Raw genomic sequence first — 57,671 nt, 5'->3', positions numbered from 1 at the left:
GCAGAGCGCCGCCGCGCCGGTGCCGCCACCGCGCCGCTTCAGCTCCAGGGCGAGGGTGAGGACGAGACGCGCGCCGGACATGCCGATCGGGTGGCCGAGCGCGATCGCGCCACCGTTGACGTTCACCTTGTCCGGGCTGATCCCGAGGTCCCGGGTGGACTGGATGCCGACCTGGGCGAACGCCTCGTTGATCTCGATGAGGTCCAGGTCCGCGACGCTCAGGCCGCCCTTCTTCAGGGCGTGGTTGATCGCGTTGGACGGCTGCGAGTGCAGGGAGTTGTCCGGGCCCGCCACGTTGCCGTGCGCGCCGATCTCGGCCAGCCAGGTCAGCCCCAGCTCCTTCGCCTTGGCCTTGCTCATGACGAGCACCGCGGCGGCGCCGTCGGAGATCGGCGACGAGCTGCCCGCGGTGATGGTGCCGTCCTTCGCGAAGGCGGGGCGCAGCTTGGCCAGCGACTCGACGGTGGTGTCCGGGCGGATGCCCTCGTCCTCGCTGATCACCAGCGGGTCACCCTTGCGCTGCGGGATGACCACCGGGGTGATCTCGTCGGCGAAGTGGCCGTTCTTCTGCGCGGCGGCGGCCCGCTGGTGGCTGGCGGCGGCGAAGGCGTCCTGCTCCGTGCGGGAGATGCCGTGCTTGACGCCGAGCCGCTCGGTCGACTCGCCCATCGAGCAGCAGTCCCAGGCGTCGCTGAGCCCGTCGTGCGCCATGTGGTCCTTGACCACCACGTCGCCGTACTTGTAGCCGGTGCGCTGGCCCATCAGCAGGTGCGGGGCGTTGGTCATCGACTCCATGCCGCCGGCCACCACGATGTCGAACTCGCCAGCCCGGATCAGCTGGTCGGCCAGGGCGATCGCGTCCAGGCCGGAGAGGCAGACCTTGTTGATGGTCAGCGCCGGCACCGACATCGGTACGCCGGCCTCGACCGCCGCCTGCCGGGCCGGGATCTGACCGGCGCCGGCCTGCAACACCTGCCCCATGATCACGTACTGGACCTGGTCCGGGCTGACGCCGGCCCGCTCCAGCGCCGCCTTGATGGCGATCCCGCCGAGCTTGGTGGCGGGAAGGTCCTTGAGGTTGCCCAGCAGCCGGCCCATCGGGGTCCGCGCGCCGCTGACGATCACCGAAGCCATGCCTGCCTCCGAGGGGGGTGCCGAGCTGTACGCCTTAACGATTGTTCGGCCAGACTAGCGCCATGGCAGAGAACTCCCCCGTCGAGCCCGGTGCGGACTACGTCACAGACATCGGGCTTCGCAAGATTGACCACGTCGGGATAGCCGTGGCCGACCTGGACGCCGCGATCGACTTCTACCAGCGGACGTTCGGGATGCGCTGCGTACACGTGGAGACCAACGCCGAGCAGGGCGTCCGGGAAGCGATGCTGGCCGTCGGGCCGACCACCGAGGGCGGCTGCGTGCAGTTGCTCGCCCCGCTCACCCCGGAGTCGACGATCGCGAAGTTCCTGGACCGCAACGGGCCGGGCGTGCAGCAGGTCGCGTACACCGTGGTGGACATCGACGCGGCCTGCGCGGCACTGCGCGAGCGCGGCATGCGGCTTCTCTACGACGCCCCGAGGCGCGGCACTGCGGACAGCCGGATCAACTTCGTCCACCCGAAGGACGCCGGCGGCGTCCTCGTCGAACTGGTCGAGCCCGCCGCAGCCCACTAGCCCTGCGCCCCGCCCCGCCCCCTGCCACCCCGCGCCGCACTGCTGCGCACCACGTGCGACACGGCGACACCGCACGCCATGATCGCGCTGCAACAGGGATCTAGTGGTCTCCCACCGCCGTGACACCACTACATCAAGGATCGAGCACGATCTTGACGAGTCGGCGGGCCGGGGGGCGGGCGCGGGCCGGGGCGGGCGCGGGTCGGGGCGGGGCGGGCTGGGGATCGCGGGGGCTGCGCGCGCACGTCAGTGCGCGGTTGGCGGGGTGGCCGGACACCTTCACGCATCGGTGGATGCAGTTTTTCACAGAGGACTTCCCGGCCTAGCTACCGTTCAGTAACGTCCGGCCCCACAGGAGCGCGACCGGTGCCGGATGTGTCGAATGCCGACATGGCGGTCGTGCCCACCGGCGCCGACGATGGCAGCACCCGGGCCCGTGCGGGTGCGGACGAACCGGAGGTCACCGTGCAGGACATCCTCGAAGCGATCATGGCGGCGGAGGAATCGAACGATCCGGACCGCGAACTCGCCGGCGTCGCCGGACTGCCCGTACCGGAGAGCTACCGGGGCGTGGTCGTCCGCGCCGAGGAAGCCCGGATGTTCGACGGCATGGCCACCCGGGACAAGGACCCGCGCAAGGCACTGCACGTGCAGGAGGTGCCGACACCGCAGCTGGCGCCGGGTGAGGCGCTGATCGCGGTGATGGCCAGCGCGATCAACTACAACACGGTGTGGACAAGCATCTTCGAGCCGGTGTCCACCTTCAGGTTCCTGGAGCGCTACGGCCGGGTCTCCGAGCTGACCCGCCGGCACGACCTGCCGTACCACGTGGTCGGCTCGGACGCGGCCGGCGTGGTGCTGCGCACCGGCCCCGGGGTGACCCGCTGGGCGCCCGGCGACGAGGTGGTCGCGCACTGCCTCTCCGTCGAGCTGGAGGACGCGGCCGGCCACGACGACACCATGCTCGACCCGCAGCAGCGGATCTGGGGCTTCGAGACCAACTTCGGCGGGCTCGCCGAGCTGGCCATCGTCAAGGCCAACCAGCTGATGCCCAAGCCACGGCACCTGAGCTGGGAGGAGGCGGCCAGCCCCGGGCTGGTCAACTCCACCGCGTACCGGCAGCTCGTCTCGCACCACGGCGCCAACATGAAACAGGGCGACGTGGTGCTGATCTGGGGCGCCTCCGGCGGCCTCGGCGGGTACGCCACGCAGATGGCGCTCAACGGCGGCGCGATCCCGGTCTGCGTGGTGTCCTCACCGGAGAAGGCCGAGCTGTGCCGCCGGATGGGCGCGGATCTCGTCATCGACCGGGCCGCTGAGGGCTTCCGCTTCTGGAAGGACGAGGAGACCCAGGACCCGGACGAGTGGCGGCGCTTCGGCGAGCGGATCCGCGAGCTGACCGGCGGCGAGGACCCGGACATCGTGTTCGAGCACCCGGGACGGGAGACGTTCGGCGCCAGCGTCTACGTGGCCCGACGCGGTGGGACCATCGTCACCTGCGCCTCCACGAGCGGCTTCCAGCACCAGTACGACAACCGCTACCTGTGGATGCACCTCAAGCGGATCGTCGGCAGCCACTTCGCCAACTACCACGAGGCGTGGCAGGCCAACCGCCTGGTGGCGCTCGGCAAGGTGCACCCGACGGTGTCCCGCACCTACCCGTTGGAGCAGACCGGCCAGGCCGCGTACGAGGTGCACCGCAACGCCCACCAGGGCAAGGTCGGCGTGCGCTGCCTCGCGCCCGCCGACGGGCTGGGCGTACGCGACGGGGAGCTGCGGGCCCGGCACGAGGACGCGATCAACCGGTTCCGCGGTCACTGACCGGCCGGACGGGGGAACGCGGGATGACCATTGCGATGATCGCTCATTGTTCTTCCGCCCTCATTAGCGGATAACCCACCCGGATCGAACAAAGGGCCTCGGGGTAACCCCGGGGCCCTTTTCCGCGTCACGCTGCGTGGCGTCCGACAGGCCGGGACCTGCCAAGATCGCCGATTGGTCCGACCTCGTCGACACCAGGAGTTGACCATGTAAAGAGGGCACGAAAGCTTCCCACCGCTCTTGCGAAGCACCCTGGGGCGTCTGCCAGTATGTCCCAATGCCCCAGCAGCAGTCCTCCCCTCTCGCGTTCTTCGATAACGCGAACTCGCAGCCAGATTTCACCGTTGGCCTGCGCGGATACAACACTCATCAGGTCGACGACTTCCTCGGCCGGATGACCGCCGCGCTGACCCAGTCCGAGCAGGCCCGTGCCGAGGCCGAGCAGCGGATGAACGACGCCCAGCGTCGGCTCCGCCAGGCCGAGCAGCGCATGAGTGCGCTGGAGCAGAAGCTCACCGACACGAACAAGCAGCTCGAAGAGAACAGCCGGCCCACCCTCTCCGGGCTCGGCACCCGCGTCGAGCAGATCCTGCGGCTCGCCGAGGAGCAGGCCAACGACCACCGCAACGAGGCCAAGCGCGAGTCGGAGGGCATCCTCTCCGCCGCCCGCCTCGAGGCCCGCGAGATCACCGACAAGGCCCGCGCCGAGGCCGCTGCCATGAAGGCGAGCGCCGAGCGCGAGGCGGGCAACCTGCGCACGGCCGCCGAGCGTGAGGCCGCCGAGGTCCGGGTGCAGGCCCGCCGCGAGGCTGACACGCTGCGCGCCGACGCCGACCGTGAGACCAAGCAGCTGCGTACCGTCACCGCGCACGAGGTGGCCGAGCTGAAGTCGACTGTCGAGCGGGAGGTCGCGACCCTGCGGGCCACCGCCGAGCGGGAGATCACCCAGCAGCGGGCGAAGGCCGCCCGCGAAGCTGAGGAGAAGCGCGCCGAGGCGACCAAGCTGCTCACCGACGCGCGGGACAAGCGCGACAAGGACCTGCAGGCCCTGGAGCTTCAGCTGGCCGAGCGGCGGGAGAAGGCCGAACGCGAGGAGTCCGAGCGCCACGCCGCCCAGGTCGCGCAGACCCAGAAGATGGTCAGCGAGGCCGAGCAGCGGGCCCGGGCCGCGCAGGAGCGGGCCAAGGAGATCGAGCAGCGCGCCGAGGCGCGGCGGATCGAGTCGGAGCGCAACGCCGCCGAGACGATCGACAAGGCCAAGGCCCACTCGGAGAAGACCCTCAACGAGGCGAAGGCCGAGTCGCAGCGTCTGCTCACCGAGGCTCGCACCGAGGCGGAGCTGACCACGCAGGCCGCCCGCCGCGAGGTCGAGGACCTCACCCGGCAGAAGGACGCTGTCACCTCTCAGCTGGGTCAGATGCTCTCCGGGCTCGCCGGCATCGTTCCGGGAATGCCGGCGCAGGCCGCTCCGGCTGCCAAGCCGGACGCCAAGAAGAACGACGACGGTCAGGAGCGGGTGCCCGCGGAGACCGCCGGCTGACGCGAGGCGTCAGGTCGGGGCATCGACGGCGCGAGGTGACACCGGGTAACCGGTGCCACCTCGCGCCGTATGCGTTTCCCTACCCGTGGTATCCGTCAGCCGCGACGGAGTGAAGTAGCTCCCACAAGGCCCGTCCGTATCGCCCCAGCAGGGCCCGTTGCGTGTGAGGATGGGGGCATGTCGCACGGCGAGGAACTGTTCGCCCTTGGCGGGGACGTGACGACGGAGCCCAGCTTCGAGTCCGCTCTGCGGGGGTACGAGAAGAAACAGGTCGACCGTTATGTCGCGCGTGCTGAGCACGAGATAGCGACCCTCGCCTCCGAACGGGAACAGGCGTACACACAGATCCACAAGCTCGCCGGCCAGGTCGAGGTTCTGCAGCGTGACCTGACCCAGGTGCGCAAGCAGATGAACGTGGTCGACCGGGCGTCGTTCCGCCATCTCGGCCCGCGGGTCGAGTCGATCCTCACTCTCGCCGAGGAGCAGGCCGAGCAGATCCTCGCCGACGCCAATGGGGAGCTCGATGCCCGCCGCGCCGCCGCCGAGCACATCATCGAGGAGGCCCGCGAGCAGGCCGCGCGGGCGCTGAAGGACTTCGAGATCGCTCTCGCCGCCCGACGCGCGGAGGAGGAGCGGCACAGCGCCGCCCGGCGGGCCGAGGCGGAGGAAACCCTGCGGTCGGCCAAGGACGAGTCGGCGCAGTTGCGCAAGGCGGCGCAGGACGCGCTGGCGAAGGCCCAGCAGGAGGCCACCCAGCTGCGGGATTCCGCCAAGGAGATCCACACCCGGGCCCAGCAGGAAGCCACCAAGCTGCGCGAGACGGCCCGCGAGACGCTGGCCAACGCCCGGCAGGAGGCCAGCGATCTGCGCGATGCGGCCAAGGAGGTGCATGCCAAGGCCCTCCAGGAGGCCAAACGGCTCACCGACACCGCGACCGAGGCCGGGCGGGCCACCCACGCCAAGGCGCAGCAGGAGGCCAAGCAGATCATCGACGACGCGTCGATGGCCGGGCGGGCCACCCGCGCCAAGGCGCAGCAGGAGGCCGAGCGGCTGACGACGCAGGCCACCGAGTCGGCGAAGCGCAGCCGCGCCGAGACCGAGGCGTACGTGCAGCGGATGCGCACCGAGACCGAGGCGTACGTGCAGCAGACCCGGGCGCAGACCCAGCAGGAACTGGGCGCGTGGCGGGCCGGGGTGGAACAGGAGGTCAACTCCCGTCGGGAGGCGGCCGACCGGGAGCTGGCGCAGCGACGGTCCGCGGCCGACCAGGAGTTCGCCAAGCGCCGCGACGAGTTGGACAAGCAGCACGCGGCACGCCAGCAGGAGCTGGAAGCCGCGTTCACCAGCCGTCAGCAGGAGCTGGAGCGCGACCTCACCACCCGCCGCGACGAGTTGGAGACGGAGTACTCCACCCGCAAGAACGAGCTGGAGACCGCGTACACCGCCCGCAAGAACGAGATCGAACAGGGTGCGGCCGGCATCCGTCAGGCGGCCGAGCAGGACGCGGCGGCGCTGCGCCAGCGGTCCGAGGCGGAGGCCACCGAGCTGCTGAGCCGGGCCGAGACCGAGGCCGGCGACAAGCGCCGCAAGGCCGACGAGCATGTCGCGGCGTCCCGGCGGCAGTTCGAGGAGTACGCGGCCACCACGCAGCAGCACCTGGCCACCACCCAGCAGCACCTGGCGGCGACGCAGCAGGAGGCGGCGGCGGGCCGGCAGCAGTTGGCCCAGGTGATGCTGGAGATCGCCCAGGCCCAGCAGCAGCTCGCGGATCTGCGGCAGGAGACCTGGAAGGCCCGGCAGGAGTCCGACGAGCTCCAGCGTCAGATGTCCGAGCTGCGGTTGCAGAGTGTCGCCGGCCCGATCGACGGCCCGACCGCACCGGACGCGGCGTCCGACGCGAGCGCGGACCTGTCCGGTGGTGGGGACGACGGCGTGAGCGTTTCCGCCGGCACCGGCGCCCGGTCGGGTCCGGGCGAGTCGGGTACGGGCACCGGGCTGAAGGCAGAGCCCGCCGACACCCGGCAGCCGGTGAACGCGAGTACGGACGAGTCGGGGCAGCCCACGACGCGGCCGGTGGCCGAGCCGGTGACCACCCTGGACGGTGGGACGGCGAGCGCCGGGGTGGACGGGGAGCCGACAGTGGCCGCCGTTCCGGGCGAGGGTGGCCGGGGCGCCAAGCCCACCAAGATCACTAGCACCGGCGAGAACGGCAAGCGACCCAGTAAGCCGACCACCGACGAGCGCAGCGCCAAGCCCAGCAAGGTCACCCTCGACAAGGACTGACCGCCCCATCCAGGCTTCGAGATCTTGGACACTTTCCGTCAGGTGTTGACGGAAAGTGTCCAAGATTCACTTTGCCGTTGGGTGACGCAGCGGTGGGGTGGGGGTCCAGCCGGCCGCTACGAGAGCGCGGCGGACGGTGTCGGCGACCTCGTCCGGGCGGGCACGGACCAGCCAGGCCGGGAAGCGCAGGATCCGGTCGCCGCTGGTCCAGACGTCGTTCTGCCGACGCATGTCCGCCGCCCACTGCCTGGCGTCCATGTGGTGCGCCCCGTCGACCTCCACCTGCACCCGCCACTTCCGCCAGTACGCGTCCAGCCAGCGGTTGCGGCCGGCCGCGTCAACCCGGTGTTCCTGGAGATCGGGTGCGGGCAGCCGGTGCCGGCGGCACAGCCGCAGAAAATCGATCTCGGAGAGCGCCTGTGCGCCGCCCGCGATGTCGCCGACCGTCTGCCCGATCAGGTGCCGGCGCGGCGCCCGGGGCAGCACGTCGAGCACCGCCCGCAACTCCTCGGGCATCACCCGGCGTTGCTGGCAACCGGCGGCCAGCACCGCCTGCGCCTCGTCCATGCCGGCCGCCCAGCCTGCCGCGTCCACCAGGGCCCGCGCCGTCGTGGTACGCGGCGGGCGGGCGAGTTGACGGTGTGATTCGGGCAGCACCGTCGTGCGATGCACCAGCACCGCTGGCATGTCGATCGGCAGGCGACGCAGTGTGGTCCGCGCCGCACGGCGAGCGGCCGGCACCAGCACGTGCAGTGGTTCGCGGCGCAGCCCCCGTACCCCGGCCTCGGCGGCTGCGGTCACCCCGGCCAGCATCGCGCCCGGTCCGGCGGCCAGCACCGCAACCCACAGTTGCTGGTCACGGGTCAGGCGGCCGTTGCCGGTCAGCAGGATCCCCCGGCAGATCGACCGCCATCGGCCGGTGCGAATCCGGCCCCGCACCGCCCCCTCGCTGAGCAGCCCGGCGACCTGCGCGGTGGTCAGCACGCCCGCCTGCTCGAAGGCGAGCCAGTCGAGGGCGTCGGCGTCGTCGGCGGGCAGCATCCGAACAGCCTTCACCGCCGGGACGCCGCCTCACCACCAGATCTTGGACAGTTTCCGTCAGGACGTGACGGAAACTGTCCAAGATCTACGAGCCTGGTCGACGTCCGGGGTGTCGTCGGCCTTTCCGGACCGTTCAATCCGGCCGGGGGCGCTGACGATGGTTGGGTGGGGCACATGGGGCACACCGGATTGACGGTCGCGTGGTCGATGGCGACCATGAGGTGGCTACGCTGCTGGCGCGTGGGGAGATGATCAGAAACGGTGCGGTTGTCCCGCCGCCAGTCGATCGAACTGATAAAGGAAGTCGTGACCTCATGGACCTGACCGGCCCGGTGCTGGTGTTCGCGCCTGCCGCGTGGCGGGCGTTCGTGGTCGTCGCCCGTCGTCCGACGGCCTGAGCCGGGAGGTCCCTGGTGCCACAGCACGACCCGGCTGGCGACGACCCGGACGTGACCGCCGGTCCCCCGCCAGCGCAAACACCGCAGCCGGCGCAAACACCCGAGCCGGCGGAAACACCGCACCCAGCGGAAACTCCGCAGGCAGCGCAAGCACAGCGGGCGGCAAGTCCGCAGCCGGTGCAGACGCCACCGCCGGTGCCGGTTCCCGCCCCGGGGATCGACCCGGACGAGCCGCCCGCGGTCCCGTCCGGAAAGTTCGGCACGCCGGGGCGGCCACTGCGCCGCAGCAGTTTCCTGATCGGTTTCACCGGCGCGCTGGGCGTGCTGCTGGCGTACACCCTCTATCTGGGGATTCGCAATGCCGGCGGCATCCTGGTGCTGGTGGTGATCGCGCTCTTCCTCGCTGTCGGTCTCAACCCGGCGGTGGTCCGGCTGGGCCGCTGGGGTGTGCCGCACGGCCTGGCGGTGGCCGCGGTGGCGTTGACAGTGGTGTTGCTGCTCTGCGGCGGCGTGGTGGCGCTGGTCCCGCCGATCGTCACCCAGTCGGGGCAGTTCATCGATCAGATCCCGAGCCTGCTCGACGAGCTGCGCCGCAACCCGACGGTCAATGACCTGGTGGAGCGGTACGACGTGGTGGAGCGGGTGCAGAACGCCGCCAACGCCCAGACGGTCGGGCGGGCGCTCGGCGGGGTGCTGGGCGGCGCACAACTGATCTTCGGCACGGTGTTCCGGACGCTGACCGTGCTGGTGCTGACGATCTACTTCCTGGCCTATTTCGACCGGTTGCGCTCGCTGGGCTACTCGTTGGTGCCCCGGTCGCGCCGGGAACGGGTGCAGCTGATCGGTGACGAAATTTTGGCAAAGGTCGGCTCCTACATGGTCGGCGCGCTGAGCATCGCGGTGCTGGCCGGCGCGACCACCTTCGTCTTCGCGCTGATCGTCGACCTGCCGTACCCGTTCGCGCTGGCCGTGGTCGTCGCGGTGACCGACCTGATCCCGCAGATCGGCGCCACCCTCGGCGCGGTGATCGTGAGCCTGGTCGGCTTCGCCGCCGACCTGCCCACCGGCATCGCCTGCGCGGTCTTCTTCCTCATCTACCAGCAGGTGGAGAACTACCTCATCTACCCGAAGGTGATGCGGCGCTCGGTGGAGGTCAACGAGGTGGCCGCCCTGCTGGCCGCGCTGCTCGGGGTGTCACTGCTGGGCGTGGTGGGCGCGCTGATCGCCATCCCCACGGTGGCCGCCCTGCAACTGATCCTGCGCGAGGTGGTGCTGCCCCGCCAGCAACGCCGCTGAGGTCGCACCCCGCGCCAGCCCGCCGCGCCCCGCGCTGCCCGCACCGCCCCGTCCCGCGCCGCCCAGGTCCCACGCCGCCCAGGTCCCGCGCCGGCCCGCGCCGCCCCGCCGAGATCGTGCTCGATCCCGGAAGTAGTGGCCTCGCCATCTTCTGATGCCACTACAACCAGGATCGAGCACGATCTCGGTGCGGCCACGCGAGGATGCGCGGGACCGGGACCGGGACCGGGACCGGGACCGGGACCGGGACCGGGACCGGGACCGGGACCGGGACCGGGAGACGTCCGGGTCAGTCGGCCTGACCGGCGGCCGGGCCGGGGACGGGCGTGTCGGCGAAGGCAGCCACCGTACGGTCGGCGTACGCGCTGACGTCGCCGGCCTCCATCGGGCCGTCCCAGGTGGTCGGCAGCGGCACCTCGACGGCCGGGTTGACCCGCCGGACGATCTCATCGAGGACCGTCTCCGCGTCGCCCACCCAGAGGTGCTTGGCACCCGGGACCCCGACCACCTCGGCCTGCGGCACGGCGGCGAACCGCTCCCCCGCCTCGGTGGGGCGCAGGTAGTCGTCGAACTCCGGCACCAGCGCCACCAGCGGCCGACCCGAACTGGCCCAGGTGGCCAGGTCCTCCGGGGCGGAGAAGCGCAGCGGCGGGGAGAGCAGGATCGCCCCGGCGATCGCCGGGTCGCAGCCGTACTTCAGCGCCAGGTCGGTGCCGAACGACCAGCCGACGAGCCAGATGTTGGGCAGTTCGGCGAACTCCGCGTACTCGATGGCGGCGGCCACGTCGTACCGCTCGCCCACCGCGCCGTCGAAGGCTCCCTCGCTGGTGCCGCGCACGCTGCTGGTGCCCCGGGTGTTGAACCGCAGCACCGCCAGGTCGGCCAGCGCGGGCAGCCGCCAGGCCGCCTTGCGGAACACGTGGCTGTCCATCATTCCGCCGTGGGTGGGCAGCGGGTGCAGGCAGACCAGGGTGGCCACCGGCGGCCGGTCGGCCGGCAGGGCCAGCTCACCGACCAGCCGCAGACCGTCGGCGGTGTGCAGCTCGATGTCCTCCCGGCGGCCGGGCAGGATCGACGACGCGCGGATCGCTGTGCTCACCGCCCAAGTCTGTCGCGAAGTCGCCGCCGCCGCCCGCCCAGGCGAGAAGAGGGTGACCCAGGTCGCTCGGGCCGCACGCGCGAGGCCTCCCGGTGGGCCAGCTCAGTAGCGCGGGGTGCCCCGGCCGCGCTGCACCGCCGGGCCGCGCTGCACCGCCGGGCCGCGCTGCACCGCCGGGCCGCGCTGCACCGCCGGGCCGCGCCGGCCCCGGGCCCGCCAGCTCAGTAGCGCGGGGTGCCCCGGCCGCGCTGCACCGCCGGGCCGCGCCGGTCCCGGGCCCGCCAGCAGCCGCTGTGCCAGTGCCGCCGGTCGGTCAGGTCACCCAGGCCGTCCGCCGGCCAGGCCACCAGGTGCGCCACCCCGGGTCGGATCTCCTGGTCACAACCGGGGCAACGGTACGTCTTGACCGACGCGCCGGCGCCGATGCCGCGTACCTGCCAGGCGCCGTCGGTCCATTGCTGCACCGAGGCGACGCCCTGCCGGACCCGGTCGGCGTCCAGGTTGGCGTTCTCGTCCCGGCGAGGGCGATTGCGACGGGGGCTCACAGTCACCAAGCGTACGTCCGGCGGGTGCGGCCGCCCGGGGCGGTCACCAGGTCGTGGGTCGGTCCAGGTGCTCGGCGACCTGCACCCCGCCCAGCACCGTCGCCGCGTCCTCCTCGGTGAAACCCTCGTTCGGCCGGCCCCAACCGGCGGTGACTTGGGCCTTCGGGACGTCGAGCAACTCCATCGTCTCGCCCTGCGGGTCGACGTAGGCCGGCCGCCCGGCCGCCGTCGCGTTGGGTTCCGGGCGGTCACCGACGATGCTGTGCGGGGATCGGAGCCGCACCTCCATCGAGCGGAACCCGCTCCCGTTGACGACCAGCGAGACGTCCAGCGCGGCCGGGAGGTTGGCCACGGTGACCTCGCATCCGGCACTCCACGCCCCGGCCGGCATCGCGGCGAGCCGCATCGGGGCGCTGCACCGGTGCGCCACATCCAGCCGCAGCGCGCTCCTGGCCGCCTGCAGCGCCGCGTCGGTGGGCGCCACCGTGCGCAGGCGGGCGAAGAGGCCGGGCACCGGCTGCCACCGCAGCACCCAGATCGGGTCACTGTCGGCCACGTCCAGGGAGAACCGATTCAACTGACCGTCGTAGGGCGGGTCCGCCGGTTGCGGGACGTACCTGTCGCCCTCCAGGTGGACCTCCTCGGCGACGGCGGCGCTGCGGGCGAGGGAGAAACTGACCGGCGCCGCACCGCCGAGATCCAGTTGGGCGCTCTCCAGGCCGGCCGCCGACCGCCAGCTCAGGTAGCGGGCGTGAGCCGGGTCGACGCCGAAGTGCAGCAGACCGGGGTCCTTTCCGACCAGATCAGGCCGGGTGAGTGCCCCCGGCACCCCGGGGGCCGCCGCCGGCGTGGCCGCCTGGTCTGCCGGTTTCGCCCCCGTCCACGGCACCCGCACGGGCAGCCCACCGCCGCCCGCCACGCCGAGGCCGAGCACGGTCACCACGCCGAGCGCCGTCCCGCCCACCGCGGCCCGTCGCCGCATCCGCCGGGCCCGGCCCCGGGCAACCGCCCCGCTGGTCAACCGGCTGATGTCCACCTGACCCTCGGCGTGCTTCCGCAGGGTGGAGATGATCCGCTCGTCGAGGTCTGTCACGGTCGGCTCCCGTTGCTGGCCGGGGCACCGCAGCGCTCCCGGAGGTTGGCGAGCGCCCGCATCGCGTGGGTACGGACGGTGACCGGCGAGCAGTTCAGGATCTGCGCGATCGTCGCGTCGTCGAGGTCCTCGTAGTAGCGCAGCACCAGGACCGCCCGCTGACGGTCGGGCAGGCCCAGGATCAGCCGCCACATCTCGTCCCGGTCGGCCGCTTCGCCGCCCAGGTCGCCCCGGTGCGCCCGCTCGGCGAAGGTGTCGACGACCAGTTCCCGGCTGGACCGTCGCCTCCACCAGGAGATGTTGGCGTTGACCAGCATCCGGCGCACGTACACGTCCGGACGGTCGGCACGGGCGATCCGGCGCCACTGCACGTACGCCTGGGACAGCACGTCCTGGGCAAGGTCCTCGGCCCGGTGCTCGTCACCGGTCAGCAGCCGGGCGAGCCGGACCAGCGCCGGACCCCGGCTGCTGACGTACTCCTCGAAGGTCACACCCTGCAGACGCGCCCAGCGCCCACGGGCGTTGACCCGGTCAGCGGTGTGAGTGGTCGCGGAAGCCGCGGCGGGTCTTGCGGCCCAGATAGCCGGCGGTGACCAGGTGCTCCAGCAGCGGCGCGGGCGCGAAGCCCGGCTCGCGCAGTTCCAGGTACAGCTCGCGCTGGATGGCCAGCGAGACGTCCAGCCCCACCACGTCCAGCAGCTCGAACGGGCCCATCGGGTAGCCGCAGCCCAGCTTCATGGCGTGGTCGATGTCGTCGGCCGTGGAGTAGCTGGCCTCCAGCATCTTCACCGCGTCGTTCAGGTACGGGAAGAGCAGCGCGTTGACGATGAACCCGGACCGGTCGCCGCAGACCACGCCGGTCTTGCCGAGGGCGGCGCAGACGGCGCGGGCGGTGGCGGTGGCCTCCGGGGAGGTGCGGATGGTGCGGACGACCTCGACCAGCGGCATGACCGGCGCCGGATTGAAGAAGTGCAGCCCCACCACGTCGGCCGGCCGCTGGGTGGCCATCGCCACGTCGATCACCGGCAGCGACGAGGTGGTGGTGGCCAGCACGACGCCCGGCTTGCAGATCTCGTCGAGGCTGGCGAAGAGGGCCTTCTTGACGCTCAACTCCTCGACGACCGCCTCGACCACCAGGTCGACGTCGGCGAGGTGGTCGAGCGTGGCGGACCAGCTGATCCGGCCCAGCGCGGCGTCCCGGTCGGCCTCGGCGAGCTTGCCGCGCACCACGCCCTTGTTCAGCGAGGTCTTCACCGCCTCACAGACCTTCGCGGACTTCTCCGCGCCGCGGGTGACCGAGACGACCTCGTAGCCGGCCTTCGCGAACACATCGATGATCCCGGTGGCCATCGTCCCGGAACCCACCACGCCCACCTTCGCGATGGCGCGAGCCCCGTCGGCGAGCGCCGACTCCGTGGCCAGCGGCGTCGCCTCATCCGGTACGACCACCGGGGAGCCGGGCCGCTCGTAGGTGTAGAAGCCCCGGCCGGACTTCCGGCCGAGCAGTCCCGCCGTCACCATCTGCTTGAGCAGCGGCACCGGGGCGTGCCGGCGGTCCCGCCCGCCGCGCCGGTACATGGTGTCGAGGATCTCGTACGCGGTGTCCAGACCGATGAGGTCCATCAGCGCCAGCGGGCCCATCGGCAGGCCGCAGCCGAGCTTCATCGCGGCGTCGATGTCCTCCCGGGTCGCGTAGTGCGACTCGAACATGCCGACGGCGTGGTTGAGGTAGCCGAAGAGCAGCGCGTTGGCGATGAAGCCGGCCCGGTCGTTGATGGTGACGTCGACCTTGCCGAGCCGGGCGCAGAGCGCCTCCACGTCGGCGACCACCTCGGGCGCGGTGACGACGGTGCGGACCACCTCGACCAGCTTCATCACCGGGGCCGGGTTGAAGAAGTGGATGCCGATGACCTGGTTGGGTCGGCTGGTGGCCACCGAGATCTCGGTGACGCTCAGCGACGAGGTGTTGGTGGCGAGGATCGTGTCGGGGCGGCAGACCCGGTCCAGCTCCGCGAAGATCCGCTGCTTGAGGTCCAGGTGCTCGGGCACCGCCTCGATGACCAGGTCGACGGAGTGCAGCGCGTCCAGCCCGACCGCGAAGTGCACCCGCTCGTGCAGGGCGTCGCGGTCCGCCTCGGCGAGCTTGCCCTTGGCGACCGCCCGGTCGGTGGAGCCCTTCAGGGTGGCCCGGCCGCGTTCCAGGGCGGGTGCGGAGATCTCCACGGCCACCACGTCGATGCCGTTGCGGGCGAAGACCTCGACGATGCCGGCACCCATGGTGCCCAGCCCGACCACGCCTACGGTGCTGAACTCGCGCGCCACGACCCGCCTCCCCAGAGACTCCGCACGACCACTGAACGGCCGCTAAGGTTATGCGCGCGAGTCTGCCACGTGACGGTGAGTTGTCGAGACGCCGTGGCATATTTCACCCACGGCACGGCGCTGCTTTCCGGCCGACCGTCGGGCCGTCGGTCAGGCGGTCGACCCGCTGGTCAGGGCCAACAACTCGGCGACGAACTCCGCCGGGCGCTCCAGGTGCGGGCTGTGTCCGCAGGCGGGCAGCACCACCTCGTGGTACGCCCCGCCGGCCGCCGCGTACCGGTCGAGCACCGCCCGGGTCTGGCCGACCATCGGCTGCGGCGGGCAGGCGTCCGCGCCGGGCCAGCCGGGCACCAGGTCCAGCGACCCGAGGTACGCCAGGTCGAACAGCGAGGTGTCCGAGACGATGACGTCGGCGTCGCCGCGTACCCAGGTGACCGGCGGTTTCTCGGCGACGGCCACCAGGTCGTCGGCGAGCCGGAACCAGGTCGGCGCGAGCGCGTTGAGCACGCCGCGCTCCCCCGGCGCGGTGCCCGGCCAGTTCTCCGACGACACTGCCGTGCCCGGGTAGTTGTCGTCCCCGGTCGCTGTGGAGAGCACGGTGTCCAGCAGCAGTTCCTCGTCCGCGCCGAGCGAGGCGGGATCGGCCACATAGGTGCTTCGCAGGACGGCGCGCGGGCTGGCCGGCGCGTCGGCGCTCCGGTCACGGGCGGCGAGTCGGGCCACGAAATCCCGGTTCGCGGTGCCCGCGCCGGTGCCGGCGAAGTCGGGGGTGGTCGGCGTGCCGGTCAGGTCGCGGGTGCCGCCGAAGCCGTACGGGGAGACCGGCGCGGCGAGCAGCAACGCCCCCACCCGGTGCGGGTGGTCGACCAGCAGGCTCATCGCCACCCCGCCGCCGAGGGAGTGCCCGACCACCACCGGGCGCGCGTCGGCGGCGAAGAGCGTGGGGTCGGCCAGCAGGGCGGCGACGTCGTCGGCGAAGTCCCGCAGGCCCCGGGTGGCGTCCACCGGAGCGGTCGCGGAGTCGCCGTACCCCCGCAGGTCGGGGGCGACCACCCGTAGCGTCGATGGCAGCCGGCGGACCAGCGGCTCCCAGAACAGCGCGGACGAGCAGTTGCCGTGGATCAGCAGCACCGGCGCGCCGTCCGGCGGACCGGCCACCCGTACCGCCTGGGTGATGCCGTTCGCCGTCACGATCCGCTGCTCGGTTTCCATCCGCGGCATGCTGCCACGGGTGTTCGCGCCGGTCCAGGTGTCGGACCGCCATCCAGCGCGGCAGCCCGGTGTGGCTGACCGCCAGGCGGTCAGCGGCGGGTACCCGGCGGTGTGGCCAGGGGCAGCGGCACTGTCGGCCGGACGTCGCGCCGGGACGGGCCGAAGCTGAGCCCCACCGGGTCGGTGAGCGCCACCCCGGGGTCGAACAGGCGCAGTTCGGTACGGCCCAGCCGGATCACGTCACCGTCGGAGAGTCGTTCCACCTCGGTGATCCGCCGGTCGTTGAGCCAGGTGCCGTTTGTCGAGCCGAGGTCCCGCAGGGACGGCCCTTCCGGCGCCAGCCACACCTCGGCGTGGCGACGGCTCAGGTGCGGGTCGTTGATGACCACCTGGCCGCTCGGCGCTCGGCCGATCACCTGTATCTCGGCTCGCATACGAAAACTCGCGCCGCGCATCGGCCCACCCGCGACCGTCAACAGCGGCATCAGTTCCGGATGTTCCTCCATGGACAGTCAGCCCTCCACCCCACACCGTCACTCCGCGCGTCAGCTTGCCATCAGACGGTAGTCGTCAATACCGACCGGCCGGTCAGCCTCTCGTCACCTCCCGGCCACCTGCCGTTCGACGATTCGGGCGGGCCGCGTTCGCCACCACCACGCTGACCTGCACTGATCAACGATCGGCCGGGTTGGTGCGACGCCGGCCCCCCGGCCCCGAATCGGCGACCCTACCGGTGAGTAATCCTCGGGTCTAGACTTCCGCCATGACGGCAGTGCATATCCCGGGCGTTCCGGTCATCGAAGCGGGTCAGTTGGTCTCCACCAGCCCGGCGACCGGCGTCGAGGCCGGTCGCTTCCCGGTCGCCACCGACGCCGACGTACGGCAGGCCGTCGCCCGCACCCGCGCCGCCGGCGAGTGGTGGGCCAGCCTGGGCTTCACCGGCCGCCGTCAGCGGATGCTGCGCTGGCGCGCCCTGCTCGCCACGCGCATCGAGCAGTTGGCCGAGTTGGTGCACGTCGAGGGCGGAAAGCCCGTCGCCGACGCCATCGTCGAGATCGTCACCGCGATCGAGCACATCGACTGGGCCGCCCGTAACGCCGGGCGCGTGCTCGGCCCACGCCGGGTGCGGTCCCGGCTCATCCTCGCCGAGTTCTCCGGGCACCTCGAGTACCAGCCGTACGGGGTGGTCGGCGTCATCGGGCCGTGGAACTATCCGGTCTTCACGCCCATCGGCTCCGCCGCGTACGCCCTCGCCGCCGGTAACGGCGTGGTGCTCAAGCCGAGCGAGTACACCCCGGCCGTCGGCCAGTGGCTGGTGGACAGCTTCGCCGAGGTGGTGCCCGAGCAGCCGGTGTTCACCGCCGTGCACGGACAGGGCGACGTGGGCGCAGCGCTGTGCCGCTCCGGCGTCGACAAGCTGGCCTTCACCGGCTCCACCGCCACCGCCCGCAAGGTGATGGCCGCCTGCGCCGAGTCGCTGACCCCGGTGCTCATCGAGGGCGGCGGCAAGGACGCCATGATCGTCGACAGCGACGCCGACCTGGACGCCGCCGCCGAGGCGTGCGTCTGGGGCGGCATGACCAACGCGGGGCAGACCTGCATCGCCATCGAGCGGGTGTACGCCGTCGACGCCGTCTTCGACACCTTCGTCGACAAGGTGGTGGCCCGCGCCGGTCGGCTGACGGTCGGGCCGCAGGGCACCGACATCGGCCCGATCACCATGCCCCAGCAGATCGACGTGATCCGTCGGCACATCGACGCCGCGATCACGTCCGGTGGGCGCGCCGTGCTCGGCGGCCCGAGCGCCGTGCAGCCGCCGTACGTCCACCCCACAGTGCTGGTGGACGTCCCGGAGGACTCGGCCGCGGTCCGCGAGGAGACCTTCGGCCCCACGCTGACCATCAGCCGGGTCCGCGACGCCGACGAGGCCGTCACCCGCGCCAACGCCCTGTCGTACGGCCTCGGTGGTTCGGTCTTCGGCCGGCGGCGCGCGGTGTCCATCGCCCGGCGGCTGCGCTCCGGGATGGCGTCGATCAACTCCACGCTGACCTTCGCCGGCATGTCCACCCTGCCGTTCGGCGGTGTCGGTGACTCCGGTTTCGGCCGGATCCACGGGGAGGACGGCCTGCGTGAGTTCGGTCGGACCAAGGCGATCACCCGACGCCGCGCCCGGTCGCTGCTGCCGTCGATGACCTTCGACCGCACCCCCACCGACGTGGCCCGGCTCGTCAAGGCCATCAAGGTCATGTACGGGAGGTAAGTGTCGGATAACCGATCATCAAGAAGGATCGGCGTATCCACATGTTTATACGCCGTGGTCGCGGCGGTACATTGCGTTAAATGGGCCCCAATCGATTGCGCTACCGCCTTGTCGACAGTGACCAGTCGTGGAGCGCCCGACGGCGTCGGCACCGCTCGGACTGGCTGGCGCGCACCTTCCCGGACATCGGCGACATGCACGTCGTCGATCTCGGTGGCCGGCTCGGCACCTGGCACCGGGCCACCGTCCGGCCGGCCCGCGTGACAGTAGTCAACCTGGAGTCGCCGCCCACCGTCGTCCCGGACTGGGCCCACGTCGAGCAGGCCGACGCCTGCGACCTGCCCCCGCACCTCGTCAAGGGCAGCTACGACCTGGTCTTCTCGAACTCCGTGCTGGAGCACGTGGGCGGGCACGAACGCCGGATCCGCTTCGCCGCCGCCGCCCGCTCCCTTGCCGACCGGCACTGGGTGCAGACGCCCTACCGCTACTTCCCCATCGAGCCACACTGGATCGCGCCTGGCATGCAGTTCCTGCCGGTCCGGCTGCGCACCGCGTTCGCCCGCCGCTGGCCGTTGGGGCACAAGCCCACCCGCAGCCACGACGCCGCCATCCACCAGGTGCTCTGGACCGAGTTGCTGGACCGCTCGCAGATGCGGCACTACTTCCCCGACTCCACCATGCTGGTGGAGCGGGTGTTCGGCCTGCCGAAGTCGCTGATCGCGGTGCGCAACGGGTAGGGCCTGTTTCGTAGGGGCGGTCGAGCCGAGGCGGAGTCCGGGCGGCGATCCGGCAAGGCGGGGTTTCGTCCGGATACCGGTGTTGTATCCGGACGAAACCGCAACGCCGCCGGTCGTCGTCCGGGCCCGCCGCAGGCCGGCCAGTTCCTACGAAACAGGCCCTAAGGCGCCGGGGGTCAGAAGAGGGTCAGCTCGTCCTTCACGATGCCGCGCAGCTTGTCGTAGTCCACCACCACACAGCGGATGCCCCGGTCGGTGGCGAGCACCCGGGCCTGCGGCTTGATCTCCTGAGCGGCGAAGACCCCGACGACCGGGCTGAGCAGCGGGTCGCGGTTCATCAACTCCAGATAGCGGGTCAACTGCTCCACCCCGTCGATGTCGCCGCGCCGCTTGACCTCGACGGCCACCGAGCCGGAGTTGGCGTCCCGGCAGAGCAGGTCCACCGGGCCGATCGCCGTCATGTACTCGCGGCGGACCAGGGTGAACCCCTCACCCAGGGCACTCGGGTTGGCGGCCAGCAACTCCTGCAGGTGCGCCTCCACCCCGTCCTTGCGCAGACCCGGATCCACCCCCAACTCGTACGAGGTGTCCTGGAAGATCTCCTCCAGGGTGATCCGCAGCTCCTCGCCGGCCTTGTTGACGACCCGCCACACCCCGGGGGCCTCCTCCAGCCGGCAGGGTGGGCTCATCCAGTTCAACGGCTTGTACGCCCGGTCGTCGGCGTGAATGGACACCGACCCGTCCGCCTTCACCATCAGCAACCGGGTGGCCAGCGGCAGGTGAGCCGAGAGCCGTCCGACGTAGTCCACCGAGCATTTCGCAATGACCAACCGCACCCGACGAGGGTAGCCGAGCACCCACCGGTCGCCAGCGAGCGGCACTGGCGCGTCGATGCGATGCTGAGATCGTGTTCGAAGTCCTCACCGGCACCGGTCTCGCCGCCTCGGCGGGGCTGAACGCCTACATACCCCTGCTCATCCTCGGTCTGCTCGGCCGCTACACCGACCTGATCGACCTGCCCAGCGGCTGGACCTGGCTCGGCAACGGCTGGGTCATCGTCATCATGGCCGTACTGCTCGCCGTGGAGGTGGTGGCGGACAAGGTGCCAGTGGTCGACCACATCAACGACGTGGTGCAGACAGTGGTCCGACCCACCGCCGGTGGCCTGGCCTTCGGTGCCGGCTCCTCGTCGGAGACGGTGACGGTCAGCGACCCGGGCAGCTTCTTCTCGTCCCACCAGTGGGTGCCGGTCGTCACGGGCGTACTGCTGGCGCTGGGCGTGCACCTGCTCAAGTCGGCGGCCCGGCCCGTCGTCAACGCGGCCACCGCCGGTTTCGGCGCCCCGGTGGCCAGCACCGCCGAGGACGCCACCAGCGTGGTGGTCTCCCTGGTGGCGATCATCCTGCCGGTGCTGGTGCTCGTCTTCCTGGTCGGCCTGGCCTTCTTCATCTTCTGGTTCATCCGCCGACGTGGCGAACGACGTCGTGAACGGGAGGCTGCCCGTGCCGCCGGCTTCCGCGTCTGACGGCGGGCGGCTCGCCGTACCGGGGTTCGTCAGGCCGACAAAAGCCTAGTATCGGGGCAGGAGCCTAGAGGAGGTCGGCATGACCGCAGCGTTGGAGATGCCCCGAGTCCAGGAATGCGTGGTCGCCGCCTGCGCGTACAACAGGTCAGGTGACTGCCACGCCTTCGCGATCACGATCGGCAGCATGGATCACGCGCACTGCCACACCTTCGTCGAGTCGCCGGTGCAGGGCGGTGTGGAGAGCCTGATCGCGCAGGTCGGCGCCTGCCAGCGCGCCGACTGCCGGCACAACGAGCAGTTGGAGTGCCACGCGTCGTCGATCAGGGTCGGCCCGGACAACGACATGGCCGACTGCATGACGTACGCCGGCCGCTGACCCGCGCCGGCCCGCCGGGGTGACGAGTGATCAGGGCAGGTCGTTGGCGCGACGGATGACCGTCACCAGGTCGTCGATGATGCCGGTGAGGGCGAAGTCCTTCGGCGTGAAGACCCGGGCGACCCCGGCCGCCCGCAGGGTGTCCGCGTCACCGGCCGGGATGATGCCGCCCACCACCACCGGCAGGTCCGCCCGTCCGGCGGCGCGCAGCCCGTCGAGCACCGCGGGCACGGCGGCCAGGTGCGACCCGGAGAGCACGGAGAGCCCGACCAGGTCGACGTCCTCCTCCACCGCGGCGGCCACGATCTGCCCCGCGGTCAACCGGATGCCCTGGTAGACCACCTCGAAGCCGGCGTCGCGGGCACGTACCGCGATCTGTTCCGCACCGTTGGAGTGCCCGTCCAGGCCGGGCTTGCCGACCAACAGCCGCAGCCGGCCGCTGCCCAGCTCGCGGGCGGTGGCGGTGACCCGCTCACGGACCGCCGCGAGACCCGGCTCCCCGCCGCCACCGGTCGCACCGGCCAGGCCGGTCGGTGCCCGGTACTCGCCGAAGACCTGGCGCAGCGCGCCGGCCCACTCGCCGGTGGTCACCCCGGCCCGCACGCACTCCACTGTCGCCGGCATCAGGTTGGCGGTGGTCGCGGCGTCCGCGCGGAGCCGGGTCAGCGCCGCGTCGACCACTGCCGCCTCCCGGTCGGCCCGCCACCGGCGTACGCCATCCACGGCGGCCGCCTCGACGGCGGGATCGACCTGTTCGACGGCGCCCGCACCGGCGGCGGTCAGCGGCGAGGGTTCGGTCTCGGTGTACCTGTTGACCCCGACCACCACATCGGCACCGGACTCCATCCGGCGACGACGGTCGGCCAGCGAGGCGACCAGCGCGCTCTTGAGGTAGCCGGTCTCCACGGCGGCGACGACACCGCCCAGTTCCAGCACCTTGTCCAGCTCGGTCCGCGCCCCGGTGACGATGTCGTCGACCAGCGCGGTCATCACGTGCGAGCCGGCGAAGAGGTCGGGATATTCGAGCAGATCCGACTCGTACGCCAGGACCTGCTGCATCCGCAGCGACCACTGCTGGTCCCAGGGGCGGGGCAGGCCGAGCGCCTCGTTCCAGGCGGGCAGTTGGACCGCCCGGGCCCGGGCGTCACGGGACATCGTCACGCCGAGCATCTCCAGCACGATGCGCTGGATGTTGTTCTCCGGCTGCGCCTCGGTGAGGCCGAGCGAGTTGACCTGCACGCCGTAGCGGAACCGCCGCTGTCGGGCGTCGGTGACCCCGTACCGGTCCCGGGTGATCTCGTCCCAGAGCACGCCGAACGCGCGCATCTTGGCGATCTCCTCGACGAAGCGCACCCCGGCGTTGACGAAGAACGAGATCCGCTGGACCACGTCGCCCATCCGTTCGGCGGGCACCTGGCCGGAGTCGCGGACCGCGTCGAGCACGGCGACCGCGGTGGCCAGCGCGAAGCCGACCTCCTGCACGGGCGTGGCGCCGGCCTCCTGCAGGTGGTACGAGCAGATGTTGACCGGGTTCCACCGGGGCATCTCGCGCAGCGTGTACGCCACCACGTCGGCGGTGAGCCGCAGCGACGCCGCCGGCGGAAAGATGTAGGTGCCCCGGGACAGGTACTCCTTGATGATGTCGTTCTGGGTGGTGCCGGCGCAGCGGGTCAGGTCGGCGCCCTGCTCCAGCCCGACGGTGCCGTACAGGGCGAGCAGCCACATCGCCGGGGCGTTGATGGTCATCGAGGTGTTCGTGTCGGCGAGCGGGAGACCGTCGAAGAGCGCCCGCATGTCGCCGAGGTGGGCCACCGGCACACCGACCCGTCCGACCTCACCGGCGGCGAGTTCGTGGTCCGGGTCGTACCCGGTCTGGGTGGGCAGGTCGAAGGCGACCGAGAGCCCGGTCTGCCCCTTCGCCAGGTTGCGGCGGAAGAGGGCGTTGGTCGCCGCTGCCGACGAGTGGCCGGCGTAGGTGCGCATCACCCACGGGCGGTCCCGCTCGGGCAGCCGCCCCGGGAATGCCGTCTCATCCATGGCCGGAGTCTAAGTTACCGTTCAGTAAAAAGGGCTGTGCAAAACCACACAGGTCCATGTCGGGGACGTCCGGGTGTCAAGTTCCCGCAGTGGCGCGGACCGCCACACCCCGGGCACCATGCGGGCCGGGTCAGGACGCACACTGGACGGCATGGATGACGAGCTGGCCATCTCCGTACGTGGGCTGCGCAAGGCGTACGGCGACAACGTAGCGGTGGCGGGCGTGGATCTCGACGTGCACCGCGGCGAGGTGTTCGCGTTGCTCGGCCCGAACGGCGCCGGCAAGACCACCACCGTGGAGATCCTGGAGGGTTACCGGCACCGGGATGCCGGCGAGGTCTCCGTGCTCGGCGCGGACCCGGCCCACCCGGACATCGACTGGCGCTCCCGGGTCGGCATCGTGCTCCAGGGCACCGGCGAGTTCGACGAGCTGACAGTGGCCGAGGTGATTCGGCACTTCTCCGGCTTCTATGCCGACGCCGACGACCCGGCGAAGGTGATCGAGCGGGTCGGGTTGGCCGGCAAGGCGAAGGCCCGGACGCACACCCTCTCCGGCGGGCAGAAGCGCCGCCTGGACGTGGCGCTGGGCATCATCGGCCGACCGGAGCTGCTCTTCCTCGACGAGCCGACCACCGGCTTCGACCCGGAGGCCCGCCGCGAGTTCTGGGAGCTGATCCGCGACCTCGCGGCCGCCGGCACCACCATCGTGCTCACCACCCACTACCTGGACGAGGCCGAGGCCCTCGCCGACCGGGTCGGCGTGATCGCCGGCGGTCGACTGGTGGAGGTGGCCGCTCCCAACCGGCTGGGCAATCGACAGGAGGCCCTCGCCACGGTCTCCTGGCGTACCCCGGAAGGGACAGTGGAGAGCGCGCAGACCGCGACGCCGACGGCCTTCGTGGCCGACCTCGCCGCGCGCCACGGCGGTGAGGTCCCCGGTCTCACGGTGACCCGGCCGACCCTGGAGGACGTCTACCTCACGATGATCGGACACTCGCGATGACGACCACGACGAAGCCGGCGACGCCGGTCACCGCGACCCGCGGCCGGCGGCCGGGCGCCGGCGCGCTCGCCCTGCGCCAGGGCCGACTGGAGATCACCCAGTTCCTGCGCAGCCGGGAGTCCGTCGTCTTCACGATGGGGTTCCCGGTCATCATGATCCTGATCTTCGCGTCGATCTTCGACGGGACGATCGGCGGCGGAGTGAAGTTCACCCAGTACTTCATCACCGGCATGATCGCGACCGGCCTGATGACGGTGAGCTTCCAGAACCTCGGTATCTGGATCCCCGTCGAACGGGATCGGGGCGTGCTCAAGCGCTACCGGGGCACGCCGATGCCGAAGTGGGTCTGGTTCGCCGGCAAGGTGATCATGGTGATCGTGATCGGCATCGCCGAGACGGCGCTGCTGCTGGCCTTCGCGGTGGCGCTGTTCGACCTCGACCTGCCGGGCACCGCCGGGAAGTGGCTTACCTTCGGCTGGGTCGCCGTGCTCGGGGTGACCGCGTGCACCCTGTCCGGCATCGCCATCTCGTCGCTGGCCCGCACCGCCCGCAGCGGCTCGGCGGTGGTCACCCCGGTCTCGCTGATCCTTCAGTTCATCTCCGGGGTGTTCTTCGTCTTCACCGACCTGCCCACCTGGATGCAGCAGGTGGCGGCGCTGTTCCCGCTCAAGTGGATGTGCCAGGGGCTGCGGGCGGTCTTCCTGCCGGAAAGCTTCGGCGCCCAGGAGCCGGGCGGGTCGTTCGAGCTGGGCCGGGTGGCGCTGGTGCTCGCCCTGTGGTGCGTGATCGGCCTGGTGGTCTGCCTGACCACCTTCCGCTGGACCACCAAGCGCGACGGCTGAGCGGCCGGCCGGGGCGGTTGACCGCCCCGGCCGCCACACCTCAGTACGTGTAGAAGCCCTTGCCGGTCTTGCGGCCCAGGTCACCGGCGGTGACCATCCGCTGGAGCAGCTCCGGCGGGAAGAACTTCTCGTCGGCCGTGTCGGTGTAGATGTTCTTCGAGGCGTGCAGCAGCACGTCCACGCCGGTCAGGTCGGTGGTGGCCAGCGGACCCATGGCGTGCCCGAAGCCCAGCCGGCAGGCGGTGTCCAGGTCCTCCGCCGACACCACGCCGGACTCGACCAGCTTGACCGCCTCCATCACCAGGGCGGAGATCAGCCGGGTGGTGACGAAACCGGCGATGTCCCGGTTGACCACCACGACCGTCTTGCCGATCTCCTCGGCGAAGGCCCGCGCGGTGTCCAGGGTGGCGTCGGTGGTCTTGTAGCCGCGAACCAGCTCGCAGAGCTGCATCATCGGCACCGGGGAGAAGAAGTGGGTGCCGACGACCGCCTCGGGCCGCTCGGTCACCGCAGCGATCTGGGTGACCGGGATGGCCGAGGTGTTGGTGGCGAGCACCGCGTCGGACTTGCAGATCTTGTCCAGGGCACGGAACACCTCGTGCTTGATCTCCAGGCGCTCGAAGACCGCCTCGACCACGATGTCCGCGTCCGCCGCCGCCTCCAGGTCGGTGGTCGGCGTGATCCGCGCCAGCGTCGCCTCGACCTCGGACGCCTCGATCTTGCCCTTCTCGGCGAACTTCTCCAGTGACTTCCGAATGCCGCCCAGACCCCGGGTGGTGGCCGCGTCGTCCAGGTCGCGCAGCGTCACCTGCCAGCCCGCCTGCGCCGCCACCTGGGCGATGCCGGAGCCCATCAGCCCGGCCCCGACGACCGCGAGTCGACCCGCCATCTGCTTCTCCCTCGCTGCGATTGAGTGCCTGCCTGCACCCTAGTCGGCGAGCCTGAACGATGGCTAAGTGGCGGTCGGGACGGGTCGCTGAGAGCCGACCTCAGATCTCCAGCGCCGGCTCCTCCGGCGTGGTGCCCCGCTCGACAGCCACCCCGAGCGCCCGCAGGTCGGCCACGAAGTCCGGGTAGCCCCGGTCGACGTGATGCACGTGGGAAACCTCGGTGACCCCGTCCGCGCAGAGCCCGGCGATGATCAGCCCCGCGCCGGCACGGATGTCGGTGGCCCGCACCGGGGCGCCGGAGAGCCGGTCCCGTCCCCGGACCACGGCGTGATGCCCGTCGGTCTTGATGTCCGCGCCGAGCCGCATCATCTCGTTGGCGAACATGAACCGGCCGTCGAAGATGTTCTCGGTGATCAGCGACGCGCCGTCACTGACCGCCGCCAGCCCGATCGCCATCGGCAGCAGGTCGGTGGCGAAGCCGGGGTACGGCAGCGTCACCACGTCCACCGCCCGGGGCCGCTCGTCCATCCGTACCCGGAAGCCGTCCCCCCGCGTCTCCACCAGCCCGCCGGCGGCGACCACCTTGTCCAGCGCGACCTCCAGGAAGGCCGGGTCCAGCCCGGTCACCGTCACGTCGCCCCGGGTCATCGCCGCGCCGAACGCCCAGGTGCCGGCAACGATCCGGTCCCCCACCGTGGCGTGGCGCACCGGGCGCAGACCGGGCACACCGGTGATCCGCAACGTGGACGTGCCCGCGCCGGCGATGCGCGCGCCCATCTGGTTGAGCATCGTGCAGATGTCGACGATCTCCGGCTCGCGCGCCGCATTGTCGATCATCGTGGTGCCCTGGGCCAGCACCGCCGCCATCACCAGGTTCTCGGTGGCGCCGACGCTGGGAAAGTCCAGCATGATGTCCGCGCCACGCAGCCCGTGCGGGGCGGACGCGATGACGAACCCGTGCTCACCGGAGATCTCGGCGCCCATCCGGGTCAGCCCGGAGATGTGCATGTCCAACCCCCGCGACCCGATCGCGTCGCCGCCGGGATGGGCCACCCGCACGTACCCCCGGCGCGCCAGCAGCGGGCCGAGCACGCAGATCGACGCGCGCAACCGGCGGACCAGGTCGTAGTCGGCCTCCGCGCCCGGCTGTTCGGGTACGTCGATCGTCACCGACCGGGACCGGGCCACGCCACCACGAGCGACCATCGGGTCGACCGGGTCGTCCGCGTCGAACTGGACGTCGCAGCCCAGTCGGCGCAGCACCTCCCCCATGATCGCGATGTCGGTGATCCGGGGCACGTTGGTGATCACGCTGCGGCCGGGGGCGAGCAGCGCCGCCGCCATCAGCTTCAACGCCGAGTTCTTGGCACCGACCACGTGCACGGTGCCGGCCAGTCGGGCGTCACCGCGGACCCGGATGACGTCGACGTCGTTGACCGCCGGATCGCCGGCGTCGCCGGGGCCCACCACCACCGGCCAGCCGGCGGTGCTGTCCGGCCGCGCCGGGATCGTCAGGTCGGGTATCCGTAGGCTGTGCGTCATGGCCGTCCACCTCACGCGCATCTACACCAAGGCCGGCGACGCCGGCATGACCAGGCTGAGCAACAACGAGCAGGTGCCGAAAACCGATCCGCGGATCGCCGCGTACGCGGATGTCGACGAGTGCAACGCGGCGATCGGCGTCGCCCTCGCGCTGGGAAACCTCGACGGGGAGCTTCGCGGCGTGCTGGGGTCGGTGCAGAACGACCTGTTCGACGTCGGCGCCGACCTGTCCACCCCGGTCGAGCCGGAGCCGAAGTACCCGCCGCTGCGGGTGACCGAGGAGTACGTCGAGCGCCTGGAGGGCTGGTGCGACGAGTACAACGCACGCCTGAGCAAGCTCGACTCCTTCATCCTCCCCGGCGGCACCGCAGGCGCGGCGCTGCTGCACGTGGCGCGGACCGTCGCCCGGCGTGCCGAACGGGCGGCGTGGGCGCTGGTGGCCCACGATCCGGACCGAACCAGCACGCTCCCGGCAAAGTATCTCAACCGGCTCTCCGATCTGCTCTTTATCCTGTCAAGAACGGCAAATCCGGCAGGAGATGTGCTATGGGTGCCGGGCGGCAAGCGCTGAACGTCGGCACTCCGCACCACGTCAAGAGGGGGATTCCCGATCTGACCGCTGCCACGCGTCGCCAAGGCCGACTCGTCCTCCGGCGCCCCGCCACGGCCAGGGCTGACCTCCTGACGGTTCAGTGTCTAGATCGACTCGGGTTCCATGAAGTCGGGCCATCCTGGCCACCAGGACACCACGGTTTCAAGAAACCCGAGTCGATCACCGCGCCCGGCCACTGAACAGGCGAGACTCGACTTTCTCAGGCAAAGGCAGGGGATTGATAACCACGCCGGAACGACGCACGGCGTGGCGGACGGGTTTCCGGGGCAGCCCGCCCGGCGCAGGGATCAAGCCTGACCGCCCGGAGCCGGGCGGGCTGCCCCGGAAACCCGAAAGAGCAACCGGCCGAAGAGCAGATCAGGCAGCAGGCCAGTCCTGGGAGGCCATACGCGGCGAGACCGCCCCCGGAGGGGCGGCCTCGAGCCAAGAGAGAAAACCGGTAACTGTCGATCGCGCCATGGCAATCTCCACCGGTGCGTGGTGACTGGTACAGCGGAGAATCACCCAGTCGGCCGGCATGGAGAATCGTTCCTGACCTTCGGGCAACCGGCGGCGCTCCACGGCCAGCCCTTTACGGGAGAGCACCCGCTTGGGCCGGATGGCGAAGCTGAACATGCGGTACCAGCGCAGCTCGTCACCGACGAACCGACCGAAGCCGGGCGACCAGCCACGGCCGTCGAGCATGGTGGAGACCCGGACGCTGAGCCGGATGATGCCACCGCTGCGGGTGACCAGAGCTCGCCGGACGAAGAGGATCAGAAGCGCGCCGAGGATGACGACAACGCCGATTCCGAAACCTTCGACGATCTCCATCCCCGGTGTGGCTCAGCGGCTCTGCGCGGAGACCGGGGTAGCGCTCTCGGCCAGCACGGTGACACCGTCGGCGCTCACCGAGAGGAAGCCACCGGCCACCTCGTAGGCGACCTGCTCACCGCCGGCGAGCTTGATGCGCACCTGACCGGGCTCGGCGAGCTGGCCGAGAAGCGGCGCGTGCCCCGGCAGGACACCGAGCTCGCCCTCGGTCGTCCGGGCGACGACCATCTCGGCGTCACCGGACCAGACCTTCTCCTCGACGGCGACGAGCTCGACGTGAAGCTGCTGTGCCACGCTGTCTCCTTGCTGCGGCTACGGATTGCCGAAAGTCTAGCCTGACGGCGCGGCGCGCCCAACGCGGGTGGGGACAACGACGCCGGGACTACTTGGCCTTGTTGACGAATTCCGGGTGCTCGAGCAGGAACGGGTCGAGTTGCTCGTTGTGCAGGGCGGTGAAGAAGTCCGGGACCCCTTCCTTGAACTGCTCACCCAGGTACTTCTTACCGTCGAAGACGCCACCACCGGGCAGCTTGATCATCTCGATGGTGTTCGGGCGGATGTCCTTCAGGGCGATCCCGAAGTCGACCACGCTGTTTCCCCGACCGTTGAAGATCAGCGACTGCCCGGCGGCGCGGAGCACCTTGTCCAGCTTGATGGGATTGGACACCACGTCGGCGCTGAACGCCTGGCCGACCATGGCCTTGACGAACTGCTGCTGGTGGCGCTGCCGCCCGTAGTCGGAGTCCGGAACGCCGTTCTTCGGGTAGCGCTGCCGGACGTAGTCCAACGCCTGCCACCCACTCAGGTGCTGGTTGCCCTTCTTGTAGACCGCCTGCGGGCCGACGTAGCCCTCACCACGGGTGTTGCCCGGACGCGGCGTGCCGTCCGGCTTCTTGTGCTCGGACCTCACGTCGCGCTCGATGTACATGTCGACGCCACCCATGGCGTCGACGATCTTCTGGAAGCCGGTGAAGTTGATGATCGCGCCAGCGTCGAAGCGCTTGATGCCGGTCACCTTCTGCACTGTGGTGGCCAGCAGCTCGAAACCCCGTGCCGCGTCGGGGTTGGCCCCCGGCACCCTGCTGCCGAACGACATGGCAGCGTTGATCTTCGTGGTCTCGCCCGGGAACTCGGCCTTCTTGAACGCTGGGATCTGCACGTAGAGGTCGCGCGGCAGCGAGAACAGGTAGGCCCGGTCCATCGACGCCGGCACGTGCAGCACCATGATCGAGTCGGCCAGTGGCGCGGCCGTCGGCGTACGCGGGTCGATGCCGACGAGCAGGATGTTGAGCGGACCCTTGATCTCGCTCTTCTTCGCCTGGGCACCCGCCGCCTGGTCGCCGAACAGGTCGGCCTTGCCGACGGCCCCCTCGTAGCGGGCCATGAGCACCTCGGTGCCAACCAGCACCGCACCGCTGAGCACTGTCAGCACGGCGCCGAACACCGTGCAGATCCTGGCCCACCGTGGCACACCTCGCCAGATGGACGGCTTGCGGCCACGCTTGCCGGCCTTACCCACGAGCATCTCCGTTCGTTACGCCCACGACGAGAAAGACGGGCGCACGTCCTCGAAAGGTTGCAAAGATCAACGCTCGTTCAGGTGAGCGCGCGGAACGAACCGTAGCTCGGCAGTCGCGGAAGTGCCGACCACGAGTAACGGACCGCGACGATGGTAGGACGCGAACATGAACAAAAGACTGCCCCGGCATTGCCGGGGCAGTCTTTTTGTTGCGGATCAGATGGGGCTGGTCAGCCCTTCATCAGCTCCTCAGCCTTCTTCTCCAGGTCGTCGAGACCGCCGCACATGAAGAACGCCTGCTCGGGGAAGTGATCGTACTCACCCTCGCTGATCTTGCGGAACGCCTCGATGGTCTCCTTGATCGGGACCGTCGAGCCCGGAACGCCGGTGAACTGCTCCGCCGCGTACGTGTTCTGCGACAGGAAGCGCTCGATCCGCCGGGCCCGGGCCACGGTGATCTTGTCTTCCTCGGAGAGCTCCTCGATACCGAGGATGGCGATGATGTCCTGCAGGTCCTTGTAGCGCTGCAGGATCCGCTTCACCTCGGTGGCGACCTGGAAGTGCTCCTGGCCGACGAACTCCGGGGCGAGGATCCGGGACGAGGACGCCAGCGGGTCCACTGCCGGGTAGATGCCCTTGTCGGAGATCGACCGCTCCAGGTTGGTGGTCGCGTCCAGGTGGGCGAACGTGGTGGCCGGGGCGGGGTCGGTGTAGTCGTCCGCCGGCACGTAGATCGCCTGCATCGAGGTGATGGCCTGGCCCCGGACGGAGGTGATCCGCTCCTGGAGCTCGCCCATCTCGTCGGCCAGGGTCGGCTGGTAACCGACGGCGCTCGGCATCCGGCCGAGCAGGGTGGACACCTCCGAACCGGCCTGGGTGAAGCGGAAGATGTTGTCGATGAAGAGCAGCACCTCCTGCTTCTTCACGTCCCGGAAGTACTCCGCCATGGTCAGCGCGGAGAGCGCCACCCGCAGACGGGTGCCCGGCGGCTCGTCCATCTGGCCGTAGACCAGCGCGGTCTTGTCGATGACGCCGGACTCGGTCATCTCGGCGATGAGGTCGTTGCCCTCACGGGTGCGCTCACCCACGCCGGCGAAGACCGAGGTACCACCGAAGTTACGGGCAACACGGGTGATCATCTCCTGGATGAGCACCGTCTTGCCCACGCCCGCGCCGCCGAACAGGCCGATCTTGCCGCCCTTGACGTACGGGGCGAGCAGGTCGATGACCTTGATGCCGGTCTCCAGCATCTCGGTCTTCGGCTCCAGGTCCGCGAAGGCCGGGGCCTTGCGGTGGATACCCCAGCGGTCGTCCGGGGTGAGGGTCTCGCCCTCCTTGAGGTTGAGCACCTCGCCGATCGCGTTGAACACGTGGCCCTTGACCGCGTCGCCCACCGGAACGGTGATCGGCTCGCCGCGGTCACGAACCTCCGCGCCGCGGACCAGGCCGTCCGTCGGCTGCATCGAGATGGCGCGGACCAGGTTGTCACCCAGGTGCTGGGCGACCTCCAGGGTCAGCGTCTTCTCACCGCCGGACAGGTCCACGGTGACGTTCAGGGCGTTGAACAGGGCAGGCATGGCGTCGCGCGGGAACTCGGCGTCGACGACCGGGCCGATGACCCGGACCACGCGACCCGTGGCCGTCTTGGTCTCTACTGGGGCAGTCATCACACTTCACTTCCCGACGCGGCCAGCGCGTTGGCGCCGCCGACGATCTCGCTGATCTCCTGGGTGATCCCGGCCTGGCGAGCCGAGTTCATCTCACGCGTGTACTTCTCGATCATGTCTTCGGCGTTGTCGGTGGCGCTCTTCATCGCCCGCCGCCGTGCCGCCGACTCACTCGCCGCCGACTCGATCAACGCCGCGTAGATCCGCGTGTTGATGTACCTCGGCAGGAGCGCGTCGAGCAGCGCCTCCGCCTCCGGCTCGAACTCGTACGCCGGCAGCAGCCCCTCGGAGCGCGGCCGGTCCTCCACCTGCATCGGACCAATGATCTTGGTAACCGGGTTCTGCGTCATGAGCGAGTGGAACTCGGTGTAGACGATGTGCAACTCGTCGACGCCGAGCACCCCGTCCGCACCGGCACCGCCGTCGACGTCGTCCGCACCGGCGGTGAACGCCTTGATCAGCGTCTCACCCACGGCGCGGGCGTCCTCGAACGACGGCTGCTCGCTGAACCCGGTCCAGTTCGCCTCGATCGGCCGGTCGCGGAACCGGTAGAACCCGACACCCTTACGCCCGATGACGTAGAGCACGGGCTCCTTGCCGTCCGCCTTGAGGCGTGCGATCAGCGACTCGGCCATCCTGATCGCGTTGGAGCTGTAACCACCGGCCAGGCCACGGTCGCTGGTGACCAACAGGACGCCGGCCCGCCGCACCCGCTCGCGCGGGGTGAGCAGCGGGTGGTCGATCCGCGCGTTGGACGCCAGCGCCGTGAGCACACCGGTGATGGCCTGGGCGTACGGCAGGGACGCCTGCACCCGGGCCTGAGCCTTGGCGATCCGGCTCGTCGCCACGAGCTCCATCGCCTTGGTGATCTTCTTCATCGACTTCGCCGAGCGGATCCGTTGACGAAGAACGCGTACCTGGGCCGCCATCAGATCAGCTCTCGGCCGGGCGGTCGGTCGCGCCGTCGCGGAAGCGGGTCACCGTCTCGCGGTTCTCGTCGCCCTCAAGCGGGGCGGCCGGTGCGTCGTTGACCCGACGCTCCTCGTCCTTGTTGAGGAAGACCTGCTTGAACTCGGTGATCGCCGTGTCCAGCGAGCTGACGATGTCGTCGCCCCACTGGTTGTCGGCGATCCCGGCCAGCACACCCTCGTGCTTGTGCCGCAGGTACTGGAGGAACTCGGCCTCGAAGCGCCGGATGTCACCCACCGGGATGTCGTCCAGCTTGCCCTCGGTGCCGGCCCAGACCGAGACGACCTCTTCCTGCACCGGGTACGGCGAGTAGTTCGGCTGCTTGAGCAGTTCGACCAGCCGGACACCGCGGTCCAGCTGGGCCCGGGAGGCCCGGTCCAGGTCGGAGGCGAAGGCGGCGAACGCCTCCAGCTCGCGGTACTGGGCCAGGTTGAGCCGCAGCGAGCCGGCGACCTTGCGCATCGGCTTCACCTGGGCGGCGCCGCCGACCCGGGAGACCGAGGTGCCGACGTTGATCGCCGGACGAACGCCCTGGTTGAACAGGTCGGTCTCCAGGAAGATCTGGCCGTCGGTGATCGAGATGACGTTGGTCGGGATGAAGGCCGAGATGTCGTTGGCCTTCGTCTCGATGATCGGCAGACCGGTCATCGAGCCGCCACCCAGCTCGTCGGAGAGCTTCGCGCAGCGCTCCAGCAGGCGGGAGTGCAGGTAGAAGACGTCACCCGGGTACGCCTCACGGCCCGGCGGGCGACGCAGCAGCAGCGACACGGCCCGGTACGCCTCGGCCTGCTTGCTCAGGTCGTCGAAGACGATCAGGACGTGCTTGCCGCCGTACATCCAGTGCTGTCCGATGGACGAGCCGGTGTACGGGGCGAGGTACTTGAAGCCGGCCGGGTCGGACGCCGGCGAGGCGACGATGGTGGTGTATTCCAGCGCGCCCGCCTCCTCCAGCTGCCCCTTGATCGAGGCGATGGTGGAGGCCTTCTGGCCGATGGCGACGTAGATGCAGCGAACCTGCTTCTTCGGGTCGCCGGTGCGCCAGTTGTCGCGCTGGTTGAGGATGGCGTCCAGGGCGACGGTGGTCTTGCCCGTCTTCCGGTCACCGATGATCAGCTGCCGCTGGCCCCGACCGATCGGGGTCATCGCGTCGATCGCCTTGATGCCGGTCTGCAGCGGCTCGAACACCGACTGCCGGGACATCACGTTCGGAGCCTGCAGCTCCAGCTCGCGGTAGCCCTCGTCGGCGATGTCGCCGAGCCCGTCGATCGGCTGGCCGAGCGCGTTGACCACGCGGCCGAGGAAGGCGTCACCGACCGGAACCGAGAGCACCCGGTTGGTGCGCTTGACCCGCTGCCCCTCCTCCAGCTTGGCGGAGTCACCGAGGACGACGACGCCGATCTCCCGCACGTCGAGGTTCAACGCCACGCCGAGCGTGCCGTCCTCGAACTCCAGGAGCTCGTTGGTCTTGGTCGAGGGCAGGCCCTCGACGTGGGCGATGCCGTCACCGGTGTCGGCGACGGTGCCGACCTCCTCGCGGGAGACGTCGGACGTGTAGGAGGAGACGTAGCGCTCCAGGGCGCCGCGGATCTCCTCCGTCGAGATGGTCAGCTCGGCCATCCTCTGCTTCCTTAAAATTCAGGGGCCCGGGATACCTAGTACCAACCGGTCCGAATGGCGTCTGTCAATCCGGGCGCTGGGCGGCGAAGCCGCTCAGTCGCTGGGCGGCTGAGCCGCTCAGCCGCGGGGCGGCGAAGCCGTTCAGCGCTTCGCGAGCGCGTTGCGGGTCTCGTTGAGGCGGCGCAGGATGGTGCCGTCGTACAGGTCGGAGCCGACCCGGACGCTCACGCCACCGAGGACGGCGGGGTCGACCGTCTGCTTGACGGACACCTCTCGACCGTATATCGCGGTGAGGCTCGCACCCAGCCGACGCTCGTCCTCGTCACTCAACGGGGCCGCGACGGTCACGTACGCCACCTGCCGGTCACGCCGGTCGGCGGCCAGCTCGACCAGCCGGGTGAGCGCTCCGCTGAAGGAGCGTCCCCCGAACCCGCCGAGCGCCGCCTCGACGAGGCGGACGGTGACCGGACGGGCCTTGTCGGCGAGCAACTCGCGGGCCAGGGTGGCCCGCTGCTCGATCGGGGCGACCGGGTCGGCGAGCGCGTTGCTCAGCGCCGGCTGACCGGCCACGACCTGGCCGAAGCGGAACAGCTCGTCCTCGACCTCGCCCAGCTCGCCGGCCTTGTCGGCGCTGGCGAGCAGCGCCTCCACGCCGAGGCGCTCGGTGCCGTCGAGCAACTCCGACGGTGCCGACCAACGGCCGGAGACCAGCGAGACGAGCAGGTCGAGCGCGTCGGCGCCGATCCGCCCACCCAGCATGTCGCCGAGCAGCGCGCCGCGGTCCGCACCGGAACGGGCCGGCTCGGACAGCGCCCGACGCAGCCGCGGCTCCCGCCGCAGCAGGGACGCCACGGAGAGGATGGCGTCGGCGGTGGAGGCCACCGCCGACGGCTCCGCGCCGCGGACGTACTCGTCGAGGCGCTCGGCCGCGATCTTGTACGACTCCCGGCTGGCGGCCTGCATCAGCGGGCCCCCGTGCTCTCGAGACCGCTCAGGAACCGGTCGACGGTGCCCTTGCGCCGTGCCTCGTCAGCGAGCGACTCGCCGACGATCTTGCTGGCCAGGTCCACCGCGATGGTGCCGACCTCCGCGCGCAGCTCGCGCACGATGGTGGCCCGCTCGGCGGCGAGCGCGTCCTTGCCGGCCTGGATGACCCGGTCGGACTCCTCCCGCGCCTTGGCGAGGATGTCCTGCCGGATGCCCTCGGCGTCGGCCCGCGCGTCGTCACGGATCTTGGCGGCGTCGGTCCGGGCCTCAGCGAGCTGGGCACGGTACTGCTCGAGCAGCTGGTTCGCCTCGGCCTGGGCGGCCTCGGCGCGCTTGATGCCGCCCTCGATCGCGTCGACCCGAGCCTGGAACGTCTGCTCCATGCGCGGGAAGACGAACTTCATCAACACGAAGCAGAGCACGGCGAAGGCCACCGAACCGACCACGACCTCCTGCCAGAGCGGGATGATCGGGTTGTGGGCGGACTCACCACCCTCAGCGGCGAGGAAGTACATGATTGCCTCCCGGTCTAGGGGCGGGATCAGGAAGCCGAACCGGCCCAGATGAAGCCGAAGGCGATGCCCAGCAGCGCCAGCGCCTCGATGACGGCGAAGCCGATCCAGACGTACGGCAGGGTCATCCGGGACGACTCCGGCTGGCGGGCGGTCGACTGGATGTAGGCGGCGAAGACCAGGCCGACGCCGATGCCGGGGCCGATGGCGGCGAGGCCGTAGCCGATGGCAGCGGTGCTACCGGTGACCTCGGCGAGAACGCTAGCGTCCATTGGTGTGGTTCCTCCTGGTTATCACGCGTGACTCTCACGCGGGACGACAACGGTTGGTGCGGTGGATCAGTGCTCGTCGGCGAGCGCGCCCTGCACGTAGCTGGCGGTGAGGACGGTGAAGACGTATGCCTGCAGGCAGATCACCAGGAACTCGAGGAAGGTGAGCGCGATGGTCATCACCCAGGAGAGCACCGAGACCGGAGCCAGCCAGGCGTTGGCGCTCAGCATCGCGAAACCGCCGAGCGTGAAGACCAGCAGGAGCATGTGACCGGCGAACATGTTCGCGAAGAGACGAACCGCGAGCGAGAACGGCCGGACGATGAAGGTCGAGAAGAGCTCGATCGGGATCAGCAGCGGCAGGATGTACCACGGTGCCGGCGGGATCAGCGAGTTCTTGAAGTATTTGACGAAGCCGTGCTTCTTGATGCCGATGTAGTTGAACAGCACGTAGCTGATGATCGCGAGGATCGCCGGGAAGGCGATGTGCGAGTTCGGCGAGATCTGGAAGAACGGGATGATCGCGAACGCGTTCGTCAGCAGCACGAAGCAGAACAGGGTCGTGAAGTACGGGGCGAACCGCACCCCCTGGTGACCGATCATGTCGACGGCGATGTTGTTGCGCACGAAGCCGTAGATCGACTCGGCGAACCACTGCTTCTTCGTCGGTACCAGTTGCGGGTTCCGGTAGGTCGCCAGGAAGAAAATGATCAGGACGCCGACCGCGATCCAGACCATCGCCGTGATCTTGGTGAACCAGATTGAGTCCTGACCCCAGGGCAGGATGCTGGGCAGGTAGAAGTCGTCCACCGTGGGTGGGAATCCCGCCTGGCCCGCTGCCAGAACGTTCGCCTGTCCGAACACCGCGTCCCTTCCTAAGTTGGCGTGCCGAGCCGGCGAACGACCAGGATGATCCCCCCGGCCATACCGAGCACGACTCCGATGCCGGTGGCGACGCCACCGGTGTCGAGCCACTGGTCAACCAACCAGCCGATGAAACCCCACACGAGCATGCCTCCGACGAGGTAGCTGAGCGCGGTCCAACCCTGACCGGCGCCGGACGGATAATCGTCCGGTTCACCGGCGGGACGGGGGGTTTGGTCACCAGCCATGACGGGGCGAACGATATCAGCCGGGAAGACGAGGCTGTGCCTCACCCCCCGCACAACCGTCGTTGTGTGGGCTTCTCGTGGGCGCCGTCGTCTGTGGGCACGCTACTCCCCTTCCGCCCGTCGGAAAATGACCGGAGGCCGACACATTGCGGCGCGTCCGAAAAGTGGGACGACCGTCAGGTCAGCTGTGCGCCCGACGAGCGTGCACCGTGGTCAGCCACCAGATGTGTACCGCCGTCCACACTGCCACCCCGGCGACGATGCCGAGGCAAAGCGGGATCAACCCGGACCAGCCGGTCGACGCCACCGCCACCAGCACCCCACCCAGCAGGCTGAACTTCAGCACGTACAGCCCCACGCCGAGCGGCAGCAGCAACTGCGGGTTGATCTGGTCGGCCCGGGCCAGCACCACAGTGGTCAGGGTGTAGCTGAACACCGTGACACCCACGCCGGCCGCCGCGCCGAGCGCCCCGGTCAGGCCGCCGGTCACCCCGCCCACCAGCGCGGCGACCGCGGCCAGCACCGCCGACGCGGCCAGCAGCACCGGCAGGTGCCGCAGCCGCCACCGCCGGTCGGTGTCCGGCTCGACCACCCCGGGCTCAGCCACGGGGGTACGCCGGGAACGTCGCGACCAGCTCGGCCACCTCGGCGCCGAGCCGGGTCAGCTGGTCAGCCCCGCCCGGAGTGCCGGGATCGGTGCGCACCGCGCGGGCGATCATCGTCGCCACCTGGCGCAGCTCCCCCTCGCGCATCCCCTGCGTGGTCACGCTCGGTGTGCCGACCCGGATGCCGGAGGCCACCATCGGCGGCTGCGGGTCGTACGGGATCGCGTTCTTGTTCAGGGTGATCGAGGCGGCGTCGCAGCGACGCTCGGCCTCGGTGCCGGTCACCCCCAGCTCCCGCAGGTCGATCAGGGCGAGGTGGGTGTCGGTGCCACCGGACACCGGGCGCATCCCCTCGTCGGCCAGCCCGGCGGCGAGCGCCTGGGCGTTGCTGACCACCTGCCGGGCGTACGTCTGGAACTCGGGCTGGGCGGCCTCGCGCAGCGCGACCGCCTTGGCCGCGACCGCGTGCATCAGCGGGCCGCCCTGGGTGAACGGGAAGACCGCCTTGTCGATCCGCTGCGCCAACGACTCGCGGCACAGGATCATGCCGCCGCGCGGGCCACGCAGCACCTTGTGGGTGGTGGCGCAGACGACGTCGGCGTACGGCACCGGCGACGGGATCGCCCGGCCGGCGACCAGGCCGATGAAGTGCGCCGCGTCCACCATCAGGTACGCGCCGACCTCGTCGGCGATCTCCCGGAACCGGGCGAAGTCGATCAGGCGCGGGTAGGCGGTGGCCCCACAGATGATCAACTTCGGTCGGTGCGCCCGTGCCAGGTCCCGTACCTCGTCGTAGTCGATCAGCTCGGTGTCCGGCCGGACCGGATAGCCGACCGGGTGGAACCACTTGCCGGAGAAGTTCACCCGGCTGCCGTGGGTGAGGTGCCCGCCGTGCGGCAGGTCCATCGCCAGCACCGTGTCCCCCGGCTGCACCAGCGCGGCGTACGCGGCCAGGTTGGCGCTCGCCCCGGAGTGCGGCTGGAGGTTGGCGTGCTCGGCCCCGAAGAGCTCCTTGGCCCGGGCGATGCCGATCTCCTCCGCCCGGTCCACCTCGGCGCACCCGCCGTAGTAGCGCCGGCCCGGGTAGCCCTCGGCGTACTTGTTGGTCAGCGTCGAACCGAGCGCCGCCAGCACCGCGGGCGAGGTCAGATTCTCGCTGGCGATCAGCTGCAGGCCGCCCCGCAACCGGTCCAACTCGCCGAGGACCACCCCGGCGATCTCCGGATCGGTGGCCCTGAGCTGGGCGAAATCCGGCCCCCAGAAGGTGCTCGTCTCGGTCTCCACAGCAAACGAGTCTAGGGGGCAGCAGACTGGGACCCGTGAGATGCCTCGTCACCGGAGCGACCGGCTACATCGGCGGGCGGCTGACGCCGCTGCTGCTCGCCAACGGGCACACCGTGCGCTGCCTCGCCCGTAAGGCGGTGCGGCTGCGCGACGTCCCCTGGGCCTCGGCGGCCGAGATCGTCGAGGGCGACCTGAGCCGACCGGAGACGCTGGCCGCCGCGTTCGCCGACGTGGACGTCGCGTACTTCCTGGTGCACTCGCTGGGCCGGTCCGACTTCGAGGCGGCCGACCGGGCGGCGGCGACCAACTTCGCGGCGGCGGCGCGGGCGGCCGGCGTCCGGCGGATCGTCTACCTGGGCGGCCCGGAACCGGCCTCCGATGCTGAGGTGCCGTCCCCGCACCTGCGTTCCCGCGCAGAGGTGGGCCGGATCCTGCTGGCCAGCGGAGTGCCCACGGCGGTGCTCCGGGCCGCGGTGATCATCGGGTCCGGCTCGGCGTCGTTCGAGATGCTGCGCTACCTGACCGAGCGACTGCCCGTCATGGTCACTCCGCGTTGGGTGCACAACCGGATCCAACCGATAGCGGTCCGCGACGTGCTGCGCTACCTGGCCGGCTGCGCCGATCTGCCGGCCGAGGTCAACCGGGGCTTCGACGTCGGCGGGCCGGACGTGCTGACCTTCCGCGAGATGATGCAGCGCTACGCGCGGGTGGCCGAGCTGCGCCGACGCGTCATCGTGCCGGTCCGTCCGCTCACCCCGTCGCTCTCGTCGCACTGGGTCGGTCTGGTCACCCCGGTGCCGAACAAGATCGCCCGCCCGCTGGTGGAGAGCCTGATCCACGAGGCGGTCGCCCACGAACACGACATCGCCCGCTACGTCCCGGACCCGCCCGACGGCCTGACCGGGTTCGACCAGGCGGTGGCGCTGGCGCTGGCCAAGGTACGCGACGCCCAGGTGGAGACCCGCTGGTCCACCGCGAGCGGCCCGGACGCGCCCGCCGAGCCGCTGCCCAGCGACCCGGACTGGTCCGGCGGCACCGCCTACACCGACGTCCGGGAGCGGGTGGTGGACGCCCCACCGGCGGCGCTCTGGCGGGTCGTCGAGGGCGTCGGCGGCGAACACGGCTGGTACTCCTTCCCCCTCGCCTGGTCGATCCGGGGCTGGCTGGACCGGCTGGTCGGTGGGGTCGGGCTGCGGCGGGGTCGACGCGACCCGCACCGCCTCCAGGTCGGTGAGGCGCTGGACTTCTGGCGGGTCGAGGAGATCGTCCCGGGCGAGTTGCTGCGACTGCGTGCCGAGATGCGGCTGCCCGGCCGGGCCTGGCTGGAGATGCGCGTGCTACCCACCGACGACGGCCGCAGCCGCTACCAGCAACGCGCTGTCTTCCTGCCACGCGGCCTCGCCGGGCACGCCTACTGGGGATCGGTGGCCCCGTTCCACGCTGTGGTCTTCGGCGGAATGGCCCGCAACATCGCCCGCAACGCCGAACAACCCCGCTGACGTCGCCCGCCCCGCCCCCCTACCCGGCGATCTTGCACTTCCTGTCGTCGAATCACGAACTTTCGTGCCTTTTGTCTGGGCAGAAAGTGCAAGATCGCGGGGGTGACAGGTGCGGGGGGTTAGTTGCCGGCTTGGGGCTGGGTTTGGAAGGCCGTTCGCTCGCTCGGCGGGACGAAGTCGCGGACCGGTTCGTCGCGCAGGGCGTAGGACAGCACCGCACCGACCGCGTTCACCATCTGGGCCTGCACCGCCTGACCGACCGCGTCGCGGGGATCGTCCGGGTTGGCGGCCATCGAGGCGACCGCGAGCTGCGGCGTGAACGCCACCACCGTCTCCGTCTCGTACCGTTCCGAGCTGCCGGTCTTGCCGGCCACCGGGCGGCCGAGCTTCGCCCGCAGCCCCGGTGCGGTGGCACCGTCGCAGCGCCCGTACATCGACTGGTCCCCGACCGGGCAGCGAGCCGCGTCGGTGGCCGCCCGCGCCACGTCGGCGTCGAGCACCTGCCGGCAGTCCGGCTTGGCGGCGTCGACCGGCCGGCCGTTCGAGTCGGCGATCGAGACCACCGGCAGCGGCGCACACGAGGTCCCCTCGGCCGCCACCGTGGCGTACGCGCTGGCCAGGTCCAGCGGGGTCGTCGCGGCCACGCCCAGGGTGAACGGACCCCAGTCCTTCGCGCCGTAGCGGGCCAGCTCGGCGTCGGACTTGGCCCGCAGCACGATGCCGAGCCGCTCGGCCATCTCCACCACCCGGTCGGCACCGACCTTCTCGGTGAGCCAGGCGAAGTACGTGTTCACCGAGCGGCCGAACGCGCTCCACATGGTGCGGGGGCCGTCCATCGACGACGGGCTGGCGTTCGCCGGGCACCAGCGGCCGTCGCAACTCGCCGCCCCGGTCACCGGGAAGCGGGTGAGCAGCTGGGTCGGCGCCACGAACTCGGTCGACAGCGGCAGGCCGGACTCCAACGCCGCCAGCAGGGTGAAGAGCTTGAACGTCGAACCGCCCTGGTATCCCTCGATCGCGCCACCGCCGGCGATCAACTGGTTGACGGTGTTCGGGTGGTTCTTCTGCCCGACCGGGTTGTCCGCCACGCTGTACGCGCGGTTCACCGACATCGCCAGCACCCGCCCGGTGCCCGGTTGCACGACGGCGGTGGGCACCGCCTCGGCCCGGCTCATGGGATAGATCTTCAACACCTGCTCGGTGGTGGCCCGCTGCACTCCCGGGTCCAGCGACGAGACGATGGAGAACCCGCCCCGGCGCAGCGCGCGCTGCCGCTCGTCGGCGGTCGCCCCGAACGCGGACTGGCTGCTCCACCAGCGGGTGAACCAGTCGCAGAAGAAGCCCCAGTCGTTGTGCGCGTCGGGCACCCCGGTGCAGTCGTTCGGGGTCTCGCTGGGCCGCAGCTGCAGGGGTTCGGCGCGCGCCGCCGCTGCCGCGTCCGCCGGCACCTGCCCCGACTCCACCAGCCGTTCCAGGACGTACGACCGCCGGGCCACCGCGCTGTCGGCGTCGCCGTTGATCGGGTCGTCGCTGTCCGGCGAGCGCACCAGGCCGGCGAGCAGCGCCGCCTGGGCCAGGGTCAACTCGGCCGGGGACCGGGAGAAGTACCGCTTGCTGGCCGCCGCGATGCCGTACGCCCCGGCGCCGAAGTAGGCGATGTTGAGGTAGCGGGTCAGGATCTCGTCCTTGTCGAGCTCCCGTTCCAGGGCGAGCGCGTACCGCATCTCCTGGAGCTTGCGGACGGTGGTGAGTTCGGTGGCGGCTTCCCGTTGGGCCTCGGTGAGTCGGGGGTCGTTGCTGAGCACGTTGCGCACGTACTGCATGGTCAGCGTGGAGGCGCCCTGCCGGGTCTGGCCGTCGCGTTTGTTGACGGTGAACGCGCGCACCACGCCCCGCAGGTCGACCCCGCTGTGCTGGTAGAACCGGACGTCCTCGGCGGCCACTATCGCCTGGCGCATCACCGGGGCCACCTCGTGCAGTGGCACGTCCACCCGGTCCTCCTGGTAGAAGGAGGTGATCAGGGTGGTGCCGTCGTTGGCGTAGAGGTTGGACCGCTGCGCGGTGGGCGGCGTACGGAGTGTGTTCGGCAGCTCCGAGTACGGCGTCGACAGGGCGCTGAAGCCGATCCCGAAGACCAGGGCGACGGGCAGGGCGGCGGCGGCCAGCACCAGCCCGGCCAGCACGCCGGCGATCACCACGGTCAGCAGTTTGTCGAGTTGGGCCCGGATCATCAGCTCTCCCCGCAGGAGCCGGTCACGCTAGGACCCGTTCAGAATGACCCGGAACACCCCTTTAGCCCCGGGTTTTCCCCAAACCCGGAGGAAACTCGCACCACGCCCGGGCGGCAGCGCGCACCACGCTCAGGGCAGCAGTACGCCGGCCAGCGGGTGGACCGTCTCCTCGATCTCGTCGGCGACCCGGCTGAAGCACTGGTCGCCACGACCCCACGGGTCGTCCAGGTCATCGGTGGGCAGCGCCGAAGTACCCAGCCGCGCGTCGTGGGCCGCCGCCACCACTGCCACGCCCCGGGCGTACACGGCCTCCGGGGTGGCGTCGCCCGGCGGCAGCGCGGCGGCGTCCACCGCCGCCAGCAGCCGACTGAACTCGCCGAGCACGAACGTGCGGGCCGCCGCGTCCGGGCGGAGCGCCACCACGTACTCCTGCTGGTCGGCGGTGGCGGTCAGGACCAGGTCGGCGGCGTCGATGTGGTCCGAGCGCAGCTTGCGCGCCGCGAACCCGGCCACGTCCCCGCCACGGCCGGTGACCTGCCGTGCCGCCGGCGGGTTCATCTCCTCGCCCGCGTGCCAGCCACCCGTGCCGGCGCTGTGGCTGTGCACCAGCTCCTCGGCCTGGGCCGGGTCCTGCCCACGGCGGGTCAGGCGCTCCCGCACCGCCAGGGCGAGCAGCCGCTCCGCCATCGGCGAGCGGCAGATGTTGCCCATGCACACGTGCAGAACCGTGAACGGGGGCACTCAGACCGCCCGACCGTCGACGAGATCCGGAACCACGTCGCGCAGCTTCTCCAGAGGGATCGCCCCGGCCCGCAACAGCTGCGGCACCTCACCGGTCAGATCCACGATCGTGGAGGGCACCGGGTCCGGGCACGGCCCGGCCTCCAGATAGGCCCGCACCGAGTAGCTGAGCTGATCACGCGCCTCGTTGGCGGTGACAGCGGCCGGCTGGCCGGTCTTGTTCGCCGACGACACCGCCATCGGGCCGGTCTCGCGCAGCACCTCCAACGCCACCGGGTGCAGCGGCATCCGCACCGCCACCGTGCCGGTCTTGTCGCCCAGGTCCCACTGCAGGCTCGGCGAGTGCTCGACCACGATCGTCAACGCACCCGGCCAGAACGCCTCCACCAGGTCCCGGGCGGCGGTGGGCAGCGAGAAGACCAACCCGTCGAGGGTGTGCCGCGAGCCGATCAGCACCGGCGGCGGCATCTGCCGACCCCGGCCCTTGGCATCCAGCAGCGCCTTCACCGCGTACGGGGTGAACGCGTCCGCGCCGATCCCGTACACCGTGTCGGTCGGAAGAACAACCAGCTCGCCGTTCTTGACCGCCTCGATCGCCGCAGCGATGCCGCGGTCCCGATCGGCGGGCGACCGGCAGTCGTAGAGCATCACGAGGAGTCAGTCTGCCACGCCGCCCCGATCTAGGCCCGCTGGCCGTCCGCCCGTCGGGACGCAGTCGCGAAGCGGGGACGCCCGGTGAGGTCCGGATGCTCCGCCACGGCGGTGAAGCCGCCGTCCTCGGCGAGCAGCCCGGGCACCGCCACCCCGTGGGTGTCGTCGTGCTCGACGCCGAGCACGCCTCCAGGGCGCAACAGCACCGCCGCCCGGGCGACGACCGGCCGGATCACCACCAGACCGTCCGCGCCACCGAAGACCGCCTCCGCCGGGTCGTGCCCGGCCACCTCGGGCGGGACCACCACGTCGTCCGGCACGTACGGCGGGTTGCACAGCAGCACGTCCACCCGGCCCACCAGCTCGGCCAGCAGGTCCGGCGCGGTCACGTCGGCCTCGACCACCTCGATCGGCCGGTCCCCCGCGGCCGCCCGCTCCGCCGCGTTGCGCCGCAGCCAGGTCAGCGCCGCCGGGGACCGTTCCACAGCGATCACCCGCGCCGCCGGCAACTCCTGGGCCACCGCCAGGGCGATCGCGCCCGAGCCGCTGCACAGGTCCACCACCAGCGGCTCCGGCCGACCCTGGGCCTGCTCGATGCCCCAGCCGGCCAGCAGCTCGGTCTCCGGCCGGGGCACGAAGACACCCGGGCCGACCGACAGCTCCAGGTGCCGGAACCCGGCCCGACCGGTCAGGTGCTGCAACGGCTCACGCGCCGCGCGGCGGCGGGTCAGCTCGTCGAGCCGCACCAGCTGGTCGCCGCTGAGGTCGTCGGCGAGCGCCAGCCGGCCCCGGGGAACCCCCAGCACGTACGCCGCCAACAACTCGGCCTCCACCCGGGCGGAGCCGACCCCGGCGGCGGCGAGCGAGCGGGCCGCCCGGGCCACCGCGGCGGACGGCCGGACCGGGCCTGTCCCTTCGGGGGGGTGTTGCGGCAAAGTACTCACGACATAATCATGAAGCGTCGCGGGCGACGTGACGAACAGGTGCGCCCTGGCGCGCACGACAGGAGGTTGGCGGGTGGGCTGGCTCGACCGGGTCGAGGACCAGGTTGACGCCCTCACGCACGCCCGGGCGTTGCAGGAGGCCAGCCGCTCCGCGGAGTCGTACGTCCTGCTGGAGCGGGTGATCCGCACCACCAACGACCCGGCGGCGCGAGCGGACGCCATGGTGCAGCGCCTCTCCGCGCTGATCAATCTCGGTCGAACCGCGGAGTTCACCAGGGCCATCGAGGAGGCGTCGGCGGCCGTCCGCGACCTCGCCGAGCCGTACCTGCACGGTCACCTCAACGCGCTGGCCGCGCTCGCCGCGCACCACCAGGGAGCGCTGGACCGCTGCGTCATGCACCTCGTCCGAGCGGCCCGCGCGCTGGGCGCCGTCGCCGACCCGGACCGGGACACCGCCTGGGGCTGGCACGACCTGGCCATGGCCTACAGCTACCTGAGCTTCCACGGGTACGCGCTGGGCGCCATCGAGCGGGCCCGGCAGCTCGGGCTGACCGCCGGGATCCCGGAGGAGACGTTCGCCGCACCGGGCATCCGGCTGCGCAACGCCGTGGCCCTGGACCACAACGGCGACAGCGACGGTTGTCTGCGGGTGCTGCGGGACGTGGCGGCCGACCTGGCCCGCTTCGTTCGCGCCGGGCGGGCCGGGCAGCTGCGCCCGAGCAGCCTCGCCGCGTACGGCTACGCGGCCGCCCGACAGGCCGCGCTCGGCGACCAGGTGGCGACCGAGGGCACCGAGCCAGCCCGGTTGATCAGCCACGGTGGGGACAGCGCCCGTGCCCGCGACCTGCGTCAACTGGGGCAGGTGTGCCTCGCGGTCGCCGACGGTCGACCGATCGAAGCGGTCACCCGACTGGACACCGTCCAGGTGTCCAACGAGACGCTCGGGGCGGCCGAGCCGGCCCGACTGCGCAGCATCGCGCTGACCCGCGCCGGGGACCACCTGGCCGCGCACCGGGCCGACCGGCTGGCGTTCCGGCTCGCCGCGCAGCGCAACGACCGGCTGCGCGACGTGTACATCGACGGCATCGCCGCCCGCATCGACCACGAGGAGATGCGCCGCGAGGCGGCGCGCTTCGAGGGCGAGGCGTTGACCGACCCGCTCACTGGGCTGCCCAACCGCCGCCGGCTGGAGCGCTACATCACCGCTGTGGTCACCCGCGGCGACCGGGTGGTGATCGGCGTCTGCGACCTGGACGGCTTCAAGGCGGTCAACACCCGGCACGGGCACCACTCCGGCGACCTGGTGCTCCAACGCATCGCCGGCGTGATCAACCGGGTGATGCGCCGGGGCGATTTCGTGGCCCGCTACGGCGGTGACGAATTCGTGGTGGTGCTGCCGGACACCGGCATGGCCGAGGCCGCCGAGGTGGCCCGCCGGATCGAGGCAGCGGTCCGACTGGAGGACTGGGAATCGTTGGTGCCGGGCACCCCGGTCGGGGTGAGCATCGGCTTCGCCGAGGTCTCCGGTGGCAGCGGGCTGCGCGACGCGCTCAGCGTCGCGTTCGAGCAGGCCGACCGCGAGATGCTCCGCGCCAAGACCCGCCCCCGAGCGAGCTGACCGCCCGGCCCGCCCCGATCAGCGGCGGGTCGAGCGCCGCGACCAGGTCGAGCGCCGTGGTCAGCGGCGGGTCAGCTCGGTGTCGCCGGCGAGCCGGGCGGCACGGTCGGCCTCGGTGAGGGCGTCCAGCACCCCGTCCAGCTCGCCGCCGAGCGCCAGGTCCAGGTTGTACGCGGTGTAGCCGATCCGGTGATCGGTGATCCGGTTCTGCGGGAAGTTGTAGGTGCGGATCCGCTCCGAGCGGTCCACAGTGCGTACCTGCGCCTTGCGCGCGTCCGAGGCGGCGGCGTCGGCCTGCTCCTGCGCGGCGGCGAGCAGCCGGGCCCGCAGGATCCGCATCGCCTGCTCCCGGTTCTGCAACTGGGACTTCTCGTTCTGGCAGGAGACCACGATGCCGGTCGGCAGGTGGGTGATCCGCACCGCCGAGTCGGTGGTGTTGACCGACTGGCCGCCCGGGCCGGACGAGCGGAACACGTCGATGCGCAGGTCGTTCTGGTCGATGGTGACGTCGACGTCCTCGGCCTCCGGCAGCACCAGCACCCCGGCGGCGCTGGTGTGGATCCGGCCCTGCGACTCGGTCACCGGGACGCGCTGCACCCGGTGTACGCCGCCCTCCCACTTGAGCCGCGACCAGACGCCGTTGCCGCCCTCCGGCACACCCTTGGTCTTGATCGACAGGGAGACGTCCTTGACCCCGCCCAGGTCGGAATCCTGCGCGTCGATCACCTCGGTGACCCAACCGTGCCGCTCGGCGTAGCGGGTGTACATCCGCAGCAGGTCACCGGCGAACAGCGCCGACTCCTCGCCACCCTCGCCGGCCTTGATCTCGACGATCACGTCCTTGGCGTCGTGCGGGTCGCGCGGAATGAGCAGCTCGGCGAGGCGCTCCTCCAGCACCGGCAGGGACTCGGCGATGGACTCCGCCTCACCCGCGAAGGACGGGTCCTCGGCGGCCAGCTCGCGAGCCGCGGCCAGATCGGCGCGGGCCTGCTCCAACTCGTCGGCGGCCTTGTGCAGCGGCACCAGCTCGGCGTACCGGCGGCCGACCCTGCGCGCGGTGGCCTGGTCGGCGTGGATGGCCGGGTCGGCCAACCGCTTCTCCAGCTGCGCGTACTCGTCGAGAAGGCCGGCCAGACGCTCGCTGCTCATGCTGCGGATGCTCCTTCGACGGTGCGCGACGACCGGGCCGGGCCGGGGGGCCAGCGGCCGGGCGGAAAACTGAGGGAAATGCGGACGGCGCCCGCGTCCGGCGGAAAACCGGACGCGGGCGCCGAACGAGGAGCTACTTGGCCTTCTTGGCCTGAACCTTGGCGTACTTCTGCTGGAACTTCGCGACCCGGCCGGCGGTGTCGAGAACGCGCTGCTTACCGGTGTAGAACGGGTGGCAGGCGCTGCAGGTCTCGGCGTGGATCGCCCCGCCCTTGGCGGTGCTGCGGGTCGTGAACGTGTTGCCACAGGAGCAGCTGACCTCGGTGGTCACGTACTCCGGGTGGATGTTTGCCTTCATCTCGCCTCGGTCCTCTCGTTGGTGGTCGCCGGGTCGCCGTCATCGCTCGTCGCGCCGTACGCGACGGGCTCGGGCGTGAACCGGAACCGGTGGCCGATTGACCAGTGTGCCATGGGCCTGAGCCGACCCGGTAATCGGGCCGCACACCTCGTCCGGCATCGTCAACACGTGCCTACCCGTCCGCATTCCCACCGCCCGACGGGGCATTCGCGCACCCGGCGGACCGCCGCCAGGTACCCCGGCCGGGGTACGCCCGTCGAGCCGGAGGTGCGTCGATGACCCGCCTGATCGCCACCCGGGGACTGCCCGCCTCGGGCAAGACGACCTTCGCCCGCACGCTCCAGCCGTCCGTCGCGCGGGTCAACCGGGACGATCTGCGCCGGATGCTGCACGGCGAACGGTTGTTCACCCAGTGGGCCGAGGCGCAGGTGACCGCCGTGCAGCAGGCTCAGGTCGAGGCGCTGCTGCGGGCCCGCGCGGACGTCTGCGTGGACGACACCAACCTGCGCTCGCGGACCCTGCGGGGCTGGGCCGACCTGGCCGCCCGGCACGGCGCGCAGTTCGAGGTGCACGACTTCACCGACGTCCCGCTGGACGAGTGCCTGCGCCGCGACGCCGCCCGTCCGGCCGCCGACCAGGTGGGTGCGGACGCGATCCGCCGGCTGCACGAGCGGTACCTGCGGGGGCGCACCCTGCCGTTGCCGGTGCCACAGGCACGTACCGGACGCCCCGGCACCGTGCACCCGTCGTCGACCGAGCCACCGGAGATCGTTCTGGTGGACATCGACGGCACCGTCGCGCTGGCCGTCTCCCGCAGCCCGTACGACATGACCCGGGTGGGCGAGGACCAGCCGAACCCGGCGGTGATCGCGGCGGTCCGGGCGATGCACGCCGCCGGGTACGGGGTGGTCTTCTGCTCGGGGCGGGACGCCTCCGCCCGCGCGGCCACCGAGGCCTGGCTGGCCCGGCACGTACGAGTGCCCTACCTGGGTCTGCACCTCCGGGCGGTCGGTGACTCCCGCAAGGACTCGATCGTCAAGCGGGAGATCTACGACCGGGAGATCCGGGACCGTTACCGGGTGGCCGGCGTCTTCGACGACCGCGTCCAGGTGGTCCAGATGTGGCGGGCCCTCGGCCTCACCGTCTTCCAGGTGGCCGAGGGGGACTTCTGAGCCCCGGGCGGGGGCCCTCCGCGCCGGAAGGGCCCCGCCCGCTGCTCACCGGGTGAGGGCGATGGTGGCCTCGGCGCTGAGGCCGTTGACAGTGACAATCAGGCGTATCGGCGCGCCGGACCGCAGTGCCGTCAGGGTGCCGGTGGCCGGGTCGAAGCGGGCGGTGTGCCACTGGCGCACCCCCGCCGCCGAGCCGATGTGCACCTGCGGCGACCCGGACCAGTCGGCGCTGACCGGCGCGGCCACCGGGACCGTACGCCCGCCGGGCTGGGTCAGCGTGGCGCTGACCGACACCGGGGTGCCCACCGCGACGCTGGCCGGGGCGGTCACCGTGAGCCGGTCGGCGTGCGCGTGGAACTCCGCGTCCACCCAGGCCGGCCCCTCGGCGAGCGGGTCCCGGCGAGCGCGCTCGGCCTCGGCCGGGGTGACCGGGTCCACGCCGAACTCCGTCCAGCCGGTGAAGCCGCCCTGGTCGGCGGGGGTGGATGGCGTCTTGCCGGCGTTGCCGTTGATGACGTAGGGCACCCCGTCCACCCGGTCGGCGTGGAACGTGCCGACGTGCCCGCCCACGAACAGCGCGCCCTTTCCGGTGCGGTGCTGGAAGTCGGCCATCCACTGCTCCAGCAGCGCCGCCTCCTTGCGGTCACCGAGCTGGCTGGCCTGCGCCGGGCTGGGGTCGCGCGCCGGGTGGTGGTGCAGCACGACGACCGAACCCACGCGTCGGTCGGTGGCCGCCGCGTCCAGCGTCTCGCGCAGCATCCGCACCTGGTCGAAGCCTCCGCCGCGCAGCGTCCCGGTGGACGAGTTCAGCGTGACGAACCGGGTGCCGTTGTGGTCGAACACCCGTGAGGTGGCACCGAAGGCGGCCTCGAAGTTGCTGATCGGCGCGCCCATGATCTCGTGGTTGCCGGGCACGTAGTACCAGGGCAGGGCATCGCCCAGTTCCTCGGCGAGGATGCGCTTGGCCAGCGCGAAGTCGGCCGGGTAGGCGGTGTCCACGAAGTCACCGTTGATCAGCAGGAAGTCCGGCCTGGCGGCCTTGACCTCGCGCAGCGTCCGGCGGGCCTGGGCGACCAGGTCACTGTCCGGGTCGGCGGCGACGAACTGGGCGTCGGAGAGCACCGCGAACCGCCACGGCGCGCCGTCCACGGTGCCGTCGCGGACCACCACCCGATCGGTACGCGGCGGCACCGCCGGCACGTCGACGGTCGGGGGCACCTTCGCCACCAGGTCGTCGATGATCACCTCGCTGGTGTACTGCGCCGCGGCGTTCGTCTCGGCCACGTAGAACCGGCGCACCCGCACCGGGTACTGCACCCCGGCCGGCACCGCGAACTCCACGTACCGCCAGCCGGTCCAGGTGATCAGTGGTCCGCGCAGCACGTGCTGGGTGTCCTGGGCGTCGTGCAGGTGCAGGCTCGGCCACTCCCCGGTGCCGTTGCCGTGGATCCACATGCCGAACGCCTGCGGCTGGCCGGGCACCTCGATCCAGGCCGGCGGGTCGGCGTACGCGGCCCGCGTGCCGGTGGACTGGCTGAAGTCGTACGTCATCCGCAGGCCCGTGCCGGTGTGTCCCGGCGCCGGCGCTACCGACCCGCTGGCGCGGGCCTGGCTGAACCGCCAGGATCCGGCGTCGTCGAAGCCGGCCACCGGCACGTCGGTCAGCCCGACGGTGACCGGCAGGACGGTGCTGCTCCGTCCGACGTGCACGGTGACCAGGGCGGAGCCGGTGTCCCGCAGCGAGCTGACCGCGAGGTTGCCGTCCGCGGTCGGAGTGATCCGTAGCAGGTCCCTGTCGTAGTCGAGGGTCAGGTCGGCCGGCTCGATCGGCGCGGTGTTGCCGTCGCCGTCGTACCCGACCACGCCGACCACCGCGTTGCCGTCCCGCCCGGTCAGCCCGACGCGCGGCACGGTGGCGCCGATCCGGGTCAGCGGGCCGAGCACGGTGAGACCCAGCGAGCCGGTGGCCCGGCCACGTGCCGCGATGACCGTGCTGGCCCCCGGGGTGCCGGCGTGGAACACCCCGTCACCGCCGACCCGGCCGCGTACCGCCGGGGTCACCCGCCAGCTGGGGGCGCCGGCCGCCGGGCCGTACGTCTCGTCGTAACCAGCGGCGGTGAGGACGCGGGTCAGACCGGGAAAGACCCGGTCGGGCCGGCCACCACGCACCGGCGAGATGCCCGGGGCGGCGGTGGGGTCGCTGGCCGTCTCGACCCAGTAGCCGGTGAGCCGGCCGCTGCCCTTCGGCGCGTAGATGGCCAGGCCGTTGGGCACGGCCCGCTCGGTCCCGTCCGACGGGCCGTTCTCCACCTGCACAGCCGGTGCGCCCGGCTCCCGGGCCAGCAGCGTGGACGAGCCGCCACCGTCGAGGTTGAGCGCGTGATGGGCACCGAGTTCGGCCATCATCCGGCCCATCTCGGTCTGCGTCACGCCGCGGCTGTCGACCTGCCGGCCGTCCACCGTCAACATGATCATCTTTCGCCCGTCGGCGCTGAAGCCGACGGAGGTGCGCGGAGCCAGCGTCGGGTCGGCGATGCTCTGGACGACGCCGTCGCGGACCAGCACGTTGCCGCCTCCGACGGCAGCGTGCAGGCTGCTGCCGTCGGACGGCTTCGGACGCCAGGCCACCGTCACCGGGTCACCGGGGCGAAGACCGGCGAGGGCGTCCGCACCGGCGTCCCGGCCGAGCAGCACGGTGCTGCCGGCGGCGATCGGTCCGCTGCCGGCCACAGCGCTCACCCCGGTCACCCGACCGCCGGAGACGGTGACCTCGACCACCCGGGCCGCGCCCTCCACCGCCCGCTGCCGGGAGTACGTCCCCCAGAGTTCGGTGAACGCGCCGATGCCGTCGGCCTGCACCATGTTGTTGAACTGGGTCAGCGGCACCGGCCCGGTGGGCAGGGTGGCGCTGCCGTCGAAGTTCACCTCGATCACCCGGCCGAGCCCGCTCGTGGTGACCGCCACCGCGTTGTGGTGGCCGCCGACCGCCGACTGGATCAGCTCGCCGTCGCGGATGCCGACGCCCTGGGCGGCACCGGAGTTGTTGATGTCGAAGAAGTCACCGTTGACGGCGGCGACAGCCCGCGTGGCGTCCGCCGCCGTGCGCAGGGGCTCGGCCCGGCTGACCGCCCCGGAGTTGACGTAGTCGACGGTGGACCCACCGGCGAGGTCGGTGGTGAGGGCGTCGGCGCGCAGCCAGCCGTCGGCGTCGTACCGGTCGAAGGAGGTGAGCTGCACGCCCGGGGCGACCGGTCGGGTGGTCTTCGTGGTCTCCAGTCCGCCGGCCGGCTCCAGACCGTCGGTGGCCGAGGTCGAGGCGGTCGCGGCAGGGTCGGTGACCAGCCCGACGGAACCGAACGGCCACGACGACGCGGACGGCGCGTCCTCGGCGAGGGTGGACGGGGCGACGGTGGACGGGGCCGGCGGGGCGGCGGTGGCCGGCAGCGGCGCGGCCAGCGAGAGCAGTGGCGTCAGCAGCAGGACGCCGGTGCGGCGGGCGGATCGTCTGCGGGTACGCATGGACGACAGTCAACCCGGTCCTGAATAGAAGTTTCAAGACCCCTGGACTGAAGCGAAGGAAAACTCCACAATGACATCATCGGGGGGATCGGGCTGGGGACATGACGAAGGGGCACGACCACAACGGCCGTGCCCCTTCGTCGGTCAGCGCAGGAGGATCACTCCCCCGGCGTCGACTTCGCGATCTGCATCAGGAACTCGATGTTCGTGCGGGACTGCTTGAGCCGGTCCAGCAGGAGATCCATCGCCGCCTGCGAATCCAGCGAGTGCAGCACCTTCCGGAGCTTGTGGATGATGGCCAGCTCTTCCGGTGCGAGCAGGACCTCTTCCTTACGCGTACCGGACGGGTTGATGTCGATGGCCGGGAAGGTCCGCTTGTCGGCGATCTTCCGGTCCAGCTTCAACTCGGCGTTGCCCGTGCCCTTGAACTCCTCGAAGATGACCGTGTCCGCCATGGAACCGGTCTCCACCAGCGCCGTGGCGATGATGGTCAGCGACCCGCCGTTCTCGATGTTGCGGGCCGCGCCGAGGAAGCGCTTCGGCGGGTACAGCGCGGTGGAGTCGATACCACCCGACATGATCCGGCCGCTGGCCGGTGCCGCCAGGTTGTACGACCGACCGAGCCGGGTCACCGAGTCGAGCAGCACGACGACGTCGTGCCCCAGCTCGACGAGGCGCTTGGCCCGCTCGATGGCCAGCTCCGCCACCGTGGTGTGGTCCTGCGGCGGACGGTCGAACGTGGCCGCGATGACCTCGCCCTTGATCGACCGCTGCATGTCGGTGACCTCTTCGGGCCGCTCGTCGACCAGCACCACCATCAGGTGGCACTCCGGGTTGTTGCGGGTGATCGCGTTCGCGATCGCCTGCAGCACCATCGTCTTACCCGCCTTGGGCGGAGACTGGATGAGTGCCCGCTGGCCCTTGCCGATCGGCATGACCAGGTCGATGACCCGGGTGGTCAGGATGTGCGGCTCGGTCTCCAACCGCAGGCGCTCCTGCGGGTAGAGCGGAGTGAGCTTGTAGAACTCCGGACGACGCCGCGCCTCCTCCGGCTCCATCCCGTTGATCGTGTCCAGCCGCATCAGCGGGTTGTACTTGTCGCGCCGCTGGTCACCGCTGTTGCCACCCTCACGGGCCGCCCGCACCGCACCGGTGATCGCGTCACCACGGCGCAGGCCGTACTTCTTGATCTGGGACATCGAGACGTACACGTCGTTCGGGCCGGCCAGGTAACCGGTCGTCCGCACGAAGGCGTAGTTGTCGAGCACGTCGATGATGCCGGCCACCGGGACGAGCACGTCGTCCTCGCTGACCTGCGGCTCACGCCCGCCGGTGTCGGCACCGGTCTCGGCGCGCTCGCCGCGCCCGCGGCGACGGTCCCGGAAACGACTGCGCCGGCCGCGCCGGCCGCCGCCCTCGCCGTCGTCGTCGTCGCTGTCCCGCTCGGCCCGCTGACCACGGTCGTTGCGGTCGTTGCGGTCACCGCGGTCTTGGCGGTCGTTGCGCTCGGCCCGCTCACCCCGGTCGGCACGCTCACCACGATCGTTGCGCTCGCCCCGGTCGGTACGCTCGGCCCGCTCGCTCCGGTCGTTGCGCTCGCCCCGGTCGGCCCGCTCGCCCCGGTCGACACGCTCGCCCCGGTCGACACGCTCACCGCGCTCGGCACGCTCACCGCGCTCGGCACGCTCGGCACGCTCGCCCCGGTCGGCACGCTCGCCCCGGTCGGCACGCTCACCGCGCTCGGCACGCTCACCGCGCTCGGCACGCTCACCGCGCTCCGGACGCTCGGCCCGGTCGCGACGGGTCTCGCCGCGGTCGGCACGCTCGCCGGCTTCCGCCTCGTCGCCACGGGTTTCGGTCGCCCGCGCCTCGGTCGCCCGCGCCTCAGCGGGACGTGCCTCGGTCGCCCGCGCCTCGGCGGGGCGCGCCTCGGTGGCACGGGCCTCCGCCGCCGCGGTCCGGCTGCGCCGGGTGCGACTACGGCCCTCGGTCTCGGCGGCCGGCTCGGCCGGCGCCTCTTCGGCACCGCGTCGACCCTCGGCTGCCGGCCGGTCGGCGGTCTCCCGCACCTCGGCCCGCACCCCCTCACGGGTCGGCGCGGCTGCGGCCGCGACCTCGGCCCGTGGTCGAGGGGTCCCGGCGGCGTTGCCGCCCTGCCGCTCGGAAATCGCGGCGATCAGCTCGCCCTTGCGCATGCGAGCCGTGCCGGAGATGCCGAGCGACGCAGCCAGGCTCTGCAGCTCTGGCAGCAGCATCGCCGACAGACCGGTGCCGCTACGCCGACGACGGGCGGGAGCGGCGGCGGTGGCATCGCCAGCGACGTTGGAAACATCCGACGTCACGTCGGTGGTGTCGCTCAATGGATTCCTTCCCTCGATAGGCCGGGACTGCCCGGAGTCGGAACTCAGGTGGCCGGGCGGCCTCGGTGCACCCGCCTCGCAAGGACGCGTCGCGGGAGTCTGTGACACAGCAGCCGGTCGGTATCCCGACTCACCAACGTCGGTGAGCAGGTCTCGCCGTCTGCGGCGACCTGTGGAAACTGCGGCGCGGCGTGGGCCTTGGGCAGGGGTAGACGGGCTGACCGCCGAGAGCTTCGGGGGTGCGCCGCCCCGCAGGAGATCGCGTGCTTCGCGGCTGTGCTAGGTCTAGAGCGTAATCAACTCTTCCGACCTGCGGCAACAGGGTCCCGCTCGGCGTGTCCAAGTGTACCCCGGGCGACCCGCGCGCCGCTGACGTCTATCGGTAACTGCCAGATCTCCCAGTCTGTTCCCAGCGGGAAGTCCGCTGGCGGCTCGCTGAGCGCCAGGACAGTCGGCCCCGCCCCACTGACCACAGCTGCCACACCCGCCGCGCGCAACGCGTTGACCAGCGAAGACGTGCCCTGCATCCCGGCTGCGCGATAGTCCTGGTGGAGCCGGTCGACGGTGGCCGGCAGCAGCAGGGCCGGGTCCGTGGTGAGCGCGTGCACCAGCAGGGCCGCCCGCCCTGCCGTCAACGCGGCGTCACCATGCGGCACGGTGGCCGGCAGGGCCGCCCGCGCGGTCGCTGTCAGTCCGCGTTCCGCCGGGACGAAAACAGTGGGCCGCACCGCGTCGGCGACCGGCAGGGACACCGCCCGGGCACCGCCCGGCTCGGACCAGGCCACCGTGAAACCGCCGAGCAGGCACGGTGCCACGTTGTCGGGGTGACCCTCGATCTCGGCGGCCAGCCGCAGCGTGCCGGCGTCGTCGAGGCGGTGCTCCCCGTCGACGACGAGGGCCCGGGCCAGCAGCACACCGGCGACGATCGCGGCGGACGAGGAGCCCAGCCCACGCGCCTGCGGGATCCGGTTGACGCACTGCACGCTCAGCCCGCCGGGTTGGGCCCCCAGCACGTCGAACGCGGCGCGCATGGCCCGCACCACCAGGTGTCTGTCGTCGTCGGGCAGCTCACCGGCGCCCTGCCCGGTCACTGTCACCCGGACACCGCTCGGCGCGACCTCGGCGGCCAGGTCGTCGTAGAGCCCGAGGGCGAGGCCCAGCGCGTCGAAGCCCGGGCCCAGGTTGGCGCTGGTCGCCGGGACGCGGACCCGGACCGACTCGGCGGTGAAGTTCGTCGGCACGCGCTCATGCTAGGGCCCGGGACCGACGAACCGGGCCCGCGCCCGCTGCCTGGGATCGCCGAGCTCAGCCGGCCGGGTCCGGGACCGGCTCGGCGGCCGGATCGGTGAGCGAGAGCCGGCGGGTGGCGATCCGCCAACCGACCGCGTACACGAGGGTGATCAGACCGCAGCCGGCGAGCACCACCCGTTCGTCGACCACGTCCACCACCAGGGCCACCGCCAGTTGGCTCACCGAGATCGCCAACGTCGCCAGCATCATGTCGGTGGCGAAGACGCGGCCCCGCAGCCGGTCCGGGACCTCGCCCTGCAGAGCGAAGTTCGACATCACCCAGTTACTGCCACCCGCGAAGTGCGCCACGAAGACCAGCAACAGCACCAACGGAAACCAGCGCACGACGGAGGTGCCCAGGTAGGACAGGCCGTACAGCGACATGGACAACGCCAGCCCGGGCAGCAGCCAGGCCCGGTTGGTCAGCACCCGGCGCATCAGGATCGGCCCCACCAACGCTCCCGCGCCGCGTACCGCGAAGAGCAGGCCGGCGCCGAGCGGGCCGACACCGTAGACACCGGCCAACAGCGGGAACACGGTCAGCACGCCGTTGCCCAGGCCCACCGCCGACTTCACGGTGACCAGCGCCAGCACCCGGGGGCGGTGACCGATGTAGCCGAGTGCCTCGCGGACGGCGGAC

General features: G+C 71.3%; 50 protein-coding genes and 1 pseudogene (2 of these 51 cut by a window edge). 15 read left to right on the top strand and 36 right to left on the bottom strand.

What is annotated here, in order from left to right:
- Positions 1-1,134, bottom strand: the 5' portion of a protein-coding gene (locus tag IF22_RS0117400; protein WP_030333237.1) for an acetyl-CoA C-acetyltransferase. The gene continues 51 nt to the left of window position 1, outside the view; the window shows 1,134 of its 1,185 coding nt (coding positions 1-1,134); the start codon lies at positions 1,132-1,134; its stop codon lies beyond the left edge, outside the window.
- A gap of 62 nt (positions 1,135-1,196) precedes the next feature.
- Here IF22_RS0117400 and mce point away from each other — a divergent pair, with 62 nt between their 5' ends.
- The 4 genes from mce to IF22_RS0117380 all read left to right on the top strand — a co-directional run bounded on the left by mce (position 1,197) and on the right by IF22_RS0117380 (position 7,314).
- Positions 1,197-1,670: a methylmalonyl-CoA epimerase gene (mce, locus tag IF22_RS0117395; protein WP_030333235.1), complete on the top strand. Its 474-nt coding sequence runs from the start codon at positions 1,197-1,199 to the stop codon at positions 1,668-1,670.
- 465 nt (positions 1,671-2,135) lie between these two features.
- A complete protein-coding gene (gene ccrA, locus IF22_RS0117390) occupies positions 2,136-3,491 on the top strand; it encodes a crotonyl-CoA carboxylase/reductase (protein ID WP_030333233.1) in 1,356 nt (451 codons plus the stop codon).
- 277 nt (positions 3,492-3,768) lie between these two features.
- Positions 3,769-5,031: a DivIVA domain-containing protein gene (locus tag IF22_RS0117385; RefSeq protein ID WP_030333231.1), complete on the top strand. Its 1,263-nt coding sequence runs from the start codon at positions 3,769-3,771 to the stop codon at positions 5,029-5,031.
- A gap of 177 nt (positions 5,032-5,208) precedes the next feature.
- Positions 5,209-7,314 carry a coiled-coil domain-containing protein gene (locus tag IF22_RS0117380; RefSeq protein ID WP_030333229.1) on the top strand — a complete coding sequence of 702 codons (2,106 nt, stop codon included), beginning with the start codon at positions 5,209-5,211 and terminating at the stop codon, positions 7,312-7,314.
- 66 nt (positions 7,315-7,380) lie between these two features.
- On the opposite strand, the gene IF22_RS0117375 is transcribed toward IF22_RS0117380, so the two are convergent.
- Positions 7,381-8,355 (bottom strand): endonuclease domain-containing protein, encoded by a 975-nt coding sequence (locus tag IF22_RS0117375; protein WP_036411705.1) that lies wholly within the window; start codon positions 8,353-8,355, stop codon positions 7,381-7,383.
- 614 nt (positions 8,356-8,969) lie between these two features.
- On the opposite strand from IF22_RS0117375, the gene IF22_RS0117365 reads away from it, so the two are divergent.
- On the top strand, positions 8,970-10,049 hold the full coding sequence (locus IF22_RS0117365; protein WP_030333225.1) for an AI-2E family transporter: 1,080 nt from the start codon (positions 8,970-8,972) through the stop codon (positions 10,047-10,049).
- A 289-nt stretch (positions 10,050-10,338) separates the two neighbouring features.
- Here the strand turns inward: IF22_RS0117365 and IF22_RS0117355 are convergent, their stop codons facing one another.
- From IF22_RS0117355 to IF22_RS0117325, 7 genes are all read right to left on the bottom strand, one after another.
- A complete protein-coding gene (locus tag IF22_RS0117355; RefSeq protein ID WP_030333223.1) occupies positions 10,339-11,148 on the bottom strand; it encodes an alpha/beta hydrolase in 810 nt (269 codons plus the stop codon).
- A gap of 221 nt (positions 11,149-11,369) precedes the next feature.
- Positions 11,370-11,693, bottom strand: coding sequence for a hypothetical protein (locus IF22_RS0117350; protein ID WP_244236068.1), 324 nt, complete (start codon positions 11,691-11,693; stop codon positions 11,370-11,372).
- A 43-nt stretch (positions 11,694-11,736) separates the two neighbouring features.
- Positions 11,737-12,786, bottom strand: coding sequence for a hypothetical protein (locus tag IF22_RS0117345; protein WP_030333219.1), 1,050 nt, complete (start codon positions 12,784-12,786; stop codon positions 11,737-11,739).
- On the bottom strand, positions 12,783-13,277 hold the full coding sequence (locus tag IF22_RS0117340) for a SigE family RNA polymerase sigma factor (RefSeq protein ID WP_030333215.1): 495 nt from the start codon (positions 13,275-13,277) through the stop codon (positions 12,783-12,785). Before IF22_RS0117340 ends, IF22_RS0117345 begins: the two co-directional genes overlap by 4 nt.
- Positions 13,278-13,317: 40 nt before the next feature.
- The gene (locus tag IF22_RS0117335) at positions 13,318-15,108 is read right to left on the bottom strand and encodes a 3-hydroxyacyl-CoA dehydrogenase family protein (protein WP_030333213.1); all 1,791 of its coding nucleotides are present in this window, start codon (positions 15,106-15,108) and stop codon (positions 13,318-13,320) included.
- 150 nt (positions 15,109-15,258) lie between these two features.
- Positions 15,259-16,329 (bottom strand): alpha/beta hydrolase, encoded by a 1,071-nt coding sequence (locus IF22_RS0117330; protein ID WP_209444570.1) that lies wholly within the window; start codon positions 16,327-16,329, stop codon positions 15,259-15,261.
- A gap of 80 nt (positions 16,330-16,409) precedes the next feature.
- A complete protein-coding gene (locus IF22_RS0117325) occupies positions 16,410-16,826 on the bottom strand; it encodes an FHA domain-containing protein (RefSeq protein ID WP_030333209.1) in 417 nt (138 codons plus the stop codon).
- A 257-nt stretch (positions 16,827-17,083) separates the two neighbouring features.
- Here IF22_RS0117325 and IF22_RS0117320 point away from each other — a divergent pair, with 257 nt between their 5' ends.
- Together IF22_RS0117320 and IF22_RS0117315 are read left to right on the top strand one after the other, a co-directional pair.
- Positions 17,084-18,580 (top strand): aldehyde dehydrogenase family protein, encoded by a 1,497-nt coding sequence (locus IF22_RS0117320; RefSeq protein WP_030333208.1) that lies wholly within the window; start codon positions 17,084-17,086, stop codon positions 18,578-18,580.
- An 80-nt stretch (positions 18,581-18,660) separates the two neighbouring features.
- A complete protein-coding gene (locus tag IF22_RS0117315; RefSeq protein WP_030333206.1) occupies positions 18,661-19,317 on the top strand; it encodes a methyltransferase domain-containing protein in 657 nt (218 codons plus the stop codon).
- Positions 19,318-19,493: 176 nt separating this feature from the next.
- Here IF22_RS0117315 and nucS read toward each other — a convergent pair whose 3' ends face one another.
- Positions 19,494-20,153 carry an endonuclease NucS gene (gene nucS / locus IF22_RS0117310; RefSeq protein WP_030333204.1) on the bottom strand — a complete coding sequence of 220 codons (660 nt, stop codon included), beginning with the start codon at positions 20,151-20,153 and terminating at the stop codon, positions 19,494-19,496.
- 71 nt (positions 20,154-20,224) lie between these two features.
- Between nucS and IF22_RS0117305 the strand changes: the two genes are divergently transcribed.
- Together IF22_RS0117305 and IF22_RS0117300 are read left to right on the top strand one after the other, a co-directional pair.
- A complete protein-coding gene (locus tag IF22_RS0117305) occupies positions 20,225-20,842 on the top strand; it encodes a DUF4126 domain-containing protein (RefSeq protein ID WP_030333202.1) in 618 nt (205 codons plus the stop codon).
- Between the two features lie 79 nt (positions 20,843-20,921).
- On the top strand, positions 20,922-21,218 hold the full coding sequence (locus tag IF22_RS0117300; protein ID WP_030333201.1) for a DUF1540 domain-containing protein: 297 nt from the start codon (positions 20,922-20,924) through the stop codon (positions 21,216-21,218).
- Between the two features lie 30 nt (positions 21,219-21,248).
- Here the strand turns inward: IF22_RS0117300 and IF22_RS0117295 are convergent, their stop codons facing one another.
- Positions 21,249-23,255, bottom strand: a complete 2,007-nt coding sequence (locus tag IF22_RS0117295; protein ID WP_030333199.1) for a protein meaA — start codon at positions 23,253-23,255, stop codon at positions 21,249-21,251.
- Positions 23,256-23,406: 151 nt separating this feature from the next.
- Between IF22_RS0117295 and IF22_RS0117290 the strand changes: the two genes are divergently transcribed.
- Positions 23,407-24,258: an ABC transporter ATP-binding protein gene (locus IF22_RS0117290; RefSeq protein WP_030333197.1), complete on the top strand. Its 852-nt coding sequence runs from the start codon at positions 23,407-23,409 to the stop codon at positions 24,256-24,258.
- Positions 24,255-25,100, top strand: coding sequence for an ABC transporter permease (locus tag IF22_RS0117285; protein WP_030333195.1), 846 nt, complete (start codon positions 24,255-24,257; stop codon positions 25,098-25,100). The genes IF22_RS0117290 and IF22_RS0117285 overlap by 4 nt, the downstream gene beginning before the upstream one ends.
- Before the next feature lie 40 nt (positions 25,101-25,140).
- Here IF22_RS0117285 and IF22_RS0117280 read toward each other — a convergent pair whose 3' ends face one another.
- Together IF22_RS0117280 and murA are read right to left on the bottom strand one after the other, a co-directional pair.
- On the bottom strand, positions 25,141-25,989 hold the full coding sequence (locus IF22_RS0117280; protein WP_030333194.1) for a 3-hydroxyacyl-CoA dehydrogenase family protein: 849 nt from the start codon (positions 25,987-25,989) through the stop codon (positions 25,141-25,143).
- Between the two features lie 100 nt (positions 25,990-26,089).
- A complete protein-coding gene (gene murA, locus IF22_RS0117275; RefSeq protein ID WP_030333192.1) occupies positions 26,090-27,532 on the bottom strand; it encodes a UDP-N-acetylglucosamine 1-carboxyvinyltransferase in 1,443 nt (480 codons plus the stop codon).
- Here murA and IF22_RS0117270 point away from each other — a divergent pair.
- Positions 27,531-28,103 carry a cob(I)yrinic acid a,c-diamide adenosyltransferase gene (locus IF22_RS0117270; RefSeq protein WP_030333190.1) on the top strand — a complete coding sequence of 191 codons (573 nt, stop codon included), beginning with the start codon at positions 27,531-27,533 and terminating at the stop codon, positions 28,101-28,103. The two genes, murA and IF22_RS0117270, sit on opposite strands and share 2 nt — an antisense overlap.
- Before the next feature lie 399 nt (positions 28,104-28,502).
- On the opposite strand, the gene IF22_RS0117265 is transcribed toward IF22_RS0117270, so the two are convergent.
- The 13 genes from IF22_RS0117265 to IF22_RS0117205 form a co-directional block, all read right to left on the bottom strand.
- A complete protein-coding gene (locus tag IF22_RS0117265; RefSeq protein WP_030333188.1) occupies positions 28,503-28,958 on the bottom strand; it encodes a DUF2550 domain-containing protein in 456 nt (151 codons plus the stop codon).
- Positions 28,959-28,970: 12 nt separating this feature from the next.
- Positions 28,971-29,252 carry a F0F1 ATP synthase subunit epsilon gene (locus IF22_RS0117260; RefSeq protein ID WP_030333186.1) on the bottom strand — a complete coding sequence of 94 codons (282 nt, stop codon included), beginning with the start codon at positions 29,250-29,252 and terminating at the stop codon, positions 28,971-28,973.
- Positions 29,253-29,340: 88 nt separating this feature from the next.
- Entirely contained in the window at positions 29,341-30,483 is a 1,143-nt protein-coding gene (locus tag IF22_RS0117255) for an LCP family protein (protein WP_030333184.1), read from the bottom strand.
- Between the two features lie 224 nt (positions 30,484-30,707).
- Positions 30,708-32,144 (bottom strand): F0F1 ATP synthase subunit beta, encoded by a 1,437-nt coding sequence (atpD, locus tag IF22_RS0117250; protein WP_030333183.1) that lies wholly within the window; start codon positions 32,142-32,144, stop codon positions 30,708-30,710.
- A complete protein-coding gene (locus IF22_RS0117245; protein WP_030333181.1) occupies positions 32,144-33,073 on the bottom strand; it encodes a F0F1 ATP synthase subunit gamma in 930 nt (309 codons plus the stop codon). Before IF22_RS0117245 ends, atpD begins: the two co-directional genes overlap by 1 nt.
- A 4-nt stretch (positions 33,074-33,077) precedes the next feature.
- Positions 33,078-34,730 carry a F0F1 ATP synthase subunit alpha gene (gene atpA / locus IF22_RS0117240; protein ID WP_030333179.1) on the bottom strand — a complete coding sequence of 551 codons (1,653 nt, stop codon included), beginning with the start codon at positions 34,728-34,730 and terminating at the stop codon, positions 33,078-33,080.
- Positions 34,731-34,871: 141 nt separating this feature from the next.
- Positions 34,872-35,693, bottom strand: a complete 822-nt coding sequence (locus tag IF22_RS0117235) for a F0F1 ATP synthase subunit delta (protein ID WP_030333177.1) — start codon at positions 35,691-35,693, stop codon at positions 34,872-34,874.
- The gene (locus tag IF22_RS0117230) at positions 35,693-36,232 is read right to left on the bottom strand and encodes a F0F1 ATP synthase subunit B (RefSeq protein ID WP_030333175.1); all 540 of its coding nucleotides are present in this window, start codon (positions 36,230-36,232) and stop codon (positions 35,693-35,695) included. Before IF22_RS0117230 ends, IF22_RS0117235 begins: the two co-directional genes overlap by 1 nt.
- 26 nt (positions 36,233-36,258) lie before the next feature.
- On the bottom strand, positions 36,259-36,501 hold the full coding sequence (locus tag IF22_RS0117225) for an ATP synthase subunit c family protein (protein ID WP_030333173.1): 243 nt from the start codon (positions 36,499-36,501) through the stop codon (positions 36,259-36,261).
- A gap of 66 nt (positions 36,502-36,567) precedes the next feature.
- The gene (gene atpB, locus IF22_RS0117220) at positions 36,568-37,362 is read right to left on the bottom strand and encodes a F0F1 ATP synthase subunit A (protein ID WP_030333171.1); all 795 of its coding nucleotides are present in this window, start codon (positions 37,360-37,362) and stop codon (positions 36,568-36,570) included.
- 11 nt (positions 37,363-37,373) lie between these two features.
- Positions 37,374-37,610 carry an AtpZ/AtpI family protein gene (locus IF22_RS0117215; protein WP_030333169.1) on the bottom strand — a complete coding sequence of 79 codons (237 nt, stop codon included), beginning with the start codon at positions 37,608-37,610 and terminating at the stop codon, positions 37,374-37,376.
- Positions 37,611-37,791: 181 nt separating this feature from the next.
- Positions 37,792-38,217, bottom strand: coding sequence for a hypothetical protein (locus IF22_RS0117210; RefSeq protein ID WP_030333167.1), 426 nt, complete (start codon positions 38,215-38,217; stop codon positions 37,792-37,794).
- Positions 38,210-39,499 carry a serine hydroxymethyltransferase gene (locus IF22_RS0117205; protein ID WP_030333165.1) on the bottom strand — a complete coding sequence of 430 codons (1,290 nt, stop codon included), beginning with the start codon at positions 39,497-39,499 and terminating at the stop codon, positions 38,210-38,212. Before IF22_RS0117205 ends, IF22_RS0117210 begins: the two co-directional genes overlap by 8 nt.
- Before the next feature lie 35 nt (positions 39,500-39,534).
- On the opposite strand from IF22_RS0117205, the gene IF22_RS0117200 reads away from it, so the two are divergent.
- A complete protein-coding gene (locus IF22_RS0117200; RefSeq protein ID WP_030333163.1) occupies positions 39,535-40,998 on the top strand; it encodes an SDR family oxidoreductase in 1,464 nt (487 codons plus the stop codon).
- A gap of 119 nt (positions 40,999-41,117) precedes the next feature.
- On the opposite strand, the gene IF22_RS0117195 is transcribed toward IF22_RS0117200, so the two are convergent.
- The 4 genes and pseudogenes from IF22_RS0117195 to prmC form a co-directional block, all read right to left on the bottom strand.
- Positions 41,118-43,229 carry a transglycosylase domain-containing protein gene (locus IF22_RS0117195; RefSeq protein WP_030333161.1) on the bottom strand — a complete coding sequence of 704 codons (2,112 nt, stop codon included), beginning with the start codon at positions 43,227-43,229 and terminating at the stop codon, positions 41,118-41,120.
- 129 nt (positions 43,230-43,358) lie between these two features.
- Positions 43,359-43,970: an arsenate reductase/protein-tyrosine-phosphatase family protein gene (locus tag IF22_RS0117190; protein WP_030333159.1), complete on the bottom strand. Its 612-nt coding sequence runs from the start codon at positions 43,968-43,970 to the stop codon at positions 43,359-43,361.
- Positions 43,971-44,685, bottom strand: a pseudogene (locus tag IF22_RS0117185) (L-threonylcarbamoyladenylate synthase).
- Positions 44,651-45,565 carry a peptide chain release factor N(5)-glutamine methyltransferase gene (prmC, locus tag IF22_RS0117180; RefSeq protein WP_030333155.1) on the bottom strand — a complete coding sequence of 305 codons (915 nt, stop codon included), beginning with the start codon at positions 45,563-45,565 and terminating at the stop codon, positions 44,651-44,653. The pseudogene IF22_RS0117185 and the gene prmC overlap by 35 nt, the downstream one beginning before the upstream one ends.
- Before the next feature lie 73 nt (positions 45,566-45,638).
- Here prmC and IF22_RS0117175 point away from each other — a divergent pair, with 73 nt between their 5' ends.
- Positions 45,639-47,183 (top strand): GGDEF domain-containing protein, encoded by a 1,545-nt coding sequence (locus tag IF22_RS0117175; RefSeq protein ID WP_030333154.1) that lies wholly within the window; start codon positions 45,639-45,641, stop codon positions 47,181-47,183.
- A gap of 60 nt (positions 47,184-47,243) precedes the next feature.
- On the opposite strand, the gene prfA is transcribed toward IF22_RS0117175, so the two are convergent.
- Together prfA and rpmE are read right to left on the bottom strand one after the other, a co-directional pair.
- Positions 47,244-48,332 carry a peptide chain release factor 1 gene (gene prfA / locus IF22_RS0117170; RefSeq protein ID WP_030333152.1) on the bottom strand — a complete coding sequence of 363 codons (1,089 nt, stop codon included), beginning with the start codon at positions 48,330-48,332 and terminating at the stop codon, positions 47,244-47,246.
- Positions 48,333-48,465: 133 nt separating this feature from the next.
- Positions 48,466-48,690, bottom strand: coding sequence for a 50S ribosomal protein L31 (gene rpmE, locus IF22_RS0117165; protein ID WP_030333150.1), 225 nt, complete (start codon positions 48,688-48,690; stop codon positions 48,466-48,468).
- 275 nt (positions 48,691-48,965) lie between these two features.
- On the opposite strand from rpmE, the gene IF22_RS0117155 reads away from it, so the two are divergent.
- A complete protein-coding gene (locus IF22_RS0117155; protein WP_030333148.1) occupies positions 48,966-49,862 on the top strand; it encodes a phosphatase domain-containing protein in 897 nt (298 codons plus the stop codon).
- A 45-nt stretch (positions 49,863-49,907) separates the two neighbouring features.
- Here the strand turns inward: IF22_RS0117155 and IF22_RS0117150 are convergent, their stop codons facing one another.
- From IF22_RS0117150 to IF22_RS0117135, 4 genes are all read right to left on the bottom strand, one after another.
- Positions 49,908-53,381: a phosphodiester glycosidase family protein gene (locus IF22_RS0117150; protein WP_030333146.1), complete on the bottom strand. Its 3,474-nt coding sequence runs from the start codon at positions 53,379-53,381 to the stop codon at positions 49,908-49,910.
- Between the two features lie 158 nt (positions 53,382-53,539).
- Positions 53,540-55,741 (bottom strand): transcription termination factor Rho, encoded by a 2,202-nt coding sequence (rho, locus tag IF22_RS0117145; protein WP_030333145.1) that lies wholly within the window; start codon positions 55,739-55,741, stop codon positions 53,540-53,542.
- A gap of 296 nt (positions 55,742-56,037) precedes the next feature.
- Positions 56,038-56,982 carry a homoserine kinase gene (thrB, locus tag IF22_RS0117140; RefSeq protein WP_030333142.1) on the bottom strand — a complete coding sequence of 315 codons (945 nt, stop codon included), beginning with the start codon at positions 56,980-56,982 and terminating at the stop codon, positions 56,038-56,040.
- Between the two features lie 64 nt (positions 56,983-57,046).
- On the bottom strand, positions 57,047-57,671 hold the 3' portion of the coding sequence (locus IF22_RS0117135; protein ID WP_030333141.1) for an MFS transporter. Its footprint extends 620 nt past the window's final position; only the last 625 of its 1,245 coding nucleotides appear in the window; the start codon falls outside the window, past its right edge; it ends in the stop codon at positions 57,047-57,049.

It is taken from the genome of Micromonospora parva (assembly GCF_000718515.1).
GTDB lineage: Bacteria > Actinomycetota > Actinomycetes > Mycobacteriales > Micromonosporaceae > Micromonospora > Micromonospora parva.
This window is presented reverse-complemented; position numbering and strand designations above follow the sequence as displayed.

What these genes read in the sequence shown, in the direction of transcription:
- mce (WP_030333235.1), top strand. Translation starts at nt 1,197, where the DNA reads ATGGCAGAGAACTCCCCCGTCGAGCCCGGTGCGGACTACGTCACAGAC.
- IF22_RS0117385 (WP_030333231.1), top strand. Translation starts at nt 3,769, where the DNA reads ATGCCCCAGCAGCAGTCCTCCCCTCTCGCGTTCTTCGATAACGCGAAC.
- IF22_RS0117380 (WP_030333229.1), top strand. Translation starts at nt 5,209, where the DNA reads ATGTCGCACGGCGAGGAACTGTTCGCCCTTGGCGGGGACGTGACGACG.
- IF22_RS0117375 (WP_036411705.1), bottom strand. Translation starts at nt 8,355, where the DNA reads ATGCTGCCCGCCGACGACGCCGACGCCCTCGACTGGCTCGCCTTCGAG.
- IF22_RS0117330 (WP_209444570.1), bottom strand. Translation starts at nt 16,329, where the DNA reads ATGCCGCGGATGGAAACCGAGCAGCGGATCGTGACGGCGAACGGCATC.
- IF22_RS0117325 (WP_030333209.1), bottom strand. Translation starts at nt 16,826, where the DNA reads ATGGAGGAACATCCGGAACTGATGCCGCTGTTGACGGTCGCGGGTGGG.
- IF22_RS0117320 (WP_030333208.1), top strand. Translation starts at nt 17,084, where the DNA reads ATGACGGCAGTGCATATCCCGGGCGTTCCGGTCATCGAAGCGGGTCAG.
- IF22_RS0117315 (WP_030333206.1), top strand. Translation starts at nt 18,661, where the DNA reads ATGGGCCCCAATCGATTGCGCTACCGCCTTGTCGACAGTGACCAGTCG.
- IF22_RS0117300 (WP_030333201.1), top strand. Translation starts at nt 20,922, where the DNA reads ATGACCGCAGCGTTGGAGATGCCCCGAGTCCAGGAATGCGTGGTCGCC.
- IF22_RS0117295 (WP_030333199.1), bottom strand. Translation starts at nt 23,255, where the DNA reads ATGGATGAGACGGCATTCCCGGGGCGGCTGCCCGAGCGGGACCGCCCG.
- IF22_RS0117290 (WP_030333197.1), top strand. Translation starts at nt 23,407, where the DNA reads ATGGATGACGAGCTGGCCATCTCCGTACGTGGGCTGCGCAAGGCGTAC.
- IF22_RS0117285 (WP_030333195.1), top strand. Translation starts at nt 24,255, where the DNA reads ATGACGACCACGACGAAGCCGGCGACGCCGGTCACCGCGACCCGCGGC.
- IF22_RS0117280 (WP_030333194.1), bottom strand. Translation starts at nt 25,989, where the DNA reads ATGGCGGGTCGACTCGCGGTCGTCGGGGCCGGGCTGATGGGCTCCGGC.
- IF22_RS0117270 (WP_030333190.1), top strand. Translation starts at nt 27,531, where the DNA reads ATGGCCGTCCACCTCACGCGCATCTACACCAAGGCCGGCGACGCCGGC.
- murA (WP_030333192.1), bottom strand. Translation starts at nt 27,532, where the DNA reads ATGACGCACAGCCTACGGATACCCGACCTGACGATCCCGGCGCGGCCG.
- IF22_RS0117265 (WP_030333188.1), bottom strand. Translation starts at nt 28,958, where the DNA reads ATGGAGATCGTCGAAGGTTTCGGAATCGGCGTTGTCGTCATCCTCGGC.
- IF22_RS0117255 (WP_030333184.1), bottom strand. Translation starts at nt 30,483, where the DNA reads ATGCTCGTGGGTAAGGCCGGCAAGCGTGGCCGCAAGCCGTCCATCTGG.
- atpD (WP_030333183.1), bottom strand. Translation starts at nt 32,144, where the DNA reads ATGACTGCCCCAGTAGAGACCAAGACGGCCACGGGTCGCGTGGTCCGG.
- IF22_RS0117245 (WP_030333181.1), bottom strand. Translation starts at nt 33,073, where the DNA reads ATGGCGGCCCAGGTACGCGTTCTTCGTCAACGGATCCGCTCGGCGAAG.
- atpA (WP_030333179.1), bottom strand. Translation starts at nt 34,730, where the DNA reads ATGGCCGAGCTGACCATCTCGACGGAGGAGATCCGCGGCGCCCTGGAG.
- IF22_RS0117235 (WP_030333177.1), bottom strand. Translation starts at nt 35,693, where the DNA reads ATGCAGGCCGCCAGCCGGGAGTCGTACAAGATCGCGGCCGAGCGCCTC.
- IF22_RS0117230 (WP_030333175.1), bottom strand. Translation starts at nt 36,232, where the DNA reads ATGTACTTCCTCGCCGCTGAGGGTGGTGAGTCCGCCCACAACCCGATC.
- IF22_RS0117225 (WP_030333173.1), bottom strand. Translation starts at nt 36,501, where the DNA reads ATGGACGCTAGCGTTCTCGCCGAGGTCACCGGTAGCACCGCTGCCATC.
- IF22_RS0117215 (WP_030333169.1), bottom strand. Translation starts at nt 37,610, where the DNA reads ATGGCTGGTGACCAAACCCCCCGTCCCGCCGGTGAACCGGACGATTAT.
- IF22_RS0117195 (WP_030333161.1), bottom strand. Translation starts at nt 43,229, where the DNA reads ATGATCCGGGCCCAACTCGACAAACTGCTGACCGTGGTGATCGCCGGC.
- prfA (WP_030333152.1), bottom strand. Translation starts at nt 48,332, where the DNA reads ATGAGCAGCGAGCGTCTGGCCGGCCTTCTCGACGAGTACGCGCAGCTG.
- rpmE (WP_030333150.1), bottom strand. Translation starts at nt 48,690, where the DNA reads ATGAAGGCAAACATCCACCCGGAGTACGTGACCACCGAGGTCAGCTGC.
- IF22_RS0117155 (WP_030333148.1), top strand. Translation starts at nt 48,966, where the DNA reads ATGACCCGCCTGATCGCCACCCGGGGACTGCCCGCCTCGGGCAAGACG.
- IF22_RS0117150 (WP_030333146.1), bottom strand. Translation starts at nt 53,381, where the DNA reads ATGCGTACCCGCAGACGATCCGCCCGCCGCACCGGCGTCCTGCTGCTG.